Origin of the sequence: Caldicoprobacter algeriensis (assembly GCF_023838525.1) — a bacterium.
Taxonomy (GTDB): Bacteria; Bacillota; Clostridia; order Caldicoprobacterales; family Caldicoprobacteraceae; genus Caldicoprobacter; species Caldicoprobacter algeriensis.
Genome location: NZ_JAHUQD010000004.1, coordinates 115,343 through 171,995 on the forward strand (window position 1 = coordinate 115,343; position 56,653 = coordinate 171,995).

69 protein-coding genes and 1 other annotated feature (2 of these 70 cut by a window edge) are annotated in these 56,653 nt (G+C 48.1%); all 69 genes read right to left on the minus strand.

Translation table 11 applies throughout. The features are described from left to right. On the minus strand, positions 1–1,236 hold the 5' portion of the coding sequence (gene glgA, locus KVG29_RS03755; RefSeq protein WP_252226791.1) for a glycogen synthase GlgA. The gene continues 204 nt to the left of window position 1, outside the view; the window shows 1,236 of its 1,440 coding nt (coding positions 1–1,236); it begins with the start codon at positions 1,234–1,236; its stop codon lies beyond the left edge, outside the window. Continuing rightward, positions 1,233–3,152, minus strand: coding sequence for a 1,4-alpha-glucan branching protein GlgB (gene glgB / locus KVG29_RS03760; RefSeq protein WP_252226662.1), 1,920 nt, complete (start codon positions 3,150–3,152; stop codon positions 1,233–1,235). The genes glgA and glgB overlap by 4 nt, the downstream gene beginning before the upstream one ends. Positions 3,153–3,521: 369 nt before the next feature. Next, a complete protein-coding gene (locus tag KVG29_RS03765; protein WP_252226663.1) occupies positions 3,522–5,075 on the minus strand; it encodes an Rne/Rng family ribonuclease in 1,554 nt (517 codons plus the stop codon). After that, positions 5,042–5,731 carry a TIGR03936 family radical SAM-associated protein gene (locus tag KVG29_RS03770; protein ID WP_252226792.1) on the minus strand — a complete coding sequence of 230 codons (690 nt, stop codon included), beginning with the start codon at positions 5,729–5,731 and terminating at the stop codon, positions 5,042–5,044. Before KVG29_RS03770 ends, KVG29_RS03765 begins: the two co-directional genes overlap by 34 nt. 2 nt (positions 5,732–5,733) lie before the next feature. Then, positions 5,734–7,572: a TIGR03960 family B12-binding radical SAM protein gene (locus tag KVG29_RS03775; RefSeq protein WP_252226664.1), complete on the minus strand. Its 1,839-nt coding sequence runs from the start codon at positions 7,570–7,572 to the stop codon at positions 5,734–5,736. A 176-nt stretch (positions 7,573–7,748) separates the two neighbouring features. After that, positions 7,749–8,642, minus strand: coding sequence for a site-2 protease family protein (locus KVG29_RS03780; protein ID WP_252226667.1), 894 nt, complete (start codon positions 8,640–8,642; stop codon positions 7,749–7,751). Between the two features lie 21 nt (positions 8,643–8,663). Further along, a complete protein-coding gene (locus tag KVG29_RS03785; protein WP_252226793.1) occupies positions 8,664–9,464 on the minus strand; it encodes a M23 family metallopeptidase in 801 nt (266 codons plus the stop codon). A 62-nt stretch (positions 9,465–9,526) separates the two neighbouring features. Continuing rightward, entirely contained in the window at positions 9,527–9,949 is a 423-nt protein-coding gene (gene mgsA, locus KVG29_RS03790) for a methylglyoxal synthase (protein ID WP_252226669.1), read from the minus strand. Between the two features lie 33 nt (positions 9,950–9,982). Then, complete coding sequence (gene rodA, locus KVG29_RS03795; protein WP_252226670.1) at positions 9,983–11,134, minus strand: rod shape-determining protein RodA; 1,152 nt, start codon at positions 11,132–11,134, stop codon at positions 9,983–9,985. 92 nt (positions 11,135–11,226) lie between these two features. Further along, a complete protein-coding gene (minE, locus tag KVG29_RS03800) occupies positions 11,227–11,517 on the minus strand; it encodes a cell division topological specificity factor MinE (protein WP_252226676.1) in 291 nt (96 codons plus the stop codon). 14 nt (positions 11,518–11,531) lie between these two features. Next, on the minus strand, positions 11,532–12,341 hold the full coding sequence (gene minD / locus KVG29_RS03805) for a septum site-determining protein MinD (protein WP_252226678.1): 810 nt from the start codon (positions 12,339–12,341) through the stop codon (positions 11,532–11,534). Between the two features lie 144 nt (positions 12,342–12,485). Then, positions 12,486–13,130: a septum site-determining protein MinC gene (minC, locus tag KVG29_RS03810; protein ID WP_252226680.1), complete on the minus strand. Its 645-nt coding sequence runs from the start codon at positions 13,128–13,130 to the stop codon at positions 12,486–12,488. A gap of 87 nt (positions 13,131–13,217) precedes the next feature. Continuing rightward, positions 13,218–15,656, minus strand: coding sequence for a penicillin-binding transpeptidase domain-containing protein (locus tag KVG29_RS03815; RefSeq protein WP_252226682.1), 2,439 nt, complete (start codon positions 15,654–15,656; stop codon positions 13,218–13,220). A 108-nt stretch (positions 15,657–15,764) separates the two neighbouring features. Further along, positions 15,765–16,271, minus strand: coding sequence for a rod shape-determining protein MreD (mreD, locus tag KVG29_RS03820; RefSeq protein ID WP_252226684.1), 507 nt, complete (start codon positions 16,269–16,271; stop codon positions 15,765–15,767). A 59-nt stretch (positions 16,272–16,330) separates the two neighbouring features. Continuing rightward, complete coding sequence (gene mreC, locus KVG29_RS03825) at positions 16,331–17,170, minus strand: rod shape-determining protein MreC (RefSeq protein WP_252226685.1); 840 nt, start codon at positions 17,168–17,170, stop codon at positions 16,331–16,333. Positions 17,171–17,189: 19 nt separating this feature from the next. Further along, the gene (locus KVG29_RS03830) at positions 17,190–18,221 is read right to left on the minus strand and encodes a rod shape-determining protein (RefSeq protein WP_252226686.1); all 1,032 of its coding nucleotides are present in this window, start codon (positions 18,219–18,221) and stop codon (positions 17,190–17,192) included. Between the two features lie 83 nt (positions 18,222–18,304). Then, entirely contained in the window at positions 18,305–18,895 is a 591-nt protein-coding gene (locus tag KVG29_RS03835) for a Maf family protein (RefSeq protein ID WP_252226688.1), read from the minus strand. Positions 18,896–18,979: 84 nt separating this feature from the next. Continuing rightward, positions 18,980–19,243, minus strand: a complete 264-nt coding sequence (locus KVG29_RS03840; protein ID WP_252226794.1) for a DUF4321 domain-containing protein — start codon at positions 19,241–19,243, stop codon at positions 18,980–18,982. Positions 19,244–19,371: 128 nt separating this feature from the next. Beyond that, positions 19,372–20,721 (minus strand): phosphoglucosamine mutase, encoded by a 1,350-nt coding sequence (gene glmM, locus KVG29_RS03845; protein WP_252226690.1) that lies wholly within the window; start codon positions 20,719–20,721, stop codon positions 19,372–19,374. Between the two features lie 35 nt (positions 20,722–20,756). Further along, complete coding sequence (gene trxB / locus KVG29_RS03850; RefSeq protein ID WP_252226796.1) at positions 20,757–21,674, minus strand: thioredoxin-disulfide reductase; 918 nt, start codon at positions 21,672–21,674, stop codon at positions 20,757–20,759. Positions 21,675–21,971: 297 nt separating this feature from the next. Then, complete coding sequence (rpsI, locus tag KVG29_RS03855; RefSeq protein ID WP_252226692.1) at positions 21,972–22,364, minus strand: 30S ribosomal protein S9; 393 nt, start codon at positions 22,362–22,364, stop codon at positions 21,972–21,974. 27 nt (positions 22,365–22,391) lie between these two features. Then, positions 22,392–22,820 (minus strand): 50S ribosomal protein L13, encoded by a 429-nt coding sequence (gene rplM, locus KVG29_RS03860; protein ID WP_252226693.1) that lies wholly within the window; start codon positions 22,818–22,820, stop codon positions 22,392–22,394. A gap of 353 nt (positions 22,821–23,173) precedes the next feature. Continuing rightward, entirely contained in the window at positions 23,174–23,629 is a 456-nt protein-coding gene (locus tag KVG29_RS03865) for a VOC family protein (protein ID WP_252226695.1), read from the minus strand. Between the two features lie 30 nt (positions 23,630–23,659). Next, on the minus strand, positions 23,660–24,397 hold the full coding sequence (truA, locus tag KVG29_RS03870; RefSeq protein WP_252226798.1) for a tRNA pseudouridine(38-40) synthase TruA: 738 nt from the start codon (positions 24,395–24,397) through the stop codon (positions 23,660–23,662). A 121-nt stretch (positions 24,398–24,518) separates the two neighbouring features. Then, positions 24,519–25,322, minus strand: coding sequence for an energy-coupling factor transporter transmembrane component T family protein (locus KVG29_RS03875; RefSeq protein ID WP_252226698.1), 804 nt, complete (start codon positions 25,320–25,322; stop codon positions 24,519–24,521). Beyond that, complete coding sequence (locus tag KVG29_RS03880; protein WP_252226700.1) at positions 25,319–26,179, minus strand: energy-coupling factor transporter ATPase; 861 nt, start codon at positions 26,177–26,179, stop codon at positions 25,319–25,321. The genes KVG29_RS03875 and KVG29_RS03880 overlap by 4 nt, the downstream gene beginning before the upstream one ends. Then, positions 26,167–27,003, minus strand: a complete 837-nt coding sequence (locus KVG29_RS03885; RefSeq protein WP_252226702.1) for an energy-coupling factor transporter ATPase — start codon at positions 27,001–27,003, stop codon at positions 26,167–26,169. Before KVG29_RS03885 ends, KVG29_RS03880 begins: the two co-directional genes overlap by 13 nt. 76 nt (positions 27,004–27,079) lie before the next feature. Beyond that, positions 27,080–27,595 carry a bL17 family ribosomal protein gene (locus tag KVG29_RS03890; RefSeq protein WP_252226703.1) on the minus strand — a complete coding sequence of 172 codons (516 nt, stop codon included), beginning with the start codon at positions 27,593–27,595 and terminating at the stop codon, positions 27,080–27,082. Between the two features lie 41 nt (positions 27,596–27,636). Next, the gene (locus tag KVG29_RS03895; RefSeq protein WP_252226705.1) at positions 27,637–28,584 is read right to left on the minus strand and encodes a DNA-directed RNA polymerase subunit alpha; all 948 of its coding nucleotides are present in this window, start codon (positions 28,582–28,584) and stop codon (positions 27,637–27,639) included. 77 nt (positions 28,585–28,661) lie between these two features. Next, complete coding sequence (gene rpsD / locus KVG29_RS03900; RefSeq protein WP_252226706.1) at positions 28,662–29,291, minus strand: 30S ribosomal protein S4; 630 nt, start codon at positions 29,289–29,291, stop codon at positions 28,662–28,664. A gap of 27 nt (positions 29,292–29,318) precedes the next feature. Next, on the minus strand, positions 29,319–29,711 hold the full coding sequence (gene rpsK / locus KVG29_RS03905) for a 30S ribosomal protein S11 (protein ID WP_252226708.1): 393 nt from the start codon (positions 29,709–29,711) through the stop codon (positions 29,319–29,321). Between the two features lie 3 nt (positions 29,712–29,714). Further along, the gene (gene rpsM, locus KVG29_RS03910; RefSeq protein WP_252226710.1) at positions 29,715–30,101 is read right to left on the minus strand and encodes a 30S ribosomal protein S13; all 387 of its coding nucleotides are present in this window, start codon (positions 30,099–30,101) and stop codon (positions 29,715–29,717) included. 59 nt (positions 30,102–30,160) lie between these two features. Beyond that, complete coding sequence (rpmJ, locus tag KVG29_RS03915; RefSeq protein ID WP_025748431.1) at positions 30,161–30,274, minus strand: 50S ribosomal protein L36; 114 nt, start codon at positions 30,272–30,274, stop codon at positions 30,161–30,163. Positions 30,275–30,289: 15 nt separating this feature from the next. Further along, a complete protein-coding gene (infA, locus tag KVG29_RS03920; RefSeq protein ID WP_025748432.1) occupies positions 30,290–30,508 on the minus strand; it encodes a translation initiation factor IF-1 in 219 nt (72 codons plus the stop codon). Positions 30,509–30,521: 13 nt separating this feature from the next. Beyond that, positions 30,522–30,797: a KOW domain-containing RNA-binding protein gene (locus KVG29_RS03925; RefSeq protein WP_252226712.1), complete on the minus strand. Its 276-nt coding sequence runs from the start codon at positions 30,795–30,797 to the stop codon at positions 30,522–30,524. A gap of 16 nt (positions 30,798–30,813) precedes the next feature. After that, positions 30,814–31,557 (minus strand): type I methionyl aminopeptidase, encoded by a 744-nt coding sequence (gene map / locus KVG29_RS03930; RefSeq protein WP_252226714.1) that lies wholly within the window; start codon positions 31,555–31,557, stop codon positions 30,814–30,816. A gap of 10 nt (positions 31,558–31,567) precedes the next feature. After that, positions 31,568–32,833: a preprotein translocase subunit SecY gene (gene secY / locus KVG29_RS03935; protein ID WP_252226715.1), complete on the minus strand. Its 1,266-nt coding sequence runs from the start codon at positions 32,831–32,833 to the stop codon at positions 31,568–31,570. 1 nt (position 32,834) lies between these two features. Further along, entirely contained in the window at positions 32,835–33,275 is a 441-nt protein-coding gene (gene rplO / locus KVG29_RS03940; protein WP_252226717.1) for a 50S ribosomal protein L15, read from the minus strand. 18 nt (positions 33,276–33,293) lie between these two features. Continuing rightward, positions 33,294–33,479: a 50S ribosomal protein L30 gene (rpmD, locus tag KVG29_RS03945; protein WP_252226719.1), complete on the minus strand. Its 186-nt coding sequence runs from the start codon at positions 33,477–33,479 to the stop codon at positions 33,294–33,296. A gap of 14 nt (positions 33,480–33,493) precedes the next feature. Beyond that, positions 33,494–33,994: a 30S ribosomal protein S5 gene (gene rpsE, locus KVG29_RS03950; RefSeq protein WP_252226721.1), complete on the minus strand. Its 501-nt coding sequence runs from the start codon at positions 33,992–33,994 to the stop codon at positions 33,494–33,496. 13 nt (positions 33,995–34,007) lie between these two features. Then, positions 34,008–34,376 (minus strand): 50S ribosomal protein L18, encoded by a 369-nt coding sequence (gene rplR, locus KVG29_RS03955; protein ID WP_252226722.1) that lies wholly within the window; start codon positions 34,374–34,376, stop codon positions 34,008–34,010. A gap of 21 nt (positions 34,377–34,397) precedes the next feature. Further along, positions 34,398–34,937: a 50S ribosomal protein L6 gene (gene rplF, locus KVG29_RS03960; RefSeq protein WP_252226724.1), complete on the minus strand. Its 540-nt coding sequence runs from the start codon at positions 34,935–34,937 to the stop codon at positions 34,398–34,400. Between the two features lie 36 nt (positions 34,938–34,973). Further along, positions 34,974–35,369 (minus strand): 30S ribosomal protein S8, encoded by a 396-nt coding sequence (gene rpsH / locus KVG29_RS03965; protein WP_252226726.1) that lies wholly within the window; start codon positions 35,367–35,369, stop codon positions 34,974–34,976. A 30-nt stretch (positions 35,370–35,399) separates the two neighbouring features. Continuing rightward, positions 35,400–35,585 carry a type Z 30S ribosomal protein S14 gene (locus tag KVG29_RS03970; RefSeq protein WP_252226727.1) on the minus strand — a complete coding sequence of 62 codons (186 nt, stop codon included), beginning with the start codon at positions 35,583–35,585 and terminating at the stop codon, positions 35,400–35,402. 16 nt (positions 35,586–35,601) lie between these two features. Beyond that, positions 35,602–36,147, minus strand: coding sequence for a 50S ribosomal protein L5 (rplE, locus tag KVG29_RS03975; RefSeq protein ID WP_338084613.1), 546 nt, complete (start codon positions 36,145–36,147; stop codon positions 35,602–35,604). Positions 36,148–36,170: 23 nt separating this feature from the next. Beyond that, positions 36,171–36,503 carry a 50S ribosomal protein L24 gene (gene rplX / locus KVG29_RS03980; protein ID WP_252226729.1) on the minus strand — a complete coding sequence of 111 codons (333 nt, stop codon included), beginning with the start codon at positions 36,501–36,503 and terminating at the stop codon, positions 36,171–36,173. A 15-nt stretch (positions 36,504–36,518) separates the two neighbouring features. Beyond that, positions 36,519–36,887, minus strand: a complete 369-nt coding sequence (gene rplN, locus KVG29_RS03985) for a 50S ribosomal protein L14 (RefSeq protein WP_252226730.1) — start codon at positions 36,885–36,887, stop codon at positions 36,519–36,521. After that, positions 36,862–37,188, minus strand: coding sequence for a 30S ribosomal protein S17 (gene rpsQ, locus KVG29_RS03990; protein WP_252226732.1), 327 nt, complete (start codon positions 37,186–37,188; stop codon positions 36,862–36,864). The genes rplN and rpsQ overlap by 26 nt, the downstream gene beginning before the upstream one ends. A gap of 26 nt (positions 37,189–37,214) precedes the next feature. After that, positions 37,215–37,418, minus strand: coding sequence for a 50S ribosomal protein L29 (rpmC, locus tag KVG29_RS03995; protein ID WP_252226734.1), 204 nt, complete (start codon positions 37,416–37,418; stop codon positions 37,215–37,217). After that, the gene (gene rplP / locus KVG29_RS04000; RefSeq protein WP_252226737.1) at positions 37,415–37,843 is read right to left on the minus strand and encodes a 50S ribosomal protein L16; all 429 of its coding nucleotides are present in this window, start codon (positions 37,841–37,843) and stop codon (positions 37,415–37,417) included. The genes rpmC and rplP overlap by 4 nt, the downstream gene beginning before the upstream one ends. Then, complete coding sequence (rpsC, locus tag KVG29_RS04005) at positions 37,830–38,516, minus strand: 30S ribosomal protein S3 (RefSeq protein ID WP_252226738.1); 687 nt, start codon at positions 38,514–38,516, stop codon at positions 37,830–37,832. Before rpsC ends, rplP begins: the two co-directional genes overlap by 14 nt. Before the next feature lie 14 nt (positions 38,517–38,530). Further along, entirely contained in the window at positions 38,531–38,869 is a 339-nt protein-coding gene (gene rplV, locus KVG29_RS04010) for a 50S ribosomal protein L22 (protein WP_252226802.1), read from the minus strand. A gap of 86 nt (positions 38,870–38,955) precedes the next feature. After that, complete coding sequence (gene rpsS / locus KVG29_RS04015) at positions 38,956–39,240, minus strand: 30S ribosomal protein S19 (protein ID WP_252226740.1); 285 nt, start codon at positions 39,238–39,240, stop codon at positions 38,956–38,958. Positions 39,241–39,278: 38 nt separating this feature from the next. Next, a complete protein-coding gene (rplB, locus tag KVG29_RS04020) occupies positions 39,279–40,106 on the minus strand; it encodes a 50S ribosomal protein L2 (protein WP_252226741.1) in 828 nt (275 codons plus the stop codon). Between the two features lie 16 nt (positions 40,107–40,122). Further along, a complete protein-coding gene (gene rplW, locus KVG29_RS04025; protein ID WP_420840524.1) occupies positions 40,123–40,422 on the minus strand; it encodes a 50S ribosomal protein L23 in 300 nt (99 codons plus the stop codon). Continuing rightward, the gene (gene rplD, locus KVG29_RS04030; RefSeq protein WP_252226744.1) at positions 40,419–41,042 is read right to left on the minus strand and encodes a 50S ribosomal protein L4; all 624 of its coding nucleotides are present in this window, start codon (positions 41,040–41,042) and stop codon (positions 40,419–40,421) included. The genes rplW and rplD overlap by 4 nt, the downstream gene beginning before the upstream one ends. A 31-nt stretch (positions 41,043–41,073) precedes the next feature. Beyond that, positions 41,074–41,715 carry a 50S ribosomal protein L3 gene (gene rplC / locus KVG29_RS04035; RefSeq protein WP_252226745.1) on the minus strand — a complete coding sequence of 214 codons (642 nt, stop codon included), beginning with the start codon at positions 41,713–41,715 and terminating at the stop codon, positions 41,074–41,076. Positions 41,716–41,755: 40 nt separating this feature from the next. Next, positions 41,756–42,064: a 30S ribosomal protein S10 gene (gene rpsJ / locus KVG29_RS04040; protein ID WP_252226747.1), complete on the minus strand. Its 309-nt coding sequence runs from the start codon at positions 42,062–42,064 to the stop codon at positions 41,756–41,758. Positions 42,065–42,218: 154 nt separating this feature from the next. Next, positions 42,219–43,430 carry an elongation factor Tu gene (gene tuf, locus KVG29_RS04045; RefSeq protein ID WP_252226750.1) on the minus strand — a complete coding sequence of 404 codons (1,212 nt, stop codon included), beginning with the start codon at positions 43,428–43,430 and terminating at the stop codon, positions 42,219–42,221. A gap of 32 nt (positions 43,431–43,462) precedes the next feature. Then, positions 43,463–45,526, minus strand: coding sequence for an elongation factor G (gene fusA / locus KVG29_RS04050; RefSeq protein ID WP_252226751.1), 2,064 nt, complete (start codon positions 45,524–45,526; stop codon positions 43,463–43,465). A gap of 70 nt (positions 45,527–45,596) precedes the next feature. Then, positions 45,597–46,067 carry a 30S ribosomal protein S7 gene (rpsG, locus tag KVG29_RS04055; protein ID WP_252226753.1) on the minus strand — a complete coding sequence of 157 codons (471 nt, stop codon included), beginning with the start codon at positions 46,065–46,067 and terminating at the stop codon, positions 45,597–45,599. Positions 46,068–46,114: 47 nt separating this feature from the next. Further along, a complete protein-coding gene (gene rpsL, locus KVG29_RS04060; protein ID WP_025748460.1) occupies positions 46,115–46,489 on the minus strand; it encodes a 30S ribosomal protein S12 in 375 nt (124 codons plus the stop codon). Positions 46,490–46,493: 4 nt separating this feature from the next. After that, entirely contained in the window at positions 46,494–46,760 is a 267-nt protein-coding gene (locus KVG29_RS04065) for a ribosomal L7Ae/L30e/S12e/Gadd45 family protein (protein WP_252226755.1), read from the minus strand. Between the two features lie 222 nt (positions 46,761–46,982). Next, positions 46,983–50,549: a DNA-directed RNA polymerase subunit beta' gene (rpoC, locus tag KVG29_RS04070; RefSeq protein WP_252226757.1), complete on the minus strand. Its 3,567-nt coding sequence runs from the start codon at positions 50,547–50,549 to the stop codon at positions 46,983–46,985. Positions 50,550–50,569: 20 nt separating this feature from the next. Beyond that, positions 50,570–54,295 (minus strand): DNA-directed RNA polymerase subunit beta, encoded by a 3,726-nt coding sequence (gene rpoB, locus KVG29_RS04075; protein ID WP_252226758.1) that lies wholly within the window; start codon positions 54,293–54,295, stop codon positions 50,570–50,572. A gap of 372 nt (positions 54,296–54,667) precedes the next feature. Further along, positions 54,668–55,048: a 50S ribosomal protein L7/L12 gene (gene rplL / locus KVG29_RS04080; RefSeq protein WP_252226759.1), complete on the minus strand. Its 381-nt coding sequence runs from the start codon at positions 55,046–55,048 to the stop codon at positions 54,668–54,670. A gap of 66 nt (positions 55,049–55,114) precedes the next feature. Continuing rightward, complete coding sequence (gene rplJ, locus KVG29_RS04085; protein ID WP_252226760.1) at positions 55,115–55,636, minus strand: 50S ribosomal protein L10; 522 nt, start codon at positions 55,634–55,636, stop codon at positions 55,115–55,117. 31 nt (positions 55,637–55,667) lie between these two features. Further along, positions 55,668–55,807 (minus strand) — a sequence feature (ribosomal protein L10 leader region). 16 nt (positions 55,808–55,823) lie between these two features. Further along, positions 55,824–56,513, minus strand: coding sequence for a 50S ribosomal protein L1 (rplA, locus tag KVG29_RS04090; RefSeq protein WP_252226761.1), 690 nt, complete (start codon positions 56,511–56,513; stop codon positions 55,824–55,826). A 52-nt stretch (positions 56,514–56,565) separates the two neighbouring features. Continuing rightward, positions 56,566–56,653: the 3' portion of a 50S ribosomal protein L11 gene (gene rplK / locus KVG29_RS04095; RefSeq protein ID WP_252226762.1), read on the minus strand. Its footprint extends 338 nt past the window's final position; the window shows 88 of its 426 coding nt (coding positions 339–426); the start codon falls outside the window, past its right edge — the gene reads right to left on this strand; it ends in the stop codon at positions 56,566–56,568.

Here is a 56,653-nt window from a genome sequence, read left to right on the forward strand (position 1 = left end):
TTCATTATACGGCTGTACGGTATCCTTAAGCCCGCCGGTTTCCCTCACAATGGGAATAGTACCATATCTCATGCTGAAGAGCTGCGCCAGCCCACAGGGTTCATACAGCGAGGGCATGAGGAACAGGTCCGAGGCTGCATATATGCGATGCGCCAAGGTATTGTCATAAAAGATGTTGGCCGAAACTTTTTTAGGATAACGGCTGGCAACATTTTTAAACATGTTTTCATACTGCCATTCCCCGTTTCCCAGCACCACCAGCTGTATGTCCATTGCAAGTATCTCGTCCAGTACATGGGCTATGAGGTCCAAGCCTTTTTGCGCCACCAGCCTCACTATGATGCTTATCATGGGTACATCCCCACGAACATCCAGCCCCAGCTGCTCCTGAAGCTTTAACTTGTTCTCGACCTTGTACTCCAGATGGTCCTGGTCGTAGTTCCTGAATATGAGCGGATCAGTAGCGGGATTGTACTCATCATAGTCCACGCCGTTCAATATGCCAAACAGCTGATGCTTTCTTGCCCGCAACAGCCCATCCAACCTTTCGCCAAAAAAGGGCATCTGTATCTCTTGAGCATAGGTAGGGCTTACGGTATTTATAAGGTTGGCATACACCAGCCCGCCTTTAAGCATATTCACATTTCCATAAAACTCCAGCTTATCCGGCGTAAAATATTCATCTCCCAAATCCAACAAGTCGCCCAGTATTTTCCTATCATAGATGCCCTGGTATCTGAGGTTATGGATGGTAAACAGTGTGCGGATATTCTTATAAAAATCATTATGCCGATAATGGGCCTCCAGCAGCACGGGTATTGCCCCTGTCTGCCAGTCATGGCAGTGTATAACATCAGGCATAAAACCGACATGTGGAAGCGCTTCCAGCACGCTTCTACAGAAAAAAGCAAAGCGCTCCACCTCATCATCCGAATAGCCGTAAATCCCGTCGCGCCCGAAATAATACTCGTTATCAATAAAATACACTGGCACCTCTTTGCATTCCGACTCCTCGATGCCGCAGTATTGGTTTCTCCAGCCCAGCTTGACGTATATGTGCTTTATATGCCTTATCCTCTCTTTTAGGTTTGTTGGGATCGCTTTATATTTAGGCAGGATAATCCTGGCATCGACTCCCTGACGGCGCAGGGCAACCGGCAAGGAGCCGATCACCTCGCCCAATCCTCCTGTTTTTACAAACGGCGCTGCTTCCGAGGCGGCAAACAATACTTTCAGCAATCCTCCTGCCTCCTTTTATCCGTATACTTGAAAAACACTACCGCAAGAGGGGGAAGCGTGATGCTGATGGATCGGCTAAAGCCGTGCCACGGTACGTTCTCCGACACAATGACATCGAAATTGCCCTGCCCCGAACCCCCGTAAGCCGGGTCGTCGCTGTTAAACACCTCTCTATACTCTCCCGGCCAGGGCACGCCTATCCTATAGCCATGGCGAACCACTGGCGTAAAATTGCACACCACAATCAACCAATCATCCTGTTCCTTCCCCTTCCTTATAAAAGATACAATGCTCTGGCTGTAGTCATGGTGGTCAATCCAGCGAAAACCCTCCCATCCGTGGTCGTATTCCCACAGAGCCCTGTTTTCAAGATAAAAATGGTTGAGCATCTTGACATAATAATGCAGCTTTCTGTGCATCTCGTAGTCAAGGAGATGCCAGTCCAGGCTCGCATCAAAATTCCATTCGGCAAACTGGCCAAACTCCCCTCCCATAAACAACAGCTTCTTCCCCGGATGGGCCATCATGTATCCGTACAACAACCTGAGGTTGGCGAATTTCTGCCAGTAATCTCCCGGCATCTTATCCAAAAGCGAATGCTTGCCGTGCACCACCTCATCGTGAGATAAGGGGAGGATGAAGTTTTCCGAAAACGCATACACCATGGAAAAGGTAAGGTTTTCATGGTGCCATTTCCTGTATATAGGGTCCAGCGACATATAACGGAGTATATCGTTCATCCACCCCATGTTCCATTTATAGTTAAATCCCAGCCCGCCCAGGTATACAGGACGGGTGACCATGGGCCAGGCGGTGGATTCCTCGGCGATCATGAGCACATTGGGAAAATAGTGAAACACCACCTCATTCATCTTCCTCATAAACTCAATGGCCTCTAAATTCTCCTTGCCGCCATACCTGTTTGGGAGCCATTCGCCCCATGACTTACCGTAGTCAAGGTACAGCATGGATGCCACGGCATCAACGCGAAGCCCATCAACGTGGTACACATCAAACCAAAATACGGCATTGGAAATGAGGAAGCTCCTCACCTCATTACGCCCGTAGTTGAATATCAAAGTACCCCAGTGGGGATGTTCCCCCCTTCGCGGGTCCTCATGCTCGTAAAGGGCGGTACCATCAAAGCGTATCAGCCCATGTCCATCCCGGGGGAAATGGGCTGGCACCCAGTCCAGTATTACCCCTATACCAGCCAGGTGGCACTCATCCACGAAAAACATGAAATCCTCGGGCGTGCCATACCGTGAAGTCACTGAATAGTACCCCGTGGTTTGATAGCCCCACGACCCATCATAAGGATGCTCTGCTACAGGTAAAAGCTCTATATGGGTATATCCCATATCCTTCACATACGGGATAAGCTCCTTCGCCAGTTCCCTGTAGCTTAAAAACCCGTTCCCTTCTTTTCTGCGCCACGACCCCAAATGCACCTCATAGATCAGCAGGGGTTTATCGTATATGAGCGTGGCCGCCCTTTGGCGCATCCACTCATCATCCCGCCATTTATACCTGTGCAGGTTGTACACCACCGATGCAGTACACGGCCTGAGCTCGCTGTAAAAGGCATAAGGGTCGGCCTTCAAAACCACCTGCCCGTAAAAATTCTCTATCTCATATTTATACAGGTCAAATTCCTTGACTCCCGGGATAAAGAGCTCCCATACCCCCGAGTCCCCCAGCCTGTTCATCACATGAGCCCTTCCATCCCAACAGTTAAAATCGCCCACCACGCTGACCCTTCGGGCATTTGGCGCCCATACGGCAAAGTGCGTGCCTACAACGCCGTCTTTTTCAAGGAGGTGGGCCCCCAGCATCTTATAGCTGTGGTAGTTGGTCCCCTGGTTGAACAAATACAGCTGGTAATCGGTGATCCCAAAGGTACTTGTTACCATCCCATCCTCCCTGTACCTCTTGTGCATCCTCTACATTTATAAATTCGCAAAAAGATTCCAAAATTTAAGCTATATTTTATGTGGCATTTGGCGCTTTCTTCTCTATTATTATTATTTGCTCAAAATGCTGTTTTTTACCCAAAAAAATAGCCGAACACATCAAGCTGATTGCCGGTTGCCACAACTTAACAGCCGGAAAGACCGATGTCTAAGCTCGATGCAGCTGCGTTTTTCAACCAAAATTGCGGTTCCAAAAAGAAAAAAGCCCATTAGCCAGCTCTGACATGCCCTCATGTGCAGACACGCACAAGATGCGCACGCAGAGACGTGCTACTGGACCTCCTATTCACATCCTCCTCAAACCATTGCTCAAGAAAAGCGAACGGTTTTCTCCAAATCCCCCGGTCCTTTAAGCAGCTGTATCCTGCTATCCTCAACGTGAAGGTTTTCATCGGCTCTAATACATATCTTCTTTTTAAGCGTGGTCTCAAGCTGTTCCAGAGCTTCTTTGTCTTCCTCCCATGCATGGGCTACGCTGGGATGTACCTCCACCAGGGCTCCCCAGGCCTCATTGACGCTAAACAGCCTTTCTAGCTCCTTTTCTATTTTAGCTATGACCATGGCTTCCGAATATACCCTCCCCGTTCCGTTACAGTAAGGGCAGGGCTTCAAAAAAGCTGTCGAAAGCCTGGGCCGCACCTTCTTACGGGTCAGCTCCACCAACCCCAGCCCCGTCAGCCCTACCAGATTGGTCTTGGTACGATCCTTCTTCAAGGCCTGTTCGAGGACTTCCAGCACTTTCTTCTTGTGCTCTTCTTCGGCCATGTCGATAAAATCTATGATTATTATGCCCCCTATGTCGCGCAGCCGTATCTGGTGCGCGATCTCCTCGGCCGCTTCCAGATTGGTCCTGAAGGCGGTATCTTCCAGGCTGGCCTTGCCAACAAACTTACCGGTGTTCACATCTATAACCGTCAGAGCCTCTGTTACATCTATTACAATGTATCCACCGCTTTTAAGCCACACCTTCTTCTGTATGGCCTTTTCGATTTTTGCCTCAATGCCGTAAATCTCAAACAAATTTCTCTGGGCGTCGGCGTATTCCACCCTGTCGACAAGCGACGGCGAAATGGCCTTGAGCAGTTCAATTACTTTTTGGTAATGATGATAATCGTTTATGATTAACCTATCCACATCAGAGCAAAAGATATCGCGTACAGTGCGGTACAGCAGGCTTTCATCCTTATGCAGGAGCCGGGGCACCTCACCCTGCTTCTCTCTTTCCTTGATCCCCTCCCACAGCCTGCACAGCACCTCTATGTCGGGCATAAGGTCCTCTGGCTGCTTGCCTCTGGCTGCAGTCCTCACTATAATCCCCATATTTTCGGGCTTAATAGCCTCAGCAATTCTCCTCAAGCGCTGGCGTTCCTCTTCATCTTCTATCCTTCTGGAAACGCCTACATAGTTTAAGGTAGGCATAAGCACCACATACCTGCCTGGCAGGGTGATGTGCGTGGTAACCCTGGCGCCCTTGGTCCCCATGGGCTCCTTCAAAATCTGTACCGTGATCTCCTGCCCTTCCCTGATGATATCCCGCAACGAGATATCCTTGATCACTTTGCCATTGTTTTTATCTCCAAAATCAAACACCGTATTATCGACGTTTATATCCCCTGCATACAGAAAGGCGTTCTTCTCCAACCCTATATCAACAAAAGCGGCCTGCATGCCCGGTAGCACATTGACCACACGACCGCGGTATATGTTTCCCACTAGCCCCTGCTTTTCATCGTCCTCCATGTAGAACTCCACAAGGTCTCCGTCCTCCAGCACCGCCACCCGGGTCTGGTCATAGCGAATATCCACCACAATCTGCTTGCCCACACCCATCATCCTCTTTCCAGTTCCAATGGGGTTATCCATGCATTTCCCCTGTACAAAAACATGTCCAACCTATGGATATCTGCAAAGCAGCAAGAGTCACCTTCAATGCCAGCAAACTCCAGAAACGACCGTATCATCTGCTCTGGGTTTAAGGACTCCTTGCTGCCAGCGCTCAGCATGGCCTCCATGATTACCTTTCCTTCTTCCTGGCCGACTATGTCCAGGCGGTGTATCATAGGCCGAATGTTTACAAGCCGCTCACCCTTCTTGCCGCTCTTTGTAATGGTTATATCAGGCTGGGCCAGAAAATCTTTCAATGCCCCTTCAATGCACAAACCCGGAGCTTTAAGGCTTATACAATAAAGCGCCCTCTCGATCATGCTCATCAGCGAGGGGAGCGATTCATCGATTGCCACCGCCTTTAGTATGGCTATCCCCTGTGGGAGTACGCTGTTCATCCCCTGGCAGAACTCCTGGGGGCGCATTTCCGAAGCCAGCATTACGTCCATGTATTCCCCCTGGCTGGTCATTCCAACCGGCAGTGGAGGTGCAAAGGCAACTTTAGGCTGCGGGTTATACCCCTGCGAAAATGCAACGGGTATCCCGGCACGCCTTAAGGCGCGGTGCAGGGTCCTCATGAGGTCTAAATGAGATATATACTTAACCCTGTCCTGCTTGGCGTATTTTACCACCATCCTCACTGGCACAACCCTCCCTCCAGCCTTGTTATGCCGCAGCCCCAGCACCTCTCCCTGCAGTCAGGCGTCAGCTCGCCCCTTAATGCTTTTTGATACTCCCTCCACAGGAAAGATGGCGTGACCCCTACATCGATGTGGCTCCAGGGCAATACCTCTTCCCTATCCCTTGCCCTGTTTGCATAAAATCCAGGGTCTATGCCGGCATCCTCAAAGGCCTTGAGCCAGATATGATACTTGAAGTGTTCTGCCCAGCCGTCAAACTTGCAGCCCATCTCCCATGCTTTTATCAGTACCTTGCCAAGCCTGCGATCTCCCCGGGCAAACACCGCTTCTAGGAAGCTCAAACGCGGGTCATGCCAGTCAAACTCCACCGATTTGATCCTTAGTTTGTCCTTGAGAAAGTCCAGCTTTTGGTTCAAACGCTCTATCGTATCCTGCGCAACCCATTGAAATGGAGTAAAAGGCTTGGGGACAAACGATGCCACACTGACGGTTATCCTTAATCTGTGAGCCCTTTGCCCTCCGGTTACATCAAGATAGCAGCTTTTGACCTTTCTTGCCAGGTCGGCAATGCCTTCCAGGTCTTCCTGAGTTTCAGTGGGCAGCCCTATCATTAAGTACAGCTTTACGGTATCCCACCCCAGTTCAAAGGCCTGCCTCACGCTGTTTAGAAGGTCCTCTTCGGTAACCCCCTTGTTTATGACATCCCTCAGCCTCTGCGTTCCGGCCTCGGGGGCAAAGGTCAAACCCGCCTTGCGCACCTTTATCATCTCTTCAATGAGCTCCCTCGAAAACGAGTCGATGCGCAGCGACGGAAGGGAAAAAGACACCTTTTGCGGTGCAAAACGCTCCATGAGCTGCTTTACCAGGTTTTCCAAATCAGAATAATCGCTGGTACTCAAGGAAGAGAGCGATAGTTCCTCATAGCCGGTATTATTGATCAGCTTTTCCGCCAGATCCATAAGCCTTGGAACCGAACGCTCCCTCACCGGGCGGTATATGATGCCTGCCTGACAAAACCTGCATCCGCGCGTGCAACCCCTGAACACCTCAAGCATGACGCGGTCATGGACGATGTCCATGTATGGCACTATCATGGTTTCGGGGTAATAAGCCCTATCAAGATCCCTCACCACCCGCTTTTGAATGACGGAAGGTATTCCTTCACGGTTGGGCTTAACTGAGCGGACAGTACCGTCGTCGTCATATTCCACGTCATAAAAGTGCGGCACATAAACTCCCGGTATCCGGGCCGCTGCCACCAAAAAATCCTGACGGGTGCCGCCCTGCATCTTCCATTGGCGGTACACATCCAGCAACTCGTTTATTACCTCTTCTCCATCCCCCATGACCACTAAGTCAAAAAAATCGGCCATCGGCTCAACGTTATAAGCACAGGGGCCCCCTGCAATGATGAACGGATGGTTTTTTTCCCTTTCCCACCACCGGAGCGGAATCCTTGCCAGGTCAAGCATGTTTATCACGTTTGTATAGCACATCTCATACTGAAGCGTAAAACCCACAAAGTCAAACTCGGCGATGGGATCCTTGCTTTCCAGGGCAAATAACGGCAGCCCCTTTTCCCTCATCTTTTGCTCCATGTCGGTCCATGGCGCAAACACGCGCTCGCAATAGGTATCTTCCCGTTCATTCATTAGATGGTACAGTATCTTCATCCCCAGATGGGACATACCCACCTCGTAGACATCCGGGAAAGCAAAAGCAAACCGTATCAGCACCTTTGAAGGGTCCTTTTCAACCATGTTGTACTCATTTCCCATGTATCTAACAGGCTTAGTAACCTGCCTGAGTATCTCGTCCAGCACAGACTTGTCCATTTACATTGCCTCCTATCAATACAATAGCATCCCTTGTCCATTTCGTACTCAACAAGCCTTGTCCCATATATATTTTAGCTTTGCAGTCCTTTCCCATTCTCCCAATAACGCAAATTATGTCGTCCAAAGAGGCATGCCAGACCCCTTAAGGAGCCCATAAGGCCTCCGCCGGTCAATCAGCCTCTCTTGCGGCTGGACTGTGCAAGCAACCTGAACACCGGCACATTAAACCCGTGATCCATAAGGCCGTCTACTATATCCTTTTCAGTTAAATAGCCCCTGGGCCTGAGCTGTTCATCAACCAGAACGATGCTGTGATAGCGATGCGGCACAAACTTCTTTATCACATCCTTCAACGGCAAATCGTACAACACCACCAGCTCCCTGGATTGAATGGCCCCCTCCCTGATTAAAATATCCCTTTTGTAAGTAAGGTCCCTCACCATCACATAGGTGGCCATTCTGTTTTCCTTTACGGCGGAATATGCCAGAAAACCTGCCATAACAAACAGGGTGGGGTTAAAGATGCCGTAATAGATGGCATACACTCCGGTCATAACGAGGAACAGCGCCAACACAAATCCGCCTATGGTAGTAATCCTGGTAGCCCTTTTTATTCCCAGCTCTCTGGAAAGGATGGCACGCAAAATCCTGCCGCCATCCAGCGGGAAGGCTGGCAGTAGGTTAAAACCAGCCAGCATCAGATTGGCCTGAATGAAAAAATCGTAATCCTCGGAGGGAATCAGCCCCATCTTTTCCAAAACCATACAGCCCAGCACCAGTATCACGTTGGACATGGGACCGACGATGGCTATATATACCTCATCTCGTGGATTGACTTCAAAAAAGCTCTCGATTCTGGCCACCCCACCAAAAGGCAGTAGCTCTATCTCGCTCACCCTCAGATTTAACGCCCTAGCCATGACCACATGCGCCAGCTCGTGTATGAACACCACCAAAAATACGACGGCCAGCCTCGTCCCCTCTCCCAAGACTATGGCTATCGCGATGAGTATAACAAGCAGCTTGTTTATATATATGTTTATGCCAAACAGTATACCTAGCTTCATAGCCGCAGCACTTATCCCGCTTCACTGAAACACTTTGCTCTCTTCTTGAATGAGCTTGAGGGGATCCACCGGCTGATCGCCATGCCAGACCTCAAAATGCAGCCTGTATCCTTCTGAGGGGGCCTTGCCCATCTTGCCTATTCTATCCCCCTGCTCAACCAAAACTCCCACCTGCACCTGTATGTCCTCACATCCTCCGTATAGAGCCACCCATCCTCCTCCATGGTCAACCTTTACATATTTGCCATAAGTCTCGTCTTCTCCTACAGCAATCACTTTCCCATCGGCAACCGTATAAACCCAACCCTGCTGCTGCGACAAAATATCTATTCCCTGGCTTTTAACCTTTTTGCTATCATCATCGTAAACCTGGCCGAAAAAGCCCACCACCTTGCCTTCAGCAGGAGCGGCAAAGACAGGCTGATCTGCTTGATCATTCCCCCCCTGTCCCCCGGACTCTTCACCTTCATTTTGAGCATCACGCTCGCTAAATACTGCCTTGAGCCCCGGCAGGTAGTCATCCACAAATTTGAGCTTTCCCAATGACTCGTTTATGTCAAAGTCATAGGTTATGGCCTCACGAATCCTATCAACAGCCCATCTGGTAGCAGGGGTATCGATGCTCTTGAGCAGCATCACTACCACAATAATGACGGCTACCACCGATATTCTGACGACCAAGACAGCCGCTTTGTGTTCGTCGTCCAGGGCATCCATTCTACCGTATGAAGTTCTCCGACGCACAGGGCGTGAAACAGGCAAATCCAATCTGCGCCGCCTGACCGGCCTGAGCCCTTTTTTTACGTATACCCCTTTTCCCACTTCCAAACATCATCCCCTCCTCATCAATACAAGTATATTTGGGGGGGACGAAGTTTATGATTTTAAAATACATCGTCATCCTCTTGTGGAGGATTGACTATTAGCCTCCAGTCCAAATCGCCGCGCTCCAGAGCCTTAACCATAACCTCTGCTGTAGCCAGATTGGTGGCCAGGGGAATATTATGCACATCGCACAGCCTTAGCAGCGCGTTGACATCGGGCTCATGGGGCTGCGCCGTCAGCGGGTCCCGCAAAAATATGACCAAATCGATCTTGTTGTAAGCCACCCTGGCGCCTATCTGCTGATCTCCTCCCAGAGGGCCGGAAAGGAAACGATGCACCGGCAGACCCGTCGCCTCTGCGATCAGCTTTCCTGTGGTGCCGGTGGCGCACAGCTTATGCTTTCCCAAAATATGTTTATAGGCCACACAAAAGTTGACCATGTCCTCTTTCTTCTTATCGTGGGCAATCAAAGCAATATTCACGTCCCTTACCCCCTGAACAATCTTGCTTACCCCTTAGAAATTTATCTTTTGCCTGCGCATACCCACGTTGAGCACCAAACCGTATGCAATCATATTTGTAATCATGGAACTCCCACCATAGCTCATGAATGGAAGGGGTATTCCAGTGACGGGCATCAAGCCCATGGTCATGCCGATGTTCTCAAATATATGAAACACCATCATGGATACCACGCCAATGACCAAAAAGCTGCCAAAGCTGTCCTTGGCTTTGGTGGCCAAATATATGGTCCTCAAAATGAGGCACAGGTACAGGCATATTATTATAGCTCCCCCTATGAAGCCAAGTGCTTCCACTGTCACCGAAAAAATAAAGTCGGTATTTTTAGCCGGAACAAAATTGAGCTGGCTTAAAGTGTTGTCGGTCAAAATCCCTTTACCGTATATTCTACCGGAACCTATGGCAATTATCGACTGGATGACGTGATAGCCTGCACCCAAGGGGTCCATACCGGGATTTAAAAACACCAGGATACGATTTTTCTGCACATCCGACAGCAGTCCATACCACATAATCGGCACAGTGGCAATCCCTGCTCCAATTATGCCCAGCAAGAGCTTATAATTGATGCCTGCAACGAAAACCATTCCGAATAGTATCGCTATAAACACCATGGCCGTACCAAAGTCGGGCTGATCTATGATGAGCACCAGAGGAATGACAAGCCTGGCCAGCAACGGAACAAGATCCCTTAGGCGATTCAGGCTCTCCCCTTCATCCTTCTTCTTGGCCATCACCTTGGCCAGAGATATAATCATGGATATCTTGGCAAACTCTGAAGGCTGGACGTAAAACGTCCCGAAGCTGATCCAGCTGCGCGCATTGCCAGCAATATGCCCCCTGAAAGACACATAGAGCAGCATAGCCACTACCGTCCAATATATATAGGGAGACATCTCAGCAAAGAGGTGATAATCGATGCTGATCACCACCAACATGGCAATGAGACCGACGCCAAACCACAGCAGGTGCAGCTTCACGTGATACAGGTTAAAATTTCCAATTATGTCAAACAAGCGCTGTTCGTCTCCTTCCACCGGCTCCTTCATGGCCACCCCAATGCCTATCAGCCCGAAGCCTACCAGCAAGAATATCAAGATCAATATGGGAAAATCAAAATTTTTAATAAGCCTCTTGTCAAACATCTACGTCCCCCATTTACATGCCTTCAAAATTACCATCGTCAACATTATAACATATGGACAGATATAAAAAAAGAGATTGCACACTGCAACCTCTAACCTCTGTTGGGCCCCATATTTTTCACCCTTCTTATAGGGATATTTGCCAGCAGGGCAGTACTGTATGTATCATCCTCCTGGGGTATACGGGACAACCGTATGTCTAGCCCTGCCTCATCTATCTCCATATAATTGGATATGACCTTAATGATGTCATCCTTGATCATATCCAAAAACTTGGGTGAAATATTGGCACGGTCATGGATCAACACCAGTTTAAGCCGCTCTTTGGCGATATCCTTGCTCTTGCTTTCCCCTTTTCCAAAAAACTTAAACAAATCGATCATTTAAATCCTCCTCACTAATAGGACCTCTTCTTGCTCATGCTAAACCATCGTTTGAGCTTTGCCAAAAATCCCTCATCCATCTCCAAATCCATGATGGGTACATTTTCACCCATCAACCTCCTAGCGATGTTTCTATAAGCCTGCCCCGCCAAAGAGCCCTCGTCCAATACCGCCGGTTCGCCCTTGTTGGTTGAAATGACAACTTTTTCATCGTCAGGCACTACCCCAAGCAGGTCTATCCCCAGTATATCAATGGTATCGTCGATGTTCATCATGTCCCCCCGTTTCACCATATCTATCCTTATACGGTTTATTATAAGCTTGGGGTCCATAAGCTCATTAGCAGCAAGCAAGCCTATTATGCGATCAGCATCCCTAACGGCTGACACCTCTGGCACGGTAACCACTATTGCGCTGTCAGCTCCAGCTATGGCGTTCTTGAATCCCTGTTCAATGCCAGCCGGACAATCGATAAGCACATAATCGAATTCCTCTTTTAGCTGCTGGCACAGCTCCTGCATCTGTTGTGGCGACACCGCTGTCTTATCCTTGGTTTGAGCAGCCGGCAACAGATACAGCCCTTCAAAGCGCTTGTCCTTTATAAGGGCCTGCTTCAACCTACAAACCTTTTCCACCACATCCACCAAATCGTAAACAATCCTGTTCTCCAACCCCATGACCACATCGAGGTTTCTAAGGCCTATATCGGCATCCACCAGCACCACCTTTTTGCCTGCCAGCGCCAGAGCCGCCCCTATATTGGCCGTTGTGGTGGTCTTGCCGACCCCTCCCTTCCCTGAAGTTATCACTATTACCTCTCCCATCTATGTCCACTCCCCCTATACATCTTTGTCCTAATACCTGCCATTTTCTTTTTTCTACACCAAGTTTCCCATATCAGCGGTTACATAAAGCCAATTTACAGTAACAAGAATTACAGCAACAACAGATATCTCTTACATTATATACTATTTTCCTTTCCCGGGTAAATAAGGCTCTATTACTAGGATATTATCCTTCACATAGGCTATCTCGGGATAAGAAGGCTTTACGGCATCATCTTCAGGTGGTCTTGCAATGATTCCCCCAATCCTCACCTGGGTGGGCTGAAGGCTGAAAGCCACCACCACTGCATTGTGATTGCCCGTGGCACCGGCATGAGCCACCCCTCTCAATGTCCCCATGACCAGGATATTTCCACCAGCAATTATTTCTCCCCCCGGGTTGACATCCCCGATCACCACCACATTGCCCTCATAGTATATTCTCTGTCCATTTCGCACCGTACCTCTTACAAACCGCGTCATACCTTCTTCTATTCCGTCGAACGATTCAAAATGATCGGCGGAAGGAAGGCCAATATTCGCCATTTCAAACGTAATACTCCCCACTTCGATTTCCCGGGAAATTAAATCGACAATATTCTGCTGTTGCTGTGGCGTCAACCTCCTGCCAGTGAATATTAAATTTATCTGCGAATTCCCAAAAAAATGCTTGCTGCCCTTTATCTTTTTCTCAAGTTCACCCATGATTTGTTCTATATCGCTGTCAGCATTGATATAAACCTTCAAGCCTCCTTTTATCCCTTTGAATACCACCGGACTCTGGTTCATCTTCTACGTTCCTCCACAGCCTTAAATGTTACATCCTCCAATATTCGCCAAGCAAGCCAAAAATCCTGCAAAAAAATATAAAAATGTTTACTGTTTTAAGTGGTTTACCTCGTCTACCGTACTGAACTGGCTCTGCGTATTTTTCAATCTGTAATACTCCTCGATTATCCGCCGCGCCACTAATGCTGCATTGCTGGAAGTGCGCCCGTTAGGAATCATAACAACTATGGCAATCTCGGGATTTTCATAAGGGATATAAGCTCCAAACCAGGCTACATTTCTCATTTCTTGCTCAAGCCGCTTCTGTGGATCCTTATCAGCACCTGAAATTGTTTTAGTTTGCGCAGTCCCTGTTTTGCCAGCTACCATTATACTTGGGTCCATACCGGCAAAATAACTGACAGCCGTACCTGCTCCTCCTCCAGCAGATGACCTGTCATTTACCACTTTGTACATTCCCAGCCTTGCAGCCTCTAAATACTCAGGTTTTATATCCAGATCGTTTACCACCACCGGCTGTGTCTCGTGCAGCACATCGCCTTCCGGCGAAACTACCTTCTTGAAAACATGGGTCTCCAGCACCTTACCTCCATTGGCTATGGCAGCGATATACCTTGCTACTGCCAGAGGTGTTACCTGCACATCGGCTTGACCTATTCCGGTCCTCACAGTATCCTCTGGCATCCATCGTTTGTGCCATAACGCACCATATTTTATACTACTTGCAAGATTATCAAGCTTTTTGTTTTCATCTTTTCTTTTAAAGTAGCCCAGTTCATCCCGGAGAATTTTTTTTATCTCAGCAATCGATGTTTCATAAGGCAGGTCAGCCAGACGCTCCACGTGTTCTTTCTGGGTTTCAGGGTCTACTCCCTCGAAACACCCAGCCTTTTCCATAAAAGCCTTTATATTGGATACGATCATAGGTCTGCGGGTAATCGGCCTTTTTTCTGGCCCTCCTATCGAAGATTCCACATCCCCTATTTCCAGGCCAGTATGCCCTTCCAATCCAAATAAGCGCCCCCATTTATTTATTTTATCTATGCCCAATCGATCGGCCATTTCATAGAAATAATAGTCACACGAATGCTTCAAAGCATCTACAAAATTTTCATGACCATGTACTCCTGGCTTGGCCCAGCACCTAGGGCCACTGCCGCTGTATTTAGTATACCTATAAGCATCATATATCTGTTCATCTAGGCTAGTCTTACCTTCCATCAAAGCAGCAATTCCAATCATCATCTTTATAACTGACCCCGATGGGAACCTCTCCTGAAAAGCCACAGCCGTCAACGGTTTCCCCGGCGTGTTCAGAATCCTCTGGTATTCCTCGCTGGATATAGTAGGAATGAACAAATTCAAATCAAATGACGGGTAGCTAGCCATTGCTAGTATTTCGCCTGTATGCACATCCAGTACCACAGCTGCCCCTCTATTGGCATAAAGTGCCTGTTTGTCTCCCTCATAGGGTGGCAGACCCGCCGCCATCTTGTGTATCTCTTCGGCTAAAATGTCTTCCACTGCTTTTTGCAGGCGGCTATCAAGAGTGAGAACTACATCATTCCCATCCTCTGGTGGCGTCTCGCTCAATACCCTGACCACCTTGCCTGCGGAATTTACCTCCGCCCACAGCATGCCATGCTTGTCCCTGGTGTTAGCTGTAAGCCATTGCTCGGCATACTTCTCTATCCCCATCTTGCCAATGCGGTCAATCGACAAGTCGTAACCCGCTTCCCTCAAATCAATGCCTTTGCTCTTGTATTCCTCGATATCCTCACTGCTTATCCTGCCTACATATCCTATAATGTGTGCTGCTACATCGCCCATTGGATAGTAACGCCCCATCTCCACCGATATCTGCAGTCCCGGCAACTCGCTGGCATAGGTCTCAAGCTGGGCCACCGTTTTTTGGCTCACATCGGTGGCAATCCTTATGGGATTGGGTCGATACCTGTTTATGTAGATATCCAATCTAACAGAGATTATGTCCCTAGCCACATCATCGGACAAATCATCATCGATCTTAAACCTTTCCCTAAGATGTTTGAGCATATCAGCAGCCGGCAGGTCAACCTTTATGCCAGCATCAGACTTCCATCTTTCAAAATCCCTTTTCTGGTTCTCGGGAGATTTGCTCTCCCATATATAATATAGCCTTCCGTTTCCATCTATCTTTATGGGTATATTATCCATCAGACTTGTGGTGTCCCCGTTTTGTTTTATTATGCTAACAACCCTTTGAATCAAATCATTGAGCTGTTTATCCCCTGTGGGCATCCTCTGTTTATCCAGCTCCACCACAAACATCTGCTTGTTCATGGCCATAGGAATGCCGTTTCTATCCAAAATATTTCCCCTGCTGCCTCTAAGTGGAATTTCAACCGATTTTCGCTCCATGGACAGCGCATAGTAAGTTTCCCCTAGTTCTACCGTAAGATAGGCCAGCCTGACCAGAAGCATACTGAACCCCAATGTACATATCAACCCAAATAAAAAAAAGCGGTTTTTAAACCATTTAAGCATTCCTTGACCCCCTCTTCGCTACAGTTGGGCTCGTAATCAAGCAAAAATTCTCAGTAAATATTTTATCATGGTTCAAACAAACAAAAAAGAGGTAATATTTTACCCCTTTCAATCGAAATACCAGCGCCGGTTCATAAATTTATGTCTGTATAGCTTGTTCATATAGTAGTATATAATGGGCGTTACAATAACAGTATATATCATCTCTGGTAGTATGGTTCTTAGAAACAGCCAATTAAGGGAAACATCTACCCCTGCAAAATACATCCACAAAAAGGCAAACAGTCCTCGGAAAATGGTAGCTATACCTACAAAGAATACAGGAATCAGCAATTTGCCTGCAAAAACTTTTCCATAAACCAGGCCTACAAAGTATCCGATCAACATATACTGCAAAGCATAAAAACCTATATTTTGACCAAATAGAATATCCTGTAACAACCCCCCGCACAACCCTGCCACAGCTGATGTAGGATTGCCCGCCAGAAGGGCAAACGAAATCACAAGCACCATCAACGAATCCGGCCTAACGCCATATACTTCAATAAAAGGAAATAACGATGATTGAATGATCAAATTACCCAACAGGACACCAGCTATAACCCAAATCTTCATATCACTGCTATCTCCAACTCCATAAAAACAAATATTATGTTCTGCTTTTTTGTCTAAAATCACTCATCAGACCTTGCCTTAACTATCAGCACCTCTTCCAGACGCTGAAAATCAACTCCCGGCTTTATAACGGCAGTTTTGTAAAGGTCCTTTTTATAACGCACCACTTTTATAACTTCACCAATGTAAATTCCCTTGGGGAGAAAATCGCCCAGCCCCGATGTAATCACCTTATCTCCCTCGCTTACCTCTGAATCCAGCGGAAGATATACCATGCTGCAGGTGCCATCTTCTGCCCCAAAGGCATTGTTACCCTTCACTATACCATTGTCCCTGGTTCTCTCGACTATGCCACTTATCGAACTTTGAGCATCCACGATTGAGCGCACCTTTGCCCAGTTGGGCCCCACTTCTATAATGCGCCCGACCAGCCCGCGCTCGGTCACCACCGCCATATTTACCGCTATACCCTGGTTTTTACCCTTATCTATGGTGAACACGTTAAACCAGTTGCCAGGGTCCTTGCCCGTAACCCTAGCGCCTGTGACAACCAGTTCCTCTCTTTCCACGGCAAAATCCAGCAGCTTCTTCAAGCGCTGGTTTTGTTTCTCCAGCTCGTTCATCCTAAGCAGCTCCTTTTCCAGCTGCTCCACCCTTTCCTTGAGCTGTTCATAATTTTCTCTCAAATTACGCCTCTCTTTTATCTCCGCAATTGAGCCATGAATAAAAGATGCAGCCCTGTATATTGCTTTCTGAACAGGCGAAATGACCTCGCCCACAAGCCCTTCCAGAAAGCTCATGCTCCCCCGTGGTTGAGAAGTAAAAATAGCCAGGGCCAATAAAAAAAGAGAGACGGCCACTATAATGGCCAGCGAATGCCTTCGAAGAAATTGAAGCAAAACCATCACCATCCCATCTTTAAGCCAAATTCTTAGATGAGATGGTCACCCTTCTTAAAACCTCTAATTCTTCAAGTGCACGTCCAGTACCCACAGCTACACAGTCCAAAGGCGCCTCTGCAATATGAACTGGCATGCCGGTCTCCTGGGCTATGAGCTTATCGATACCATCGAGAAGAGCTCCTCCTCCGGTTAACATTATGCCCTTGTCCATAATATCAGCAGCCAGTTCAGGCGGAGTCTTCTCCAGCGTGAGCTTAATGGCCTCTACGATCTGGCTGACGGGCTCCTTCAAAGCCTCGAGAATCTCAGATGACGTAATCCTCAATGTCTTGGGCAGCCCGGTCACCAGGTCCCGACCTCTGACCTCCATGTCCTGCTCTTCCTCTTTAGGATATGCAGAACCTATAGTGATCTTTATCTCCTCGGCCGTCCGCTCGCCTATCATCAAATTGTATTCTTTTTTGATGTAGAATATAATGGCATCGTCCATCTTGTTGCCGCCTATCCTCAAAGACCTGCTGGTCACTATGCCGCCCAGCGAGATTACCGCTACCTCGCTGGTACCGCCGCCAATGTCCACCACCATGCTGCCTGTAGGCTCGTGCACCGGCAGCCCTGCACCTATGGCCGCAGCCATAGGCTCCTCAATCAGGTAAGCCTCACGGGCGCCCGCCTGCCTTGCCGCCTCATACACAGCCCTCTTCTCAACCTCAGTAACCCCTGACGGGACTGAAATGACTACCCTGGGGTGCACCACAAGAGGCCTCTTCATGGCCTTTCTTATGAAATACTTCAACATCTCCTGGGTGACATCAAAATCGGCTATAACGCCATCGCGCATGGGCTTTATGGCGACAATGTTACCCGGCGTTCTGCCAATCATCCTCTTGGCTTCTTCACCAACAGCCAGCACCTCTCTGGTATCGCTGCGAATGGCAACCACAGAGGGCTCACGGATGACTATTCCCTTTCCTCGAATATATACCAGGGTATTTGCAGTTCCCAGATCGATTCCCAAATCCCTGCTGAATATGTTCAACACTCCCATACCATCCATTTCTCCTTCCAAACACATCATTTTTTGATGACTAAATTAATTATTGCCAATAATTGCATTTTTGATAACTCTTGTTAAACAGCCTGCCCAGTAAACACCTCAACTCCGAATTCCTTGAGTATCATCCAAAGGCGATGTATGGGAAGTCCCACCACATTGTAGTAGCATCCCTCTATTCTTTTTATAAGAATACCACCAAGCCCCTGAATGCCGTACGCACCCGCCTTGTCCATGGGCTCTCCCGTTCGAATATATCCCTCAACTTCCTGGCGGGTGAGGGAAGCCATTTCAACCACCGTCTTCTCGTAAGCGGTCACACATTTACGGGCAGGTACCTCCATAACGGCCAGCCCTGTTATCACCTCATGGACCTGGCCCTGCAACTCCATGAGCATCCGAAATGCCTCATCCTCATCTTTGGGCTTGCCTAACACCTTATCGCCTTTAACCACAATGGTATCCGCACCTATTATCAGCGCACAACCCTGCACCCTTTTTGCAACGCTTTCAACTTTTTTAAGGGCTAACTCCACAACCAGTCTATGTGTAGGAAGATCATCAACCACTTTTTCCTCCTGATCACTGGGAATAACTTCAAATTTTAGCCCCATCTGTGTAAGCAGATCGCTCCTCCTGGGCGATGCAGAAGCCAGTATTATTCTCATCTGCTGCTTATTACCTCCTGCTGTTTAGAGAATTCTCGATTTGAGCCTAAATGATATATACCACGATGTACTTTATACATATCTTTAGGACTTAAAATAAAATATAAGCCCCAGCAATACGCCCAAGACAGTGCCGAAATTGACGGTAAAGGTAACCCCCAGCACCAGGTCTATTACCTCAAAATCAAGGACTATGGGATTATCCTCAGTACCAATTTGAAGGGACTCTGTAAACAGGGGTATATCGAAATATGCAGCCAAAATCCTTCCTGCCACGCTGCCGATTATAATACCTGCCAGCAAAAATAAAAACAGTATCCCGCCCCTTCTAGAGCTTCCCCTTCTCATCACCTGTAATTCCTCCTTTTTTAGGGCAGTCACTTCCTGTTCATTCTCATGATTAGTATAGCATCTTCTCAACCGAATACAAGATGTTTTATATAAAAAACTCCCCTTAACATGACAAATTTCTACTCTCAATTCAACCGCTCTTCTATTAAACTCGCCAGCCTCCTAGCATTGTCCTCTATCTCCTTCTGATCAGCCCCTTCAATCATGACCCTGATGAGAGGCTCTGTCCCCGATGGGCGGACGAGCACCCTGCCTGCTCCTTTGAACTTGGCTTCAATCCTCGATATCTCCTCCGCTATAATGGGGTCGTCCATATAGCTGTTCTTCTTCTCAGGGCTAACCTTTGCGTTCACCAACACCTGAGGAAATCTTTGCATTACCGAAGCCAGCTCAGACAGCCTACAGTTTTTCCTCTTTACCACCGACAGCAGCTGCAGCGCCGTTAGAATGCCATCCCCCGTGGTGCTGTGGTCCAAAAATATTATGTGGCCCGACTGTTCGCCCCCGATATTGTATCCGTTTTTAATCATTTCCTCCAGAACATACCTGTCCCCTACCCTGGTCTTTACAAAACCACACCCTGCCTTCTCAAGGGCAATATCAAAGCCTATGTTGCTCATAATGGTAGCCACCACCGTATTGCGCTTGAGCACGCCCCTTTCTTTCATATCGAGGGCGCAAACCACCATTATATGATCCCCGTCCACCAGCTCACCCTTCTCATCCACGGCGATCAGCCTGTCTGCATCCCCATCAAACGCCAACCCAACATCAGCCCCGGTCTCTACCACAAACCGCTGAAGTCCCTCGGGATGAGTGGAACCGCAATTACAATTTATGTTAACGCCGTTAGGATTATCATTGATAACTACCACTTCAGCACCCAATTGAGAGAAGACCATGGGCGCCACCTTGTAAGCAGCACCGTTGGCGCAATCCAAAGCCAGCTTCAAACCGCTCAAATCGACTTCTATGGTGCTCTTCAGAAAATTGACATAATCCTGTACCGCGTTAGGAATCGACACCTTTCTGCCTATCTCGCCTCCGATAGGTGAGGGGATATCAACCTGCTTTTGCCCTTTGATGATTGCCTCTATCTCATCTTCCAATTCGTCGGGAAGCTTGTATCCATTGCCATCAAAAAACTTGATGCCGTTGTACTCCATTGGATTGTGAGAAGCCGAGATGACCACGCCGGCGTCCACTCCGTAATACCTTGCAAGATAGGCCACTCCAGGGGTGGGTACGACGCCCGCCACCAGAGCTTCACCGCCTGCCGAGCAAATCCCGGCCACCAATGCCGCTTCCAGCATATCACCCGACAGCCTGGTATCTTTCCCAATCAAAATTTTAGGCCTCTTTTTGCCCTTTGATAACACATACGCCCCCGCCTGCCCCAGCTTGAATGCCAGGTGGCAGCTCAGATCCCTGTTGGCCACTCCTCTTACCCCATCTGTACCAAACATCCTTGCCATATCCATGACCCCCTGTCAGAAATTAAAGATAAACATCACTCAAACTCTTCCATTATATATCTCTGAGCCGATACCGAAGCAACAGCTCCATCTGCTGCAGCCGTTATAATCTGCCACAGAGGCTTTTGCCGCAGGTCGCCGGCTGCAAAAACCCCTGGTATATTGGTAGCCATAGTCTCATCGGTTATCACAAACCCGGCTTCGTTCATCTTCAGTTTACCTTGAATCAAAGCATTGTTTGGTTGTATCCCAATTGCTATAAACAATCCATCCACTTTCAGCTCTTTCTTCGAACCGTCTTTTACGTTTCGCACCAGCAGCCCTTCTACTCCTTTGTCGCCCAGTATTTCATCGACCACCGAATCCCACAGTATCTCAACTTTGGGATTTGCAAACAGCCTGTCCTGCAGTATCTTTGAAGCTCTTAGGGCGTTGCGCCTGTGTATAAGATATACCCTTGTAGCGTGCTGTGATAAAAAAAGCGCATCTTCCACCGCGGTATCGCCACCGCCCACCACCGCTACCAGCTTATCCTTGTAAAAGGCGCCATCGCAGGTGGCACAGTAGGACACCCCTCTGCCCCGGAACTCGTCCTCCTTGGGCAAGCCAAGCTTTTTGGGCTGCGCACCCATGCAGAGTATGAGCGCCTTGGCCTGATACTCCCCCTTGTCGGTCACCACCTTTTTAATTCTACTCTCCAGCTCAAGCTCTACTACCTCGTCATACAATATCTCCAGCCCAAACTTGCGGGCATGGGCTTCCATCTTCATGGCCAGGTCCGGACCGCTTATTGGTTCATCAAAGCCCGGGTAGTTTTCTACCAAATATGTAGTGGCCATCTGTCCACCTGAAAACATCTTCTCAAACAGCAGGGCATCCATCCCGCCTCTCTTGGCGTATAGCCCAGCAGTAAGGCCGGCCACGCCTCCCCCTACGATAATTATGTCTTTCAACATATTTTAAACCTCCTTTGAGCCTTGCGTAAAATGCGCGTATTTTCTTATTAAAATTTTACCCAAGTTAGCCCTCTCGAAAGTTTCTCAATTAAACAGGGTCTATCTATATTTATTTACGTCAAAAATCCAATTTTAGAGGCAGACATCAACATGATTATTATACCTCAAAATACATGGGAAGTGAACAATATTTATGAAAAGATGGATTAAGGATTGAATTCATACAATGAGAATAAAAAAGGACACAAAAAAAGAAGACCGCCAAGAGAACAATCTCTGGCGGTCTTTTTGTCTTCATCTCTTGGAGAACTGAGGCGCTCTTCGGGCACCCTTCAAGCCGTACTTCTTTCTCTCCTTCATTCGCGGGTCACGCGTTAAGAAGCCGGCTTTCTTAAGTACCGGTCGGAAGCCTTCATCCACTTTTAGCAATGCCCTGGAAATGCCATGCCTGATAGCGCCGGCCTGTCCGCTAAAGCCGCCTCCTTCAACCTTTGCGATGACGTCAAACTTGCCCAATGTGCCCGTCAACTCCAGTGGTTGCCTTACCATAATCCGCAGAGGTTCCATTCCAAAGTAATCATTGATATCGCGGTCATTGATAATGATTTTGCCTTCTCCTGGGATAAGCCGTACCCTAGCTACAGAGGTCTTTCTTCTACCCGTCCCATAATACTGTATGTTAGCCAACGCATATCTCTCCTTTCCCGACCTTCATTACAGTTCAAGTATTTCGGGCTGTTGAGCCTCATGTCTATGATTTGGCCCAGCGTATACCTTCAACTTTTTGAGCATCTTACGTCCCAATCTGTTGTGGGGCAACATCCCTTTCACTGCATGATATATTACAAACGTGGGCTTGGTCTCCAAAAGCTGCCTGTAAGGAATCTCTTTCAACCCTCCAGGGTACAGGGTATGATGGCGATAGAGCTTCTTATCAAGCTTTTTACCCGTCAGCTTGACTTTCTCAGCATTGATAACTATCACATAATCGCCAGTATCCACATGCGGAGTATAAATCGGCTTATGCTTACCCCTCAATATTTTGGCGATTTGAGACGCCAACCTGCCTAACGGCTTATCAGTTGCATCCACAACATACCATTTTCTCGTAATCTTATCCGGCTTAGCTACATAAGTCTTCATGGCCTTTCCTCCTATTCCGCTCGATTATCCAATCTACCAGTATGTCACCATACAAACCTCTAGTTAGTCAACCTGATTTGAGAAAAATCGTCTTTCACTTTTTGTCAGAATACTTCTCCTTCAAGCAACCAATTTATTAAAAACGCGCTATAAAATATAAGCCTACTATTACATTCATCTGCACTGCCCTACGGCAGATTTGCCAGCAGCGCAAAATACATATATTTAGCTTCATGCTCAATTATTTTTGATAAACATCCGGGGCTAATAGAGCACATTAAAACTAGACTATATTGTAATACAAGGCCTCCAGGCTGTCAAGGCCAAAAATCTCAATTCATTTTAAACAGACCTCAAAAATTTTCTAACAATTCAATCAACACCTTCAACTGCTCTAGCGTATCTATATAGGCATAACGTCCTCCATCATAGTCCCCTCGCTGTATCAAACTCATCCCGTTCTGCTCCAGCTTTTTTATTTTCCCATCCATGTCTTTTATGACAAAGGCTATGTGGTGTACACCCTCACCGTGCTTATCCAAAAACTCTCTCCACGTACTTGGATTTTCATCGGGCTCAATCAGCTCCAACTGCACCGACCCCATATCAAAAAACGCCAGCTTTGCCCGCGCCTGACTAGGCTGGCCGCAAAACTCAGTATGTGCCTCCTCATACCCGGCAGTCCAAAACCACTGAGGCTTTTCCACCCCGAAAAAGTCAGCATAAGCCTGCAAAACAGCTTCAATATCGCGAACAACGATCCCTATCTGGGTAATCACCCTATTCCCCAATATATTTTTATCCTTCATAAATTAATCTCTCCTCATTCAATCGGATTGTCAATAATATACCCTTTCAAGGCACAAGCCGTGAGCAGGTGCTGTTGGCCCCGCCTTGTCCCTGTCCCCCGACTCCAGGATGCACTTTATATCAGACTCCAGCATCCTGTGCCGCCCTATCTTTATAAAGGTTCCTACAAGAATGCGCACCATGTTGTACAAAAAGCCGTTCCCCTTAATATTGAAATAGAGATAACAAGGTGGTTCCCAAACCCAATAGGCCTCATATACCGTTCTCACGGTGTTTTTTACGCTGCTGTCGGCACTCTGAAAAGCCTTAAAATCGTGAGTACCTATGATATATTGAGTCGCAGCATTCATTGCATCCACGTCTAAAATGTCAGGGACGTGATAGTAATAATTCCTGGCTATGGCAGGTGCGTGTGGCCGCATGCATATTGAATACCTGTACTGCTTGGCCTTAGCCGAATACCTGGCATGAAATTCATGGGAGACCTCCTGCGACTCAAGCACGCGAATATCGGGGGGCAGTACCGAATTCAAGGCAAAGCTAAACCGCTCAGCAGGAATCCTCGAGGCTGTAAAAAAATTGGCCACCTGACCCCGTGCATGCACACCGCTATCTGTCCGTCCCGCACCTATAACCGTGATCTTTTCTCTGGTAAGCTTGTATAAAGCCTCCTCTACCACCTGTTGAATCGATAAGGCATTTTTCTGCCTTTGCCAACCAGCGTAGTTGGTACCGTCATACTCCAGCACGACTTTTATGTTTCTCATGCTTTCATACTCCCGCATCCTGGTTGTGTAGCGTTCCGATGTTCTCTGAAATTTATCTGAATCAATATATCTGATAAACATCTCCGAGTCAATAGCCCATTTGACAGCCACTTTAAGGCCATTACAGTACATAGCTCTCCAGGAGTATACCCGCAACCAGCAGCAGCGTCACCACCACCGCCAGGTAATCCCTTCTAGCCGCCTTGAGTACCTTCATGCGTGTGCGGTTTTCGCCGCCACGATAGCAACGCGATTCCATAGCCATGGCCAATTCATCAGCCCTTCTAAAAGCGCTTATGAACAACGGCACCAAGAGCGGCACCAGAGCCTTGGCCCTTTGAAACAGGTTACCGCTCTCGAAATCGGCCCCCCTCGCCATTTGTGCCTTCATTATCTTATCGGTCTCCTCCATCAAGGTAGGAATAAAACGCAGAGCAATTGTCATCATCATGGCCAGCTCATGAGCCGGGAATCGAATAACCTGAAGCGGCTGAAGCAGACGTTCAATACCATCGGTTAGAGATATGGGTGAAGTAGTTAAAGTAAGCAGCGAGGTCCCAACGACCAGCAGCACCAACCGCAGGGCCATAAAGATGCCTTGATTTAACCCTTCCTGGGTAATTTTAAGGGCCCAAACCTGAAACAGCACCTTATTGCCTGGGGTAAAAAAGACGTTTATGAAAAACGTCAAAACTATTATGAACAGCAGGGGTTTAAGCCCCCTCAAGATGTATCGAATTGGAACCCCTGAAAGCCATACCGCAAGCGCTATATATGCGAAAATCAGCGCATATCCCACATAGGTTTTAGCAAAAAATATTATCACGATAAAGACAAAGGTCAATACTATCTTAACCCGTGGATCAAGCTTATGTATGATGGACTGGCCAGGGAAAAATTGCCCTATGGTAATATCTTTAATCATCTTTTCTTCCCCCTCACCCTCTCCAATATGACCTTCACAGCTTGCTCCACGGTATAAATGTTGTCAGGTACATCCATCCCTTTGGCTTTTAAGCCCCTCATCACATGCGTTATTTGGGGAATCCCCAGCCCCATAGCATGAAGCTCATCCACGTGGGAAAATACCTCTTCTGGTTTGCCCATCAAAGCTATTCTGCCCCTGTTCATCACTATAATCCTATCAACCAACCTGGCGATATCCTCCATGCTGTGCGAAACCAGGATGATGGTCATGCCGCGCTGTACGTGGAGATTCTTTACCTGGCTCAGAATCTCGTCCCTTCCCCTGGGGTCCAAACCGGCAGTAGGCTCATCTAAGATGAGTACTCTGGGTTCCATTGCGAGAACTCCCGCAATGGCGACCCTCCTTCTCTGTCCTCCACTGATCTCAAAGGGTGAACGGTCCTTTATGGCCTCAAAGTCTAAGCCCACCAGGGCCATGGCCTCTCTTACTCTTCTCTCTACTTCGTCCTCGGGCAAGTTCAAGTTTCTAGGCCCAAAGGCAATATCCTGGTACACCGTTTCCTCAAACAGCTGATGCTCGGGATACTGGAATACCAGGCCCACATGCTGCCTGAGCCTCTTGGGCACTTTGCTGTTGCTTGTAATCTCAATGTCATCCACTACTATTCTGCCACTGGTTGGCTTTAAAAGCCCGTTGAGGTGCTGTACCAGTGTAGATTTCCCCGAACCGGTATGACCAATAAGACCTACAAACTCCCCATCCTGAATCTCAAAGCTCACGTCATCCAGAGCCAACGATTCAAAAGGGCTGCCCGGCATGTATACATGTGTTAGATGTTCAACTACAATCGGCATATAGCATCCACCATCTCTTCCACTTTTAAAACGTTCAGGGGAACATCCAGCCCTTCGGCCCTGAGCCTGTAAGCCAGCTCGGTCACCTGTGGCACGTCCAGCCCTATCTCCTTCAAAACCTCAACCTGGGAGAATACCTGCCGCGGCGTCCCTTGAAGCACTATCTTGCCGTGTTCCATTACGATAATCCTGTCGGCATCAACTGCTTCTTCCATATAATGCGTTATATGGACAACCGTGATCCCTTCATGCTTGTTTAAATACTTTACCGTCTCCATCACTTCACGCCGTCCCACAGGGTCTAGCATGGCGGTAGGCTCATCCAGCACGATTATTTCAGGCTTCATGGCGAGGATGCCGGCTATGGCAACCCTTTGCTTCTGGCCTCCGGAGAGATAGTGCGGAGCCGCCTGGGCATACTCCTGCATGCCTACAACCTTGAGAGCCTCGGCCACTCTCTTCTGTATCTCTTCGGGGGTCAGGCCCAGGTTTTCTGGGCCAAAGGCCACATCCTCCTCCACTATTGTGGCCACCAGCTGGTTATCGGGATTTTGGAAGACCATGCCCGCTGTTTGTCGTATCTCCCACACCTTATCCTCGTCCCTGGTATCCATTCCCTTTATCCAGACCACGCCGCCGCTGGGACGCAGCAGCGCATTGAGATGTTTGGCTAGCGTGGATTTTCCAGAGCCGTTGTGTCCGATGATTGCAACAAACTCCCCCTTTTGGATGTCAAGGGTCACCCCATTTAGAGCTGCAATCTCCTCACCCTCAAAACTCAAGTACTCAAATTGTACATCCTGTAACCTAATGATAGGTTCCATAGCTCTCTCCTTGAAGATTTTAACTTTCATTTATAAAAATTATGGATTAAGTGTAACACTTAATCCACTGCCAAAATCAATCTACCAACTCTATGAGAACCTGTTCAGCGCCATCCCCTCTTCTTGGGCCCAGCTTGATAATTCTAGTATAACCTCCGGCACAGTTCTTCTCCTGATTCCTGGCCCTGTATTTAGGCCCGTATTCATTAAACAACTTCTCTATAAGAGGATGTTTTATCTCTCTCATGCGCTGTTTGTATTCCTTCTTGGTCTCCTCACGGCTCTTGGGCTCGCGCAAATCATAAAGGAAAGCCATCATCTTTCTTCTAGCGTTCAATTTAGAAGGAGCATCATTGGTAACTTCTATAGTAACGGTCTGACCCTTTTCGTTGTTGACCTCTTTCTGTACCTTTACCGTCTTATCATACTCTTCCACAGCAAGGTGGATTAATTTTTCAGCAATACGACGCACTTCCTTGGCTCTTGCTTCTGTGGTAACTATCTTTCCATGCCACAGCAGAGCCGAAACCTGATTTCTAAGCAGTGCACGCCTTTGGTCGCTGGGCTTGCCCAGTTTTCTCTGTTTGGCCATATTATCGCCTCCTTTTTACATGGTGTTTACATTCTTGCAGGTCATTCTTCTTTCTTTTTCAGGCTCAATCCCAAAGCTTTTAACTTCTGTTGTACTTCCTCAAGAGATTTCTTGCCCAGGTTCCTGACCTTCATCATGTCCTCTTCCGTCCTCTGGATAAGCTCCTCCACCGTGTTGATTCCGGCACGCTTTAGGCAGTTGTAAGAGCGAACAGAAAGGTCAAGCTCTTCTATGGTCATCTCAAGCACTTTTTCCTTCTTATCCTCTTCTTTTTCTACCATTATCTCAACGTTGTTTACATGGTCAGTTAAATTGACAAACAAAGCTAAATGTTCGCTCAATATCTTGGCAGCCAGGCTGGTTGCCTCGTCGGGCTTTATGGTGCCGTTTGTCCAAACCTCCAGCGTCAGCTTATCATAGTCGGTGACCTGTCCTACACGGGTATCCTCCACCGTAAAATTTACTTTTCTGATGGGAGTAAATATCGAGTCAATGGGAATGATGCCAATGGGCTGACCCGGCTTTTTATTCTTCTCTGCCGGCACATAGCCCCTGCCCTTCTCGACGTTCATCTCCATATAGAGCTTTCCATCTTCATTCAAGGTAGCTATATGCAGGTCAGGATTTACAATCTCCACATCGGCATCGGTAATGATATCACCCGCTTTAACTTCGCAAGGCCCCTGAGCATTTATGGTCAAAACCCTCGGCTCGTTAGTCTCCATCTTTATACACAGCTCTTTCAGATTGAGGATTATCTCAACCAGGTCCTCCTTCACGCCCGGTATTGTGGAAAACTCATGGAGCACGCCGTCTACTTTGATGGAAGTAACAGCGGCCCCTGGCAACGAAGACAGCAACACCCTTCGTAAGGAATTGCCAAGAGTGATGCCAAACCCTCTTTCCAGGGGTTCCACCACGAACTTGCCGTAGCGATTGTCTTCGCTCATTTCCACAATCTCTATTCTCGGCTTCTCAATTTCAATCATTCAAATAAACCCTCCTCATCACATTGTTGAACTACACCTATCCGAGGGCGAGACGCTTTTCAGCCTGTGACAAATCATCACTTGGAGTACAGCTCGACGATCAGATGCTCCTGAACAGGCACATCAATATCCTGGCGTGTAGGCAATGCAGTCACTGTTCCCTCCAACTTGTCAAAATCAACAGATAACCACGGAACTATATTTCCAGCCGGTCCTTGCTCGCGTAGAACCTTGAAATGCTCCATTTTAGCCGCGCTCTTTTCAGCAACGGCAATTACATCTCCCACATTTACAAGATAGGAAGGAATGTTTACCCTCTTGCCGTTTACGGTAAAGTGCCCATGACGAACCAGCTGACGGGCCTGTGCACGGGAGCTTGCAAACCCCATGCGATATACCACGTTGTCCAGCCTTCTCTCCAGTATCTGCAGGAGGTTTTCGCCGGTTACTCCTTTCATGCGCTCAGCCATCTCGAAATACCTTTCAAACTGCCTCTCAAGTATGCCATATATCCTCTTGACCTTCTGCTTTTCACGCAGCTGAATTCCGTATTCCGAAAGCTTTTTCCTATTCCTCCCGTGTTGTCCCGGAGGGAAAGGCCTTCTTTCAAAAGCGCATTTGTCGGTATAGCAGCGGCTTCCCTTTAAATATAGCTTCATGCCCTCGCGCCTGCAAAGCCGGCATACAGATCCTGTATATTTAGCCATTCACTTAACACCTCCAAACATTTGTTTTTATACCCTTCTGCGTTTGGGTGGCCGGCAACCGTTGTGAGGTATAGGAGTAACATCCTTAATGAGGCTTACTTCAAGCCCCGCAGCCTGCAGCGAACGTATGGCAGCTTCTCGTCCCGCTCCAGGGCCTTTTACGTGTACCTCCACCGTCTTCAATCCATGTTCCATAGCAGCCTTAGCGGCTGATTCTGCTGCTAACTGCGCTGCGTAGGGAGTTCCTTTTTTCGTCCCACTGAAACCTACAGTACCAGCACTTGCCCACGTAATGGTATTCCCTGCACCATCAGTTATAGTCACAATAGTATTATTGAAAGTCGATTGAATATGGGCTATTCCCCGCTCTATATTCTTTCTCTCACGTCTCTTTTTGGTTTTACGTGCTTGCTTTGCCATTCCTCACACGCCTCCTTGCTGCTTCTTCTTCCTTGCACCAATACCCGGTCTCGGACCTTTTCTGGTACGTGCATTGGAACGCGTTCTCTGTCCGCGAACCGGCAAGCCTCTCCTGTGCCTTATTCCTCTATAGCAGCCAATTTCTATTAGTCTCTTTATGTTAAGGGCAACTTCCCTGCGAAGGTCACCTTCGACCTTTACGTTTTTGTCGATATAATCCCTTAACTTGGCTACTTCTTCTTCGGTTAAATCCTTTACCCTGGTATCGGGATTAACTCCAGTAGCAGCCAAAATCTCATTGGCTTTTGCTCTACCAATACCATAGATATATGTCAGAGCAATCTCCACCCTTTTGTCCCTGGGCAGATCAACACCGGCAATACGCGCCATTGTTACACCTCCGTACTCTTAATTATTCCATTTTTTTCATATTTCAAAACATTTAAAGATTAACCCTGTCTTTGTTTGTGTTTGGGATTCTCACAAATCACCCTTATTTTGCCTTTTCTCTTTATTATCTTGCATTTTTCGCATATGGCTTTAACCGATGGTCGCACTTTCATTGCTGTATCCCTCCTTTATTTAAGACGCCAAGTAATTCGGCCACGAGTGAGGTCATATGGCGATAGTTCGACCGTTACCCTGTCACCGGGCAAAATGCGTATGAAGTTCATGCGAAGTTTTCCCGACAGGTGGGCTAAAACCCTGTGACCGTTTTCCAGCTCCACCTGAAACATCGCATTAGGTAACGCTTCCACCACAGTGCCCTCAACCTCAATTACATCTTCCCTGGCCAAACAGCTCACCCTCCTATTGTTCATATCCCAACGCTTCCAAGCTCTTTCTGAGCTCGGCATCAAACACTTTTTTACCGCTTAAAATTTTTTCTCTCACATTATACACCACATGCGGCTTGGCTTCTAGATGCTTTATCTTTTTTTTCTTGGGTTTGTCTATTGACCTCGTTCTGCCATTTGCAATCCAAACATAGTTTTCGTCAATTCTACCTACGATCACAAAATGCCTGCCTTTGTCCCGCCCTGCTTTGGCCAACACCACTCTCCCTATATCAATATCATCATGCATTACATTCACCTGCTCCTTATTGAGTTAATATTTCGGGGTCTCCATCGGTGATAGCGATGGTGTGCTCATAGTGGGCTGACAGGCTGCCGTCCTGCGTCACGACGGTCCACCCGTCATCCAGTATAACCACCTGATCAGTCCCCTCATTGATCATAGGTTCGATAGCCAAAGTCATTCCGGGGCGTAGCCGCACGCCTTTACCCGGAGGACCATAATTGGGCACTTGAGGGTCCTCATGCATGTTCTGACCTATCCCATGCCCAACAAAGGCCTTAACCACCGAATAACCCTTTCCCTCTACAAAAGTTTGAATGGCGTGGGATATGTCAGAGAGGCGGTATCCTGGCCGGGCGTATTTCAATCCTTCGTAAAATGCTTCTTCCACAGCTTTGATCAATTGTAGGGCACGAGGATGCACGTTTCCAATAGCGTATGTCTTTGCTGCGTCACCATGATAGCCTTTGTACATTACTCCTATGTCTACGCTGACAATATCCCCATCCTGTAGCTGAACAGGACCAGGAATACCATGAATTACCTGATGGTTTATCGAAGTACATATGCTGGCCGGAAACCCGTGATATCCTTTAAACGAAGGAATAGCATTGTGGCGGTATATATATTCCTCCACCAGCCTATTCAGCTGAGCCGTTGTCATCCCTACCTCAATGCTCTTTGCCACCAGCTCATGGGCCCCCGCTACAATCTTTCCCGCTTCACGCATGATCTCAAGTTCTTTTTTAGATTTTATGATGATCATAGGGCAATCCCTACTTTAGGAAACCTCGGTAGTGCCTCATAAGCATCTGGGCTTCCAGCTGTTTAACCGTCTCAAGAGCCACGCCTACCACGATTAGGATGGCTGTTCCACCAAAGTACATCCTCATGTTAGCCGCTGCCGATGCCGCTATGGGAATTATAGCTACCACTACCAGGAACAACGACCCCACCAGAGTAATGCGGTTGGATATGCGCGCAAGATACTCAGCAGTAGGCTTGCCCGGCCTTATCCCCTGGACAAATCCGCCATACTGCCTTAAGTTGTTTGCAATCTCAATGGGGTTAAAGGTAATCTGTGTATAGAAGAAGGTAAAGAATATGATAAACAGCGCATACAGAACCCCGTAAAGAGCCGTTCCCTGATGAAATTGCTGATCAACCCATGAGCGGAAGGCATTCCCCGCTGGGAAAAATTGGGCTATGATTTGGGGCAACGACAATATAGAAACGGCAAATATTATTGGCAAAACACCCGCAGAGTTAACTTTTAAAGGAATATGGGTGCTTTGGCCACCGTATACCTTGCGCCCTACAACGCGCTTGGCGTACTGTACAGGTATTCTCCTTTCCCCAGAATCCACAAATATTACCGCAGCGATCATCAATACAGCGAATACCACAACTATTGGCAAGCTCCAGGGGCTCATAGTCTTGGCCACAAAAGCCAGCTGCCACAGCGATACCACTGCCACCGGAAGCCTAGATATTATGCTGGTGAATATAAGGAGAGATATCCCGTTGCCTATCCCCTTATCGGTGATCTGCTCACCCAGCCACATCAAAAAGGCTGTCCCAGCAGTCAAGGTCAAAGCTACAATGATATATCCCACAAAGTTTTTGTTTTGCAGAGCCTCTCCCGCAAGACCATAGGTGATACCGATAGCCTGTATAAAGGCTAGAATCACAGTGGCATAACGGGTGTACTGGGCGATTTTCTTTTGCCCCTCCTGGCCCTCCTTGGCCAGCTGTTCAAGCCTGGGGATAGCGACCGTAAGCAGCTGCATTATGATGGAGGCATTGATATATGGGGTTATACCCATGGCAAATATGGTGAAATTGGCAAACGCTCCACCAGAGATGATATCAAGTAGCCCCAGCAGAGTATTTCCCTCGACCAACTTTCTTATAAAGTTGCTGTCAATACCGGGAACCGGTATGAAGCTTCCCACTCTGTAAACTAGGAGCATGAGGAGCGTATAGATAATCTTTTTTCTCAAGTCGTCTATCCGCCAGGCATTCTTAAAAGTTTCAAACACTTTAAATCACCTCTACTTTACCTCCAACAGCTTCAATCTTCTGTTGGGCTGTTTTGCTGAACTTATGGGCCCTGACTATCAAGCTCTTGGTAAGCTCGCCATCACCTAAGATCTTAACCCCATCCTTGATCCTCTTTATCAAGCCTTTCTCCTTCAAAAGCTCGGGAGTGACCACTGTGCCAGGTTCAAATATCTCCAGCGCTCCCACATTTACCTCGCTGTATTCCTTGGCAAATATGTTGGTAAACCCTCGCTTGGGGATACGCCTGGTCAAAGGCATCTGTCCGCCTTCAAAACCTGGCCTAACCCCTCCGCCGCTTCTGGCTTTCTGTCCTTTATGTCCACGGCCAGCTGTCTTGCCATGTCCCGAACCGATCCCTCTACCTTTTCGCTTTGGCTCTTTGTTGCTGCCCTCTGGAGCTCTCAATTCATGCAGCTTCACCTGATACACCTCCCCATCTTACTCCTCTATCTCTTCAACTTCCACTAAATGCTTGACTTTCTCTATCATTCCACGAATAGTAGGGTTATCCTCGTGGATCTTTTGGCTTCTTATCTTCCTAAGGCCCAGAGCCCTAAGGGTTGCAATTTGATCATCACGGCAGCCAATAGTACTGCGCACCTGGGTTATTTTCAGTTTAGCCATCGCTTACTACCCCCTTAACCTAGTATCTCCTCCACAGACTTGCCACGGAGCCTGGCAATTTCCTCAGGAGTTCTCAACTTGGACAACCCTTCCATCACGGCATATGCCACGTTGATGGGATTGTTGGAGCCTATAGATTTTGTCAGAATATCGCGAATACCCGCCAGTTCCAGCACAGCACGCGCAGGGCCACCTGCTATAACTCCTGTACCTTCACGAGCAGGTATCATGATTACCTTGCCTGCACCAAACTCACCTATTACCTCGTGAGGAATGGTGGTATTGATGATGGGAACTTTAATCATGTTCTTCTTGGCCTTCTCAACAGCCTTCCTAATGGCATCAGGAATCTCGGCTGCTTTACCAAGGCCTATTCCCACATGTCCGTTTTCATCCCCCACAACCACAAGGGTGCTAAACCTAAAGTTTTTTCCGCCCTTAACAACCTTGGATACACGATTGATGCTCACAACCCGTTCTTTAAGATCTAATTTACTAGCATCTATCCGCTGCATGCATTACCCTCCTTTAAAACTCCAGTCCGGCTTCTCGCGCACCAGCCGCTACCTCTTGTACTCTTCCATGATATTTATAGCCTCCGCGGTCAAATACAACTTTTTTTATCCCTTTCTCCAGGGCTCGTTTGGCGACCAGTTCGCCAACCATTCTGGCAGCCTCTTTTTTAGTTTTGCCGACGATCTTGTCCCTCAACTCTGGATCAAGGGTGGAGGCTGATACCAGGGTATGCCCTATCTCATCGTTGATTATTTGCGCATAGGTGTGCTTCAGGCTTCTAAAAACATTCAGGCGTGGTCTCTCTGCGGTACCCTTGACTTTTTTTCTAATGCGCATATGCCGAACTTTCCTGGCCTCATTCCTGTCTACCTTTTTAATCACGCCGCGTCACTCCTTCCCCTATTATTTACCAGCCTTACCCTGTTTTTGTATTACTCTCTCGTTTTCATATCTTATGCCTTTACCCTTGTAGGGTTCAGGCGGCTTTATGCTCCTGACCCTCGCTGCCACTTCCCCTACCTTTTGCTTATCAATTCCTTTAACTATGATCTTGTTGGGAGCAGGTACTTCAAACTCAATACCGGGCTCCTCATTTATCTCAACTGGATGGGAGTATCCAACCGACAGCACCAGCTTCTTGCCCTGCTTTTGAGCCCTGTAACCTACCCCTACAATCTCCAGGCTTTTTTGATAGCCTTTGGTTACGCCTTCAATCATGTTTTGAATCAGGGTACGGCTCAATCCGTGCAGGGCTTTGTGGAATTTCTCGTCAGTTGGACGTTCCACCCTCACCATGTTTCCATCTACAATTACCTTCATGTCCCTATGAATGCGCTGGGTCAATTCACCCTTGGGCCCTTTTACAGTAACGTTGTTATTTGGGTCTACGCTGATCGTGACTCCAGAGGGAATGACTACAGGCCGTTTCCCTACTCTTGACATTTCAAAACACCTCCATTCCGTTAAAGTTACAGCAACTTACCAGATATAGCAGAGCACTTCTCCTCCCAATCCTTCCTTACGTGCCTGTTTATCGGTCATAATGCCTTTGGACGTAGAAATGATGGCAATGCCCAATCCGCCTAAAACTTTGGGAACCTGGTCCTTTTTCACGTATACCCTCAAACCGGGTTTGCTTATCCTCTTAAGTCCGGTAATAATCCTCTGCTTGTTAGGACCATACTTTAGAGTAATCCTAAGGATCCCCTGTTTGCCATCATCGATCTCGGTGAAATCCTTGATATACCCCTCTTCCAGCAGTATTCGAGCTATTGCCCTCTTAACGTTTGAAGCTGGTACTTCCACAGTCTCATGCTTGACTATCAAAGCATTTCGAATGCGTGTGAGCATATCAGCGATTGGATCTGTCACCATATTTCCTTACCTCCTTTCAGTCTCTCCTGCTTACCAGCTTGCCTTCTTAACGCCTGGTATTTGTCCTTTATGAGCCAACACCCTGAAACACAGGCGGCATACTCCAAACTTCCTCAAATACGCACGAGGCCGGCCACACAAACGGCAGCGGTTGTAAGCCCTTGTCGAGTACTTGGGTTTCCTCTGCTGCTTTACAATCAACGCTTTTCTGGCCACTCACTTTCCCTCCTTATCACTGTTTTGCAAATGGCATACCCAGCAACGCTAAAAGCTCTTTGGCCTCTTCGTCGGTCTTTGCAGTGGTAACTATTATAACGTCCATTCCCCTTATCTTCTCGACCTTATCGTAGTTTATCTCGGGGAATATGAGCTGCTCCTTTATTCCTAGAGCATAGTTACCACGGCCATCAAAGGATTTGGTCGAAACGCCTCTAAAGTCCCTTACACGAGGGAGCGCTATGTTGAACAACCTGTCCAGAAACTCATACATGCGGTCACCGCGCAGGGTGACTTTGGCTCCAATCTTCATGCCTGCTCTCACTTTAAAAGCCGCCACTGATTTTTTAGCTACTGTAGCAACCGGCCTTTGCCCCGTTATTGCTGCCAGCTCCTCCATAGCGCTTTCTAGGAACTTGGGATTTTCTTTGGCGTCTCCCACTCCCATGTTTATTACGACCTTCTCAAGTCGGGGTACCTCCATGATGTTTTTATACCCAAATTTTTCCATCATAGCTGGAACAACAGTTTTCTTATACAGCTCTTTCAATCGTGGCTCCACACCACTTCCCTCCCTTCAAAGACCTAGTCATTAAAAGTCTCACCGCATTTCTTACAAACCCGTACCTTGGTACCATCTTCCAGTATCTTGTGCCCAACCCGCGTCCTCTGGTTGCACTTGGTGCACACCAGCATAACCTTGCTGGCATATATGGGCGCTTCAATGCGAATTATTCCACCCGGCTGATTTATCCCTCGAGGTTTCTGATGGCGGGCAACTATATTGACCTTTTCCACAATCACCTTCCCCTGTTTAGGAAAGGCTGCAATTACCTTACCTCGCACATTCTTGTACTTTCCTGATATTACCTCAACCAGGTCGCCTTTTCGCACATGGAGCTTACTTCTACCTGCCAACTCAATACACCTCCTTTACAGTACCTCAGGAGCTAAAGATACTATCCTCATAAAATCCTTATCCCTCAGTTCTCTTGCAACAGGTCCGAAGATTCGGGTACCTACAGGCTGCTTTGCTTCATTGATGATCACCGCAGCGTTGTCGTCAAACTTGATATACGAACCATCGGGCCTTCTTATTCCCTTCTTTGTACGTACTATAACTGCCTTTACCACATCGCCCTTTTTAACAACGCCGCCAGGCGTAGCGCTCTTTACGGAAGCAACTATGATATCGCCTATATTGCCATACTTTTTGCTGGAACCGCCTAACACCCTGATGCACATGATCTCCTTCGCGCCGGTATTATCAGCCACTTTAAGGCGTGTTTGTTGCTGCACCATCTTCGTCCCCTCCTTCTTCGAGCGGCAATGGCTCTGCCATCTGAGCTCTCTCGAGTATCTGCACTACCCTCCACCGCTTCTCTTTACTGAGCGGTCGAGTCTCCATGATCATCACCTTATCGCCAACCCGGCATTCGTTATTTTCGTCGTGAGCCTTAAACTTCTTGGTGCGCTTTATTACTTTGCCGTACAGGTCGTGTCTCACCTTTCTTTCAACAGCCACAACAACAGTCTTATCCATCTTATCGCTTACCACCACACCTATACGGATCTTTCTTTTACCTCGAGTTTCCTGCGCCATACAGCCCCTCCTTTCTAAATTTTTTGTTACATCTCAGCAGCCTTTAGCTCTCTTTCGCGAAGGATGGTCTTAATACGGGCTATATCCCTTTTCACTTCGCGTATTCTCATCGGATTTTCCAGCTGTCCGGTGGCTAGCTGAAAGCGTAGATTAAACAGCTCGCTCTTCAGCTCGTTGAGCTTTTGATTTAGTTCCTCGTTGGTCATCTCTCTCCACTTGCTGGCCTTCATAATGCCTCACCACCTAACTCTTCTCTTTTAACGAACTTGCACTTGATAGGAAGCTTGTGGCTAGCCAAACGCAAGGCCTCGCGCGCAACATCCTCCGGTATTCCTGCGATTTCAAACATGACGCGCCCTGGCTTGACCACAGCTACCCAGTATTCGGGTGAACCCTTTCCGCTACCCATTCGGGTCTCAGCAGGCTTCTTTGTAACCGGCTTATGTGGGAAAATCTTAATCCATACCTTCCCGCCTCTTCTGATATACCGGGTAAGCGCAATACGCGCTGCCTCAATCTGATTGCTGGTAATCCAACCAGGCTCTAGAGCCTGCAGTCCGTATTCACCGTAAGTAACGGTATTACCCTTGGTGGCTTTTCCCTTCATCCTTCCACGCTGCTGTTTGCGATACTTTACTCTCTTAGGCATTAACATCGGTATTTCCCCCTTTTGCTTTTGGTAAGTCCCTGTTCTTGGCTTTTGGGAGAACGTCTCCTTTATAGATCCACACCTTCACGCCAATACGCCCATATGTGGTATGAGCCTCTGCAAATCCGTAATCGATATCCGCCCTCAATGTCTGAAGCGGTATGGTGCCCTCATGATATCCTTCGCTTCTTGCAATCTCTGCGCCGCCCAAACGACCAGATACCATGGTCTTTATCCCCTTGGCACCTGCTTTCATGGCCCGCGCAATGGCCTGCTTCATGGCACGCCTGTAAGAAATCCTCTTCTCAATCTGGGTAGCAATGTTTTCCGCCACCAGCTGGGCATCAAGCTCGGGCACCTTTATCTCGATGATGTTGATCATGACGCTTTTCTTTGTAAGCTTCTCCAGCTCGTTTTTCAGAACCTCGATGCCAGTGCCACCTTTACCTATAACAATTCCCGGCTTGGCGGTGTGGATGTTGATCCTGATCTTGTTGGCAGCCCTTTCAATCTGAATTCTGGAGATGCCGGCTGTATAAAGTTTATTTTTAATCAGCTCTCTTATCTTCACATCCTCTATCAGGGTATCGGCAAAATATTTTTTTGGGACAATCCACTTGGCGTCCCAATCCTTTATGATGCCAACCCTCAAACCATGGGGGTGTACTTTTTGGCCCACGAAATTATCCCTCCCTACTTCTTGATCTCATCTAGCACTACGGTAATATGGCTGGTCCTCTTACGGATCATATAAGCCATACCCCTAGCACGTGGCATTATTCTCTTCAAAGTGGGACCTTGATCTGCGTATATCTCAGCAACATACAAATTGTCCTGATCCATGTTCATATTGTTCTCAGCATTAGCGATAGCAGATTTCAACACCTTCATGACCGGCCTTGCAGCGGCTCGTGGCGTATTGGCCAGTATGGCCAAGGCCTCATTGACTGTTTTCCCCCGGATCAGATCTATTACTGCTCTCACCTTTCTGGGGGACATCCTGATGTATCTAGCAATCGCTCTGGGACGCATATCCTTGTTTTGTTCGCGAGCTTTTGTCTTTTCCCTGATCCTGGTAGCCATGCATACCGCCTCCTTTCGTTAAATGGTCACAATGCTTACTTCAGCGATGTAGATTTTTCGGTGTGGTCACCGTGCCCTCTAAACGTCCTGGTAGGAGCAAACTCGCCCAGCTTGTGCCCCACCATTTCCTCTGTGATGTACACCGGAACATGCTTGCGCCCGTCATGCACCGCTATAGTATGACCCACCATCTCGGGTATAATTGTGGAATCTCTGGACCATGTCTTGATAACAGCCTTTTTGCCGGATTCATTCATAGCCCTAATTTTTTTAAGCAAGCTTTCGCATACATACGGGCCTTTTTTCCTTGAACGACTCATAAATTCGCCTCCCTTCATCCAACCAAACTGCGTTTAAGCTAACGCCTGCGCTTGATGATATACTTATCGGATTCTTTATTCTTTTTCCTAGTCTTGTAGCCCAGAGTGGGTTTACCCCATGGTGTAACAGGCGCCGGTCGTCCAATAGGTGCTTTGCCTTCGCCACCGCCATGAGGATGATCCACAGGGTTCATAGCAGAACCGCGTACCGTGGGACGTATACCCATATGGCGTTTACGGCCAGCCTTACCAATAGATACATTCTCATGATCCAAGTTTCCAACCTGTCCAATGGTAGCCCTGCAATCCAAATGTATCATCCTTATCTCTCCAGAGGGCAACCTGACATGGGCGTAATCCCCTTCCTTTGCCATAAGCTGGGCGGCCCCGCCAGCAGCCCTTACCAATTGCCCCCCACGGCCCGGATACAGCTCTATGTTGTGAATGACGGTCCCTACAGGAATATTCCTTAAGGGCAAAGCGTTTCCCACCTTGATGTCGACATTTTCACCCGACATCACAGTGTCGCCAACTTTTAATCCCAAAGGAGCTATGATGTACCTCTTTTCTCCATCCTTATAATGGAGCAGGGCTATGTTGGCAGTCCTATTTGGGTCATATTCGATAGCCGCCACTTTAGCAGGAACGTTATCCTTATCCCTCTTAAAATCGATTATTCTGTATTTCCTTTTTACTCCCCCGCCTCTATGCCTGACAGTTATACGACCTTCATTATTTCTGCCAGAATGCTTCTTTAAAGGCACCACCAAAGACTTCTCGGGCTCTTTCTTGGTGATCTCTTCAAAAGTTAAAACGCTCATATTGCGCCTGCCAGGGGAGGTTGGCTTATACACTTTTATACCCATGATTCCTTATCCCTCCTTATTGCGCCATTCCTTCAAAGAACGGGATTTCCTTGCTGTCGGGAGCAAGTTTGACGATGGCCTTTTTATATGCAGGGGTCCTCCCTACATGGACACCCATTCTCTTGAGCTTGCCCTTGTATCGCATGGTATTTACCTTCTCAACCTTAACGCCAAATATCTCTTCTATAGCCTTTTTAATCTCTATCTTATTGGCGTTTATATCCACTATAAACGTGTATTTCCTGTTCTGCATCTCCTTATAGCTCTTTTCAGTCAAAACCGGCCTTATAATTATGTCGTGAGGATTCTTCATTATGCGTACACCTCCTCTATGCGGCGCACGGCATCCTGGGTGGCTATGAACGTATCATAATTCAGGATATCTAGCACATTGAGCGTATTTATATAGGCAAGCTTAACGCCTGGAATATTCCGTATGGCCCTCTGCACCACTTCATCTTTCTCAGGCAAAACCACTAGTGCTTTTCGGTTAACCTTGAGATTTTTCAGCACCCTCGCCATCTCTTTGGTCTTGGGCTGCGATAGCTTGAGCGAATCAAGCACGATGATTTCATTATTTGCAACCTTGGACGATAGCGCGCTCTTCATTGCCAGCCTTCGGATCTTCTTTGGTACCGTGTAGGAATAATCCCTTGGCTTTGGAGCAAACACTACACCACCCTTAATCCATATGGGCGAACGGATGCTACCATGCCGTGCTCGACCAGTACCTTTTTGCCTCCAGGGTTTCCTACCACCTCCACGCACTTCCCCGCGGGTCAAAGCAGACTGCGTACCCTGTCGCTTATTGGCCAGCTGCATCTTTACTACTTGATATATAGCAGCTTCATTGACCTCTGCACCAAATACCCCATCATCCAGGTAAATCTCGCCTACAGGGGTACCTTCCATGTTATATAAAGCTACGTTGGGCATAACTTCTCCTCCCTTCTAGAAGCTCTTATCCCTATTTCTTTGCTGCTTGTTTTACCGTTTCCTTGATAACCAGCAGTGCACCCTTGGGACCCGGTACCGCCCCTTTTATCAACAAGAGATTCTTTTCAGGATCCACTTTAACAACCTCCAGGTTCTGAATGGTTACTCTCTCCACTCCCATCCTACCGGGAAGCTTCTTGGTCTTTAATACACGACCTGGAAAAGTATTAGAACCCATGGAACCAGGCCCTCTGTGATATTTAGAACCGTGGCTTTCAGGCCCTCTGCTGTGATTCCATCTCTTGATGTTACCTGTAAAACCTTTACCTTTTGTGTAACCCGTTACGTCTACCCTGTCACCTTTTGAAAAGATGTCAGCTTTTATTTGGCTTCCAACTTTATAATCTCCAATATTGGAAACCCTGAGTTCCCTTAAATACCTTTTATATGGCACTTTTGCTTTATCGAAATGGCCTTTTAAAGGCTTATTCAAAAGCCTTTCGGGAATATCCTCAAAGCCAACCTGAATAGCGCTGTACCCATCCTTTTCAGGAGTCTTGACCTGGGTAACAACGCAAGGGCCTGCCTCAACCACAGTAACCGGCACCAGCAAGCCGTCTTCGGTAAAAACCTGGGTCATCCCCAACTTTTTACCCAGAATCGCCTTCGTCATTCGTCTCAACCTCCATTCCCTAGTAGTGGCTCTTTACCGCTTACAGTTTAATCTCAATATCCACCCCAGCAGGAAGATCCAGCTTCATCAAGGAATCCACGGTCTTGGGAGTAGGACTTAGTATATCTATCAGGCGCTTATGCGTCCTCATCTCAAACTGCTCGCGGGAATCCTTGTACTTGTGCGGAGCACGAAGTATGGTTATTATGCTCTTTTCAACGGGCAAAGGAATAGGGCCTGATACTTTTGCCCCTGTCCTCTTGGCAGTCTCTACTATTTTCTGAGCCGATTGATCTATCAAAACGTGATCATAGGCCTTCAATTTAATCCTGATTTTTTGAGTTGCCATGTTCTCCCTCCTTTAAATACCACGCAGGTTTTGCCCGCCACATTTAAACTAAAGCTTCAGGATGTTCCTGCTTCATCCACCGTGCTACTTAAAACGGCTGTAGCTCTGGTGTCCACAGGTATTCCCCTGTTTAAATCGGCTTACCATTAATTCATCACTCGATGATTTTGGTTACAGCACCGGCGCCTACCGTCCTGCCACCTTCTCTTATAGCAAACCTTAAACCTTCCTCTATCGCTATGGGCGTAATGAGCTTTACCTTCATGTTCACGTTGTCCCCTGGCATCACCATCTCTACTCCCTCCGGCAGCTCTATCACGCCAGTCACGTCAGTCGTCCTAAAGTAAAACTGCGGCCTGTACCCGCTGAAAAACGGCGTGTGCCTTCCTCCCTCTTCCTTCGTCAACACGTATACCTGCGCATAAAACTCCGTGTGCGGCTTGATGCTCCCAGGCTGCGCCAATACCTGGCCCCTCTCTACCTCGTCCTTCTGCACACCCCTCAGCAACGCTCCTATGTTGTCTCCTGCTACTGCCTCGTCAAGCACCTTCCTGAACATCTCTACACCAGTCACTACCGTCGCCTTCGGCTTGTCTGCAAATCCTACTATCTCCACAGTATCAGATACCTTCAGCCTTCCTCTCTCTACTCTACCCGTCGCTACCGTCCCACGACCTGTTATCGAAAATACGTCCTCTATCGGCATCAAAAACGGCTTGTCAACATCCCTCTGCGGCGTCGGTATATACTCATCTACCGCATCCATCAGCTCAAATATTGCCTTGCACCAAGGATCGTTCTCTACATCCCCGCCGCTCTGCGCTACCTCCAGCGCCTTCAACGCAGATCCCCTTATTACAGGTACCTCGTCTCCCGGAAACTCATACTCATTGAGTAGCTCCCTCACTTCCATCTCTACCAGCTCAAGCAGCTCCTCATCGTCTACCATGTCCACCTTGTTCAAAAATACTACAATGTATGGCACCCCTACCTGCCTGGCTAGCAGTATGTGCTCCCGAGTCTGCGGCATCGGCCCGTCCGCTGCAGATACTACCAGTATCGCTCCGTCCATCTGCGCTGCCCCGGTTATCATGTTCTTTACATAGTCAGCGTGCCCAGGACAGTCCACGTGTGCATAGTGCCTCTTATCGGTCTCGTACTCCACGTGTGCTGTGTTGATGGTTATTCCCCTCTCCTTCTCCTCGGGCGCCTTGTCAATATCCTCATACTTCATGGCCTGTGCCTTCCCGTACTTGGCCAGCACCATCGTTATCGCCGCCGTCAGCGTAGTCTTCCCGTGGTCTACGTGCCCTATCGTACCTACGTTTACGTGCGGTTTCGTCCTCTCAAACTTCGCCTTTGCCATCTCTTCTTTCCTCCTCCTTAAATTTTTTAAATTTACTTCTTTATAATTTTCTCAAGCAGGTTCTTTGGAACCTCTTCATAGTGAGACATCTGCATTACGTAGCTACCTCGTCCCTGAGTCTTTGAACGAAGGTCAGTGGCATATCCAAACATCTCAGCCAGCGGCACATAAGCCCTTATCACCTGTACACCAGCACGTAGCTCTGTGCCCTCGACTCTTCCACGTCGAGAAGAAATATCTCCTATTACGTCACCCATATACTCTTCTGGAACGGTAACCTCAACCTTCATGATGGGTTCCAGAAGTACAGGATCAGCCTTTTGCATGGCCTCCTTAAACGCCATAGAAGCCGCTATCTTAAAGGCCATCTCAGACGAGTCTACTTCATGGTATGAACCGTCAAAGACGGTAACCCTGACATCTATTACTGGATACCCGGCCAATACGCCGCTTTCCATGGCCTCACGAACGCCGCTTTCAACTGCCGGGATATATTCTTTGGGGATAACACCGCCAACGATTTTGTTGACAAACTCAAATCCCTTACCCGGCTCAAGCGGTTCAACCTCAAGCCATACATGGCCGTACTGACCACGACCACCGGTCTGCCTGATGAACCTTCCCTCGGCCTTGACAGCCTTTTTGATGGTCTCGCGATAGGCCACCTGGGGCTTACCCACGTTGGCCTCTACCTTGAACTCCCTGACCAAACGGTCTACAATGATTTCAAGGTGCAGCTCACCCATTCCTGCGATGATGGTCTGGCCTGTCTCCTGGTCAACAAAGGTCCTGAAGGTGGGATCTTCCTCTGCCAGCCTCTGCAGCGCCACCGACAACTTTTCCTGGCCTGCCTTTGTCTTGGGTTCGATTGCAACCTGTATAACAGGTTCTGGAAATACCATGGATTCCAGGACTATTGGGTTATTCTCATCGCACAGGGTATGGCCCGTTATGGTGTTCTTCAACCCCACCACTGCTACTATGTCGCCCGCATAGGCCTCGGAGATCTCCTCTCGGTGATTGGCGTGCATGCGCAAAACCCGTCCAATCCTCTCCTTGGTGCCCTTGGTGGTGTTGTACACATAGGTACCCGACCTCAGCACGCCGGAGTAGACGCGTACGTACACCAATTTCCCGACATAGGGGTCAACCATTACCTTAAACGCCAAAGCGCTCAAAGGTTCATCATCCGATGGATGTCTTACGATCTCCTCTCCGGTATCAGGCGATGTGCCTACCACAGGCGGTAAATCAAGCGGTGAAGGCAGATAATCCACAATGGCATCGAGCAAAGGCTGTACCCCTTTGTTTCTGTACGATGAACCACACAACACCGGCACTATCTTGAAAGAGATAGTGGCTTTGCGCAACGCAACCTTTATTTCCTCTTCTGTGAGCTCTTCGCCATCAAGGTATTTCATCATCAGTTCATCATCTTGCTCTGCGACAGCTTCCAGAAGCTTGGTCCTGTATTCCTCAGCCAATTCTTTTAGGTCGTCAGGGACTTCTTTTTCCTCGCTCTGGGTTCCCAAGTCATCAAGATAATATATGGCTTTATTCCGCACCAGGTCAACAATTCCCCTGAAGTCGGCTTCCTTTCCAATGGGTATCTGAATGGGAACAGGATTGGCTCCCAATCTTTCGCGGATCATATTTACGACATTGAAAAAGTCGGCTCCAATTATATCCATTTTATTTACATAAGCCAAACGAGGAACTTTATATTTATTTGCCTGGCGCCAAACGGTCTCAGACTGCGGCTCTACTCCTCCCTTTGCGCAAAATACCGCTACTGAACCATCGAGAACGCGCAGCGAGCGCTCGACCTCTACCGTGAAGTCCACGTGCCCTGGCGTGTCAATGATATTAATAAAGTGATCCTTCCAGCTAACAGTAGTAGCAGCCGATGTTATAGTAATACCGCGTTCCTGTTCCTGCACCATCCAGTCCATGGTAGCGGTACCTTCGTGTACCTCGCCTATTCTGTGTATTTTACCGCTATAGAACAGGATACGCTCGGTAGTAGTCGTTTTACCGGCATCGATATGTGCCATTATACCGATATTTCTTACTCTTTCTATTGGTACTCTAGGCATTGTTGCACCTCCTCCCTTCTAAGCACAGCATTCCCCATGGTTCAGCCTACGGCACAAAAAACATACTCCTCTACCATCTGTAGTGCGCAAAAGCCTTGTTGGCTTCTGCCATTCGATGAGTATCTTCCTTTTTCTTCACAGCGCCACCAGTATTGTTTGCAGCATCTATAATCTCGGCTGCTAACCTCTCCACCATGGTCCTTTCGCCACGCTCTCTGGCATATTCAACCAGCCAGCGCAAGCCCAGCGCTTGTCTCCTATCCGGGTTGACTTCTACCGGCACCTGGTAAGTGGCGCCACCAACCCTGCGTGGCCTCACTTCCAATACAGGCATCACGTTGTTCAGCGCCTGCTCAAAAACTTCCATTGGATCCTTGCCGGTTTTTTCCTTAATGAGGTCAAAAGCCCCATAGCAAATCCTCTGCGCCAGAGACTTCTTCCCATCGCGCATGACCTTATTTATAAGCTTGGTTACCAGCTTGCTTCCATAAATGGGATCAGGGAGCACTTCCCGTTTAGGAACAGGTCCTTTTCTCGGCATTACATTCCCTCCTTAACAAAAAAAATCCAATCGCTTTTTGCATCCCATTACTTCTTGGGCTTCTTGGCACCGTACTTGGATCTCCCCTGTTGACGATTAGCAACGCCAGCAGCATCCAGAGCGCCACGTATGATATGATAACGTACGCCGGGTAAGTCCTTCACCCTGCCCCCACGAATCAGAACCACCGAGTGCTCCTGCAAGTTGTGTCCAATTCCCGGAATGTATGCAGTAACCTCCACACCATTTACGAGGCGGACTCTAGCAATCTTCCGCAGGGCAGAATTAGGCTTCTTGGGAGTGGTTGTCTTAACCGCGATACATACACCTCTCTTCTGGGGGCATCCCTTTAAAGCAGGTGCGGAAGACTTATATTCGCGTTTCTCTCTACCTTTGCGAACCAGTTGATTGATGGTTGGCATTATCCTACACCTCCTTTCGATCGGCCTCTCTCAAAATAGCAGCTGTGGCAGCCCCTACGTCAATGCCACAGATCCTACCTAATTCCTTCATAGAATCCACGTAAAAAATGGGAATATTATTCTTCTCGCATTCTCTCTTTACCCTCTCGCTGATATATTCATCCACATCCTTAGCTAGGTAAACCCTGACCGCTTTACCGGCATTGATAGCCTTCAGCGTCTGCTTCGTGCCAACAGTTCTGGCTGAAGCATTTTTTAATTCCTCTAACATGGCTACCCCCATCTTTCACCGAAAACTGAAATTCTAAAAGACAACACACTGCAGTATTTTATCATTGTTAACCAGCCCTGTCAACACATTTAGACACAAAAAGGGCTTCTTTTTTGTGCCTCCCTCCACTCAAAAATATATTTTATTTTCTGCTGATACCGGGAACAACCCCGATACCAGCAGAAACACCACCCTATAACACAGATATTCCCATGGCTCAAATCAAACAGATAAAGCAGCTGTCTCCTTGGACTTTTGATTCTCGTCCTCCTGGGCTTTGAGCTCTTCTTCGGTGCGCACCTCGATATCGCGGTACCTGCTCATGCCAGTACCTGCCGGAATGAGCTTGCCGATGATGACATTCTCTTTAAGGCCCATCAGAGGATCGATCTTGCCCTTTACCGCTGCATCGGTCAGCACACGAGTAGTTTCCTGGAAGGAAGCAGCCGATAGGAAGGAATCGGTGGCCAGCGATGCTTTAGTGATTCCCAGCAGCACCCTCTTAGCCACAGCAGGCTGCCCGCCTTGCTGCACAATCCTCTCGTTTTCCCTCTCGAACTCGAATATGTCTACCAGTCCACCGGGCAACATATCGCTGTCGCCTGGATCCTCCACTCTCACCTTGCGGAGCATCTGCCTGATGATTATCTCGATATGCTTATCATTTATATCTACACCCTGGTAACGATAAACTTTTTGAACCTCCTGCAAGAGATAAGCCTGTACGCCCTTTACACCCTTTATCTTCAATATATCGTGCGGATTAACCGAACCTTCGGTAAGCTCATCCCCTGCTTCAATCTGCTGCCCATCTTCTACCCTTATTCGGGCACCATAGGGCACGGTATAGACTTTGGTTTCTCCGTCATGCGACGTTACAATGATCTCCCTCTTCTTCTTGGTATCGTTTATCTTGACAGTACCTGAAATTTCGGAGATAACCGCCAATCCTTTGGGTTTACGCGCTTCAAACAGCTCCTCAACGCGCGGCAGACCCTGGGTGATATCCTCGCCGGCGACACCACCGGTGTGGAAGGTTCTCATGGTCAGCTGAGTACCCGGCTCGCCAATGGACTGGGCAGCAATGATACCAACAGCTTCTCCCACGTTTACAGGATGGCCGGTGGCCAAATCAATACCGTAGCACTTGGCGCATACACCATACTCGGTACGGCAGGTAAACACGCTGCGTATACACACCTTTTGAATGCCGGCCTTTACAATCCGCTCAGCCTTTTCGTGGTCTATGAGCTCATTGGTGTATACTATGACCTCTCCAGTATTGGGGTCTATGACGTCTTCTGCGGCATAGCGCCCCAAAATCCTGTCGATGAGCGACTCGATGACCTCATTGCCTTCCCTTATCTCCGACACCTCAAAGCCCTTTACCTCTTCTCCCAGTCTCGCAAAGCAGTCCTCTTCCCGTACGATGACGTCCTGGCTGACATCAACCAAACGCCTGGTAAGGTAACCCGAGTCAGCGGTACGCAGCGCGGTATCAGCTAATCCCTTTCTGGCACCATGGGTGGATATGAAGAATTCCAGTACAGTCAAGCCCTCGCGGAAGTTAGAACGTATGGGCACCTCTATGATCACGCCAGCCGGGTTAGCCATAAGGCCGCGCATTCCGGCAAGCTGCCGGATCTGGTTAATGCTACCGCGAGCACCAGAGTTAGCCATCATATACACGTGGTTAAACGGGTCTAGGGCAGCCAAAAGGGCTTGAGTGACCTTATCGGTAGTCTCATTCCATATGGATATGATCCTGTTATACCTCTCTTCATCCGAGATAAGGCCACGGCGATACTGCCTCTCAACCCGTGCAACTTCTTCGTCAGCTTGCCTGAGCAGCTCTTGCTTCTCCTCGGGCACCACGATATCGGATACTCCTATTGTAATGGCGCCTTTTGTAGCATAGTGGAAACCCAGCGCCTTTATCTTGTCCAATACAATGGCGGTTTCGGTATTGCCGTATTTGCGGTAACACCTGTCAACTATTTTTTCCAGCATCTTTTTATCTACCAAAGTATTGATTTCCAGGTCAAAGGCCTCATCCGGATTATTTCTGTCTTTGAATCCCAAATCCTGCGGAATGGCCTCGTTGAATATAACCCTGCCCGGCGTCACATCTATTAGTTTAGATACCCTTTCCCCATTTATCTCTTTTGTAACCCTCATCTTAATGCGGGCATGCAGTCCCACCTGACCCGTCTGATATGCCATTATCACCTCGTCGGGCCCTGTGAACACCCTTCCTTCGCCTTTCTCGCCTTCACGCTCAATGGTGAGATAATAACACCCTATAACCATATCCTGAGTGGGGCACACCACAGGCCGGCCATCCGAAGGCTTTAGCATGTTATGGATGGATAACATCAAAAAGCGTGCTTCAGCTTGAGCTTCTACCGACAGCGGAACGTGCACCGCCATTTGGTCACCGTCAAAGTCAGCGTTGTATGCCGTACACACCAGCGGGTGAATCTTTATGGCGCGCCCCTCCACTAAAACGGGCTCAAAGGCCTGGATTCCCAGACGATGTAGTGTAGGTGCACGGTTCAAAAGCACAGGATGCTCCTTTATGACCTCCTCCAGCACATCCCATACTTCAGGCCTTACACGCTCCACCATGCGCTTTGCGCTCTTTATGTTGTGGGCCAGCCCTTTTTCAACCAGCCTCTTCATGACAAAGGGCTTAAACAGCTCCAGCGCCATCTCCTTTGGAAGCCCGCACTGATACATCTTAAGCTCAGGCCCCACCACGATTACAGAACGTCCCGAATAGTCCACACGCTTTCCAAGCAAGTTTTGACGAAATCGCCCCTGTTTACCTTTAAGTAAATCGCTCAAGGACTTAAGCGGCCTGTTGCCCGGTCCTGTAACCGGACGACCTCTCCTCCCGTTATCTATAAGAGCATCCACCGCTTCCTGCAGCATTCGTTTTTCATTTCTCACGATGATATCAGGAGCTCCCAGTTCCAGCAACCTCTTGAGGCGGTTGTTACGGTTAATCACCCGCCTGTAAAGATCATTGAGGTCCGAGGTGGCAAAACGGCCACCATCCAGCTGTACCATGGGACGAAGGTCAGGCGGAATAACCGGAATCACGTCCAATATCATCCATTCTGGCCTGTTGCCCGACTTTCTGAAAGCTTCCACCACTTCCAATCGCTTGATAATACGTATGCGCTTTTGACCCGTAGCCGTCTTTAGTTCCTCTCGCAGCTCTTTGGACAGCGCATCCAGGTCAATCTCCTGAAGCAGCTCCTTTATGGCCTCTGCGCCCATCCCGGCCCGGAACCTGTTGCCATAGGCTTCCTGATACTCCCGATACTCCCTCTCGGTCAAAAGCTGCTTTTTGACTAGAGGCGTATCACCCGGGTCTATTACCACATAAGCAGCAAAATACAGCACTTTTTCTAGAGCTCGGGGAGACATATCAAGCAGCAAGCCCATACGGCTGGGGACGCCCTTAAAGTACCATATGTGAGATACCGGGGCGGCCAGCTCAATATGTCCCATGCGCTCACGGCGAACCTTGGCTTTAGTAACTTCTACGCCACAACGATCGCATATGATTCCTTTGTAGCGAACCCTCTTGTACTTTCCGCAATGGCACTCCCAGTCCTTCGTAGGCCCGAAAATCCTTTCACAAAATAGCCCATCCTTTTCAGGCTTTAAAGTCCTGTAGTTTATGGTCTCGGGCTTTTTAACCTCGCCCCGAGACCACTCGCGAATTTTATCAGGAGAAGCCAATCCGATTTGTATAGAATCAAAGTTATTGAGTTCCACCGAAGCTTCCGCTCCCTTCTTTAATAGTCTTGCTCTTCATCGTCCATATCCTTCAAGCTGTCCAAATCGTCCAGGTCCTCCAAACCAGGTATGTCCACGATGTCGTCCAAATCAAAGTTATCCAGTTCCTCATCTTCAAAATCCTTCTCTTCATCTTTTTCTTCTACCGGCTCTTCCACAACCTCATCCTTCTCTCGTCCTTCTATATTTACGCCCAGTTCTTCTATGTCATCATCGACAGTCTCTTTGATAGCTATCTCTTCTTTTTCTTCTGACAGCACCTTCACGTCAAGGCCCAAGCTCTGCAGCTCTTTAATAAGCACCTTGAACGACTCGGGAACGCCTGGTTCTGGGATATTTTCACCTTTTACGATAGCCTCATATGTCTTGACGCGTCCTACCACATCGTCGGATTTTACCGTCAACATCTCCTGCAGGGTATGGGCAGCACCATAAGCCTCCAGAGCCCAAACTTCCATCTCGCCAAACCTCTGACCGCCAAACTGCGCCTTCCCTCCCAGAGGCTGCTGAGTAACCAGGGAATAAGGCCCAGTGGAGCGAGCATGGATCTTATCATCAACCAGGTGAACCAGCTTCATCATGTACATGTACCCTACCGTAACGCGGTTCTCAAACGGCTCACCAGTACGGCCATCATAAAGGGTAACCTTCCCATCTCTGCTGAAACCGGCTTTTTCAAGAGCATCCATTATATCCTCCTCGTTGGCGCCATCGAAAACCGGCGTAGCCACATGCCAGCCAAGGGCTTTGGCCGCCAGACCCAGATGCGTCTCCAGTACCTGTCCAATGTTCATACGGGATGGAACGCCCAAAGGATTGAGAACTATCTCCAGAGGAGTACCATCCGGCAAGAAAGGCATGTCCTCCTCGGGCAATATCCTGGATATGACGCCCTTGTTTCCGTGACGCCCGGCCATCTTATCACCCACAGATATCTTACGCTTCTGCGCCACATACACCCTTACCATTTGATTGACACCTGGCGCCAGCTCATCACCGTTTTCACGGCTAAACACCTTTACATCCACCACGATTCCACCCTCGCCATGGGGAACCCTCAGCGAGGTGTCTCTAACCTCACGGGCCTTCTCGCCAAATATGGCCCTCAACAGCCTTTCTTCAGCCGTCAGCTCGGTCTCGCCTTTGGGAGTAACCTTCCCAACCAGGATGTCTCCGGCCCGCACCTCAGCACCTACCCTTATGATGCCTCTTTCATCCAGGTCCTTGAGAGCATCCTCACCCACATTGGGAATCTCCCTGGTTATCTCCTCGGGCCCCAGCTTGGTATCACGAGCCTCAACTTCGTACTCTTCTATATGGATAGAGGTATACACATCCTCTTTTACCAGCTTTTCGCTGATTAGGATAGCATCTTCGTAGTTATAACCTTCCCATGGCATAAAACCGACCAGAACGTTTTTCCCCAGAGCCAGTTCGCCATGATCAGTAGAAGGCCCATCTGCTATGACTTGCCCCTTTTCAACCCGTTGCCCCACCTCTACAATCGGGCGCTGATTTATGCAAGTACCCTGATTGGAGCGAGCAAACTTTATAAGATCATACACTTGTTCCTTGCCGCCGTCCTCTTTAATTACAATTCGATCAGCCGAAACCTTTTTAACCACTCCGGACTCTTTCGCTACCACTACTACTCCAGAATCTTTGGCTGCCCTATACTCCATACCCGTTCCGATTATAGGCGCCTCGGTGCGTATGAGGGGAACTGCTTGGCGCTGCATGTTTGAACCCATCAAAGCGCGATTGGCGTCATCGTTTTCCAGGAAGGGAATCAGCGATGCCGCTACAGACACGACCTGTTTGGGAGAGACGTCCATCAGCTCCACCTGTTCCCTGGGCACCTCATATATCTGGTCTCTGAACCTGGCCATGACGCGCTCGTTTACAAAATATCCATTTTCATCCAGCTTTTCGTTGGCCTGGGCAATCACGTACTCGTCCTCTTCATCGGCAGTAAGGTAGACTATCTCATCAGTTACCCTCTTGTTTTTCTGATCCACTTTCCTGTACGGAGATTCAATGAAACCATACTCATTGATACGGGCATAAACGCTGAGAGAGTTTATCAAACCAATATTGGGTCCTTCTGGAGTCTCTATAGGGCAAATTCGACCATAGTGGGAGTGGTGTACGTCTCTTACTTCGAAGCCTGCACGCTCTCGGCTCAAACCTCCAGGCCCCAGAGCACTTACCCTTCGCTTATGGGTCAGTTCAGCTAACGGGTTTGTCTGATCCATAAACTGAGAGAGCTGGCTGCTGCCGAAAAACTCTTTGATTGCAGCCACCACAGGACGAATATTTATGAGAGCCTGAGGCGTTACCGTCTCTACATCCTGTATGGTCATTCTCTCCTTAATCACTCTCTCCATGCGCGACAGCCCAATCCTGAACTGGTTCTGTAGCAGTTCGCCTACGGCCCGCACACGCCTGTTGCCCAGATGATCGATATCATCAATGTGTCCTATGCCATTGAATAGATGAATAATATAATTCACAGAGGCCACAATATCATCTGCTATGATGTACTTAGGGATAAGCCTGTTAAGGTTTGCCCTCAAAGCCTCTTTCAGTTCACGCTCGCTCAAATTCTGGTCGAGAATCTCCTTCAAAACAGGATAATGTACCTTTTCGTTGATACCAACCTCCTGCGGGTCAAAGCTCAAATAATGCTTTGCATCCACGAAATGGTTGCCCACTATCTTGACAACCTTTTCATCATCCAACAATACCTCTACCTGATTGACTCCGGCATTTTGTATCATCTCGGCCTTCTCGCGCGTAATCTTTTCTCCCTCTTCAGCCAATATCTCTCCTGTTGAAGGATCCACGACATCCCGTGCACATACACGCCCATTCAGCCTGGCACTCAATGCCAGCTTCTTATTGACCTTATAGCGCCCCACCCGCGCCAGGTCATACCTTTTAGGATCAAAAAACAGCGAAGTCAAAAGCTGCTTTGCACTCTCGACGGTAGGCGGCTCACCTGGCCTCAAGCGCTTATAGATCTCAATTAAAGCCTCTTCTTCAGTCTTGGTGCTATCCTTTTCTAAAGTGTTCAACAGCCGTTCGTCTTCGCCAAGCGCTTCTTTAAGCTGACTGTCAGTTCCATATCCCAGCGCTCGCAAAAGGATTGTTACTGGCAATTTGCGGGTACGATCAATGCGCACGTATATCACATCGCTGGAATCAGTCTCATACTCCAACCATGCACCGCGATTGGGTATAATGGTTGCAGAATACATCTTTTTGCCGCTTTTGTCAGCTTGCTCAGAGTAGTAAACCCCCGGTGAACGCACCAGCTGGCTGACGACCACGCGCTCGGCTCCGTTAATTATAAATGTACCCCGCTCAGTCATCAGAGGAAAATCTCCCATAAAAACTTCCTGCTCCTTGACCTCACCGGTCTCCTTGTTGATGAGGCGAACGCGGACCTTCAGGGGAGCCGCGTAATTCATGTCCCTGTCCTTGCACTCCTGCACCGAATACTTCGGATTGTTCTCCAGCCTATAATCTACAAACTCCAATACCAGATTCCCCGTATAATCGGTGATGGGCGAAACTTCCTCAAATACCTCTTTTAAACCTTCTTTTAAAAACCACTGATATGAATTCTTTTGAACCTCAATGAGATTTGGGATATCCAGTACCTCATCAATTCTAGAATAGCTCATCCTTGTCCTGTTTCCTACCTGAACTGGATGCACCATAAATTTTTCACCCCTTAAATTTATTAAACGTTGACAAACGTGCCCCCTCATAGCAATATGGCCCTTTTAAACGATGGGAAAGTCAAAAATAAAAAATGACAAAAAGGTCCCCCTCTGGTTTTTAACACAACCGCGAACCTGCAGTAGCCTTATTATAAATTATTCCCTTGAAATTTATACCCTATTCGGTGTAAAATATAAACACAGAAGAAAAAATGTAAGCGAGTTATGACCTCCCTACCTACTAATGCAATTTTTAATATTATCATAATTCTGTGTAGATGTCAACGGGAGAAATTTTAAATTTTAAAATTTCAATAAAAAAGGGACTCGTTTTAGAGTCCCTTTTCATTCTTTCATTATGCTGCTCTGTTATTTAATCTCGACTTTGGCACCGACTTCTTCGAGTTTGGCTTTGGCAGCCTCAGCTTCTTGTTTGCTAACCCCTTCCTTAACCGGCTTGGGTGCGCTCTCTACCAAATCCTTGGCCTCTTTCAAGCCCAAACCAGTCAGCTCGCGTACAACCTTAATAACCTTGATCTTTTCTGGGCCAACATCAGCAAGGATGACATCAAACTCTGTCTTCTCCTCTTCAGCTGGAGCAGCGGCGGCACCAGGTACACCAGCAACCGGAGCAACAGCTACTGGAGCAGCTGCGCTAACTCCAAACTCTTCCTCCAAAGCTTTTACCAGCTCTGCCAATTCCAAAACAGTCATATTTTTAATAGCTTCTATCAGTTGATTCTTATCCATTCTAAACTACCTCCCGTTACAAATTTTTTGATTTGTTTTTTGATTCAGGCAATTGTACTTTTTTGTTTAAGCTTCCTTTTGCGCTTTGATGGCGTTTAAAGCATATACCAGCGCCCGGATTGGGCCACTGAGCACTCCCACCAGATTGGCAATGGGAGCATTCAAGCTGCCAAGCATTTTGGCAATAAGCTCTTCCCTGGACGGAAGCTTGGCCAACGCCTTGATACCGTCCACATCGATTATCTTCCCGTCGACCACTCCGACCTTGAATTCCATCTTATTGAGCTCTTTCATGGTATCCAATAGGATTTTGGCCGGAGCCACTGGATCCTTCACGCCAAAGGCTATGGCTGTAGGACCCTCCAGATGGGGGATCAAACCTTCCAACCCTAACTCACGCGCTGCAATCTCTATCAAGGTGTTCTTGTATACCTTGTAGATTACCCCCGCTTCACGGAATTTCTTGCGGAGCTGATTGACCTCCTCAACCGTCAGGCCTTTATAATCCACCAGGATGGCGCTGCTTGAATTTGATAACCTTTCTTTGATCTCGGACACAATTTGAACTTTTTCTTCGCGGACCGGCATCCCCTCTATCACCTCCTTCAAAGCGGCGGTAAGCAAAAATTAAAAAGCCCCCTTACCGCAAGGCAGTAAGAGGGCAGTATATACCCGTCCCTTTACCTTACCTCGGTAGGCTGTGTAAATACATTTAAGCTCAAAGGCACCTACTGTCTGCGGTAAGCCTTAAAATATTTTTTGATTTTTTAAATCGCTAGAACTTCGCCGGGTTTACCTTAATCCCCGGTCCCATAGTGCTGGACAGCACAATGCTTTTCAGATAAGTCCCCTTGGCAGCTGCGGGTTTAGCCCTAACGACGGCTTCTATCAAAGCCCGCAAATTCTCAAGCAGCTTGTTTTCATCAAAAGATGCCTTCCCAATGGCTACATGCACAATACCTGCCTTGTCCACACGATATTCTACCTTACCCGCTTTGATATCTCGCACAGCCTTGCCCACTTCCATGGTTACCGTACCGGCCTTGGGATTGGGCATCAAACCTCGGGGACCCAAAATTCGTCCTAATCTACCCACCATAGCCATCATATCTGGGGTAGCGACACACACGTCAAAGTCCAGCCAGCCCTCGTTCTGAATGCGCGCCACCAGCTCTTCTGCACCTACATAATCGGCACCTGCTTCTTCAGCCTCTTTTGCCTTGTCACCTTTGGCAAATACCAGCACTTTAACAGTTTTACCAGTGCCATGGGGTAGCACCACTGTGCCACGCACCTGCTGATCAGCATGTCGAGGATCAACCCCTAATCTCACCGCAACTTCGACGGTTTCGTCAAACTTTGCGTTGGCAGTCTGTTTTACAAGCTTTACCGCTTCTTCAGGATCGTACAGCTTGGTACGGTCCACTAACTTCAAAAGCTCCTGATACCTCTTACCTCTCTTCATGACTCAACCTCCTTGTGGTGTTAGGCGGAAAAATTTCCTCCCACAATTTTTATTAATCTTCTACAATTATACCCATACTGCGGGCAGTGCCTGCAATCATGCTCATCGCGGCCTCAATGCTCGATGTATTCAGATCGGGC

What these genes read in the sequence shown, in the direction of transcription:
- glgB (WP_252226662.1), bottom strand. Translation starts at nt 3,152, where the DNA reads ATGGTAACAAGTACCTTTGGGATCACCGATTACCAGCTGTATTTGTTC.
- KVG29_RS03765 (WP_252226663.1), bottom strand. Translation starts at nt 5,075, where the DNA reads ATGGATAACCCCATTGGAACTGGAAAGAGGATGATGGGTGTGGGCAAG.
- KVG29_RS03770 (WP_252226792.1), bottom strand. Translation starts at nt 5,731, where the DNA reads ATGGTGGTAAAATACGCCAAGCAGGACAGGGTTAAGTATATATCTCAT.
- KVG29_RS03775 (WP_252226664.1), bottom strand. Translation starts at nt 7,572, where the DNA reads ATGGACAAGTCTGTGCTGGACGAGATACTCAGGCAGGTTACTAAGCCT.
- KVG29_RS03780 (WP_252226667.1), bottom strand. Translation starts at nt 8,642, where the DNA reads ATGAAGCTAGGTATACTGTTTGGCATAAACATATATATAAACAAGCTG.
- rodA (WP_252226670.1), bottom strand. Translation starts at nt 11,134, where the DNA reads ATGTTTGACAAGAGGCTTATTAAAAATTTTGATTTTCCCATATTGATC.
- minE (WP_252226676.1), bottom strand. Translation starts at nt 11,517, where the DNA reads ATGATCGATTTGTTTAAGTTTTTTGGAAAAGGGGAAAGCAAGAGCAAG.
- minD (WP_252226678.1), bottom strand. Translation starts at nt 12,341, where the DNA reads ATGGGAGAGGTAATAGTGATAACTTCAGGGAAGGGAGGGGTCGGCAAG.
- minC (WP_252226680.1), bottom strand. Translation starts at nt 13,130, where the DNA reads ATGAACCAGAGTCCGGTGGTATTCAAAGGGATAAAAGGAGGCTTGAAG.
- KVG29_RS03815 (WP_252226682.1), bottom strand. Translation starts at nt 15,656, where the DNA reads ATGCTTAAATGGTTTAAAAACCGCTTTTTTTTATTTGGGTTGATATGT.
- mreD (WP_252226684.1), bottom strand. Translation starts at nt 16,271, where the DNA reads ATGAAGATTTGGGTTATAGCTGGTGTCCTGTTGGGTAATTTGATCATT.
- KVG29_RS03830 (WP_252226686.1), bottom strand. Translation starts at nt 18,221, where the DNA reads ATGGGAGTGTTGAACATATTCAGCAGGGATTTGGGAATCGATCTGGGA.
- KVG29_RS03835 (WP_252226688.1), bottom strand. Translation starts at nt 18,895, where the DNA reads ATGAGAATAATACTGGCTTCTGCATCGCCCAGGAGGAGCGATCTGCTT.
- KVG29_RS03840 (WP_252226794.1), bottom strand. Translation starts at nt 19,243, where the DNA reads ATGAGAAGGGGAAGCTCTAGAAGGGGCGGGATACTGTTTTTATTTTTG.
- glmM (WP_252226690.1), bottom strand. Translation starts at nt 20,721, where the DNA reads ATGGCAAGGATGTTTGGTACAGATGGGGTAAGAGGAGTGGCCAACAGG.
- rplM (WP_252226693.1), bottom strand. Translation starts at nt 22,820, where the DNA reads ATGAAGACTTATGTAGCTAAGCCGGATAAGATTACGAGAAAATGGTAT.
- KVG29_RS03865 (WP_252226695.1), bottom strand. Translation starts at nt 23,629, where the DNA reads ATGAAGGATAAAAATATATTGGGGAATAGGGTGATTACCCAGATAGGG.
- truA (WP_252226798.1), bottom strand. Translation starts at nt 24,397, where the DNA reads ATGAGAAACATAAAAGTCGTGCTGGAGTATGACGGTACCAACTACGCT.
- KVG29_RS03875 (WP_252226698.1), bottom strand. Translation starts at nt 25,322, where the DNA reads ATGATTAAAGATATTACCATAGGGCAATTTTTCCCTGGCCAGTCCATC.
- KVG29_RS03880 (WP_252226700.1), bottom strand. Translation starts at nt 26,179, where the DNA reads ATGCCGATTGTAGTTGAACATCTAACACATGTATACATGCCGGGCAGC.
- KVG29_RS03885 (WP_252226702.1), bottom strand. Translation starts at nt 27,003, where the DNA reads ATGGAACCTATCATTAGGTTACAGGATGTACAATTTGAGTACTTGAGT.
- KVG29_RS03890 (WP_252226703.1), bottom strand. Translation starts at nt 27,595, where the DNA reads ATGGCCAAACAGAGAAAACTGGGCAAGCCCAGCGACCAAAGGCGTGCA.
- KVG29_RS03895 (WP_252226705.1), bottom strand. Translation starts at nt 28,584, where the DNA reads ATGATTGAAATTGAGAAGCCGAGAATAGAGATTGTGGAAATGAGCGAA.
- rpsD (WP_252226706.1), bottom strand. Translation starts at nt 29,291, where the DNA reads ATGGCTAAATATACAGGATCTGTATGCCGGCTTTGCAGGCGCGAGGGC.
- rpsK (WP_252226708.1), bottom strand. Translation starts at nt 29,711, where the DNA reads ATGGCAAAGCAAGCACGTAAAACCAAAAAGAGACGTGAGAGAAAGAAT.
- rpsM (WP_252226710.1), bottom strand. Translation starts at nt 30,101, where the DNA reads ATGGCGCGTATTGCCGGTGTTGATCTGCCCAGGGACAAAAGGGTGGAG.
- rpmJ (WP_025748431.1), bottom strand. Translation starts at nt 30,274, where the DNA reads ATGAAAGTGCGACCATCGGTTAAAGCCATATGCGAAAAATGCAAGATA.
- KVG29_RS03925 (WP_252226712.1), bottom strand. Translation starts at nt 30,797, where the DNA reads ATGCATGATGATATTGATATAGGGAGAGTGGTGTTGGCCAAAGCAGGG.
- map (WP_252226714.1), bottom strand. Translation starts at nt 31,557, where the DNA reads ATGATCATCATAAAATCTAAAAAAGAACTTGAGATCATGCGTGAAGCG.
- rpmD (WP_252226719.1), bottom strand. Translation starts at nt 33,479, where the DNA reads ATGGCTAAACTGAAAATAACCCAGGTGCGCAGTACTATTGGCTGCCGT.
- rpsE (WP_252226721.1), bottom strand. Translation starts at nt 33,994, where the DNA reads ATGCAGCGGATAGATGCTAGTAAATTAGATCTTAAAGAACGGGTTGTG.
- rplF (WP_252226724.1), bottom strand. Translation starts at nt 34,937, where the DNA reads ATGTCAAGAGTAGGGAAACGGCCTGTAGTCATTCCCTCTGGAGTCACG.
- rpsH (WP_252226726.1), bottom strand. Translation starts at nt 35,369, where the DNA reads ATGGTGACAGATCCAATCGCTGATATGCTCACACGCATTCGAAATGCT.
- rplN (WP_252226730.1), bottom strand. Translation starts at nt 36,887, where the DNA reads ATGGTGCAGCAACAAACACGCCTTAAAGTGGCTGATAATACCGGCGCG.
- rpsQ (WP_252226732.1), bottom strand. Translation starts at nt 37,188, where the DNA reads ATGGCGCAGGAAACTCGAGGTAAAAGAAAGATCCGTATAGGTGTGGTG.
- rpmC (WP_252226734.1), bottom strand. Translation starts at nt 37,418, where the DNA reads ATGAAGGCCAGCAAGTGGAGAGAGATGACCAACGAGGAACTAAATCAA.
- rplP (WP_252226737.1), bottom strand. Translation starts at nt 37,843, where the DNA reads ATGTTAATGCCTAAGAGAGTAAAGTATCGCAAACAGCAGCGTGGAAGG.
- rplV (WP_252226802.1), bottom strand. Translation starts at nt 38,869, where the DNA reads ATGCGTCCCAGAGCGATTGCTAGATACATCAGGATGTCCCCCAGAAAG.
- rpsS (WP_252226740.1), bottom strand. Translation starts at nt 39,240, where the DNA reads ATGAGTCGTTCAAGGAAAAAAGGCCCGTATGTATGCGAAAGCTTGCTT.
- rplB (WP_252226741.1), bottom strand. Translation starts at nt 40,106, where the DNA reads ATGGGTATAAAAGTGTATAAGCCAACCTCCCCTGGCAGGCGCAATATG.
- rplD (WP_252226744.1), bottom strand. Translation starts at nt 41,042, where the DNA reads ATGCCCAACGTAGCTTTATATAACATGGAAGGTACCCCTGTAGGCGAG.
- rplC (WP_252226745.1), bottom strand. Translation starts at nt 41,715, where the DNA reads ATGACGAAGGCGATTCTGGGTAAAAAGTTGGGGATGACCCAGGTTTTT.
- rpsJ (WP_252226747.1), bottom strand. Translation starts at nt 42,064, where the DNA reads ATGGCAACTCAAAAAATCAGGATTAAATTGAAGGCCTATGATCACGTT.
- tuf (WP_252226750.1), bottom strand. Translation starts at nt 43,430, where the DNA reads ATGGCAAAGGCGAAGTTTGAGAGGACGAAACCGCACGTAAACGTAGGT.
- fusA (WP_252226751.1), bottom strand. Translation starts at nt 45,526, where the DNA reads ATGCCTAGAGTACCAATAGAAAGAGTAAGAAATATCGGTATAATGGCA.
- rpsG (WP_252226753.1), bottom strand. Translation starts at nt 46,067, where the DNA reads ATGCCGAGAAAAGGACCTGTTCCTAAACGGGAAGTGCTCCCTGATCCC.
- rpsL (WP_025748460.1), bottom strand. Translation starts at nt 46,489, where the DNA reads ATGCCAACCATCAATCAACTGGTTCGCAAAGGTAGAGAGAAACGCGAA.
- KVG29_RS04065 (WP_252226755.1), bottom strand. Translation starts at nt 46,760, where the DNA reads ATGTTAGAGGAATTAAAAAATGCTTCAGCCAGAACTGTTGGCACGAAG.
- rpoB (WP_252226758.1), bottom strand. Translation starts at nt 54,295, where the DNA reads ATGGTGCATCCAGTTCAGGTAGGAAACAGGACAAGGATGAGCTATTCT.
- rplL (WP_252226759.1), bottom strand. Translation starts at nt 55,048, where the DNA reads ATGGATAAGAATCAACTGATAGAAGCTATTAAAAATATGACTGTTTTG.
- rplJ (WP_252226760.1), bottom strand. Translation starts at nt 55,636, where the DNA reads ATGCCGGTCCGCGAAGAAAAAGTTCAAATTGTGTCCGAGATCAAAGAA.
- rplA (WP_252226761.1), bottom strand. Translation starts at nt 56,513, where the DNA reads ATGAAGAGAGGTAAGAGGTATCAGGAGCTTTTGAAGTTAGTGGACCGT.